Below are 57,671 nucleotides of genomic sequence, written 5' to 3' on the forward strand. Positions count from 1 at the left end.
ATTCTGGCCAGCCCGTACCTGCGCGTACCGCTGGGCAATAAACGTCAATCCGGCGTATTGACTCCGACCTTCGGCTACGCCTCGAGCAACGGCGCAACCATCGTTGTGCCCTACTATTTCAACATCGCACCCAATTACGACGCCACGCTTTATCCGGCTATTTTGGGCGAACGCGGTGTGCGCTTGGGTGCGGAATACCGTTATCTGACGCGCTGGGGTTCCGGTCAGTTGTATGGCGAATATATGCCGAATGACAAAAAGACCAATGACGCACGATATTATTGGATGGTTCAGCACACCACGCGCGGCGACTTGGGCAAAGGTCAATGGCGCGCCGATGTGAATTGGCAAAAAGTCTCGGACAAAGACTACATCGATGATTTTGGCTCGCGCATTGCCGATACCGCCTCGCGCACGATTCCGAGTACATTCAGTCTGCAATACAAGGACGACGATCTGTACATGCGCCTGCGCCGCAAGACTTATCAAACCTTGCAGGACAGCGCGAACAGTGTCGAAGTCCCGTATGACTTTGAGCCGCAGTTAAACGTGAATTACAAAAAGCGCTGGGGCAACTGGGTATTCAATACCCAAGCCGAATCGATTCGTTTCACCCATCCCGACAAAACCGACCACGCACGCGGCTGGCGACATATTGTTTATCCGAGTGTGAGCTATGAATGGCGTCAACCCGGCGCATTTTTCATCCCAAAAATCGGAGTTCATGCCACACAATACAATCTGAGCTATGTACCGAGCAATACCGGCGTGGTGTATGACAAAAACGCCACGCGCGTACTGCCGATCATGAGCTTAGACAGCGGATTGGTGATGGAGCGACGCGCGCAATGGTTCGGTAAAAACGTGATTCAGACCTTGGAGCCGCGGCTGTATTACGCCTACATCCCGTACCGCAGCCAAAACCAAATTTGGAACTTTGACAGCGCCTTGGCCGATTTGGACTTCTCGCGCATTTACACCGAAAACCTATTTACCGGCAGTGATCGCATTGCGCAAGCCAATCAAATCACCACCGGCGTGACCTCGCGCATCTTGTCACAAGACACTGGTGAAGAATTACTGCAAGCATCCGTGGCACAACGCTACTATTTTGACGAGCAAAGCGTCACTCTGCCGAACACCACCACAACCAACACCAGCCGCAAATCTGACGTTTTGGCCGCCATGTCGGGACGCATCGCGCCAAACCTATGGGCGCAGGGTTTCGTTCAATACAATATGGACAACAACAAACTGCTGCGAACCGACGCGGCGATTCGCTGGCAACCCAGCTTTCGTCAGGTGTTCAATCTCGGCTACCACGAAAACCGCATTCTCAAAGAACCGGCCAAAACCGTGTACGTCGCCACGCAATTCCCCGTCAGCTATGTGTCAAATAATTTGTACGCCGTGGCGCGTCTAAACTACAACCTGCAATCGAAAAAAGTCAACGATGTGTACGCCGGATTTGAGTACGCCCACGATTGTTGGATTTTCCGCTTGGTCGGGCAGCGCACGCAAACAGGGAACAACAAAGCGAGCAACTCGATCCTGTTCCAGTTGCAGCTCAAGGGACTGGGCAATTTGGGACAACGCGCCGACCAAACCATGGCCGGTCAAATAGATGGCTACCACGCCGTGGATTTTAAGGATACGCCTTAACCATATCCAAATCTCTATCCATCAAGCGATAGAGAATCGATCAAACCATTCATCATGTTTGAATCCACTTCACTTGATTCGGCGCGACGCTCTTAATCGTTTTGTCACGGCACGCGAATCCTACATAACCCTAAAAAGCAGTATTGTTAGTGCTTGAATGGAGCCAACAATATCGTGGTTTCCGTAGTCAGCACCCCATGGATGATGCGCACCTGTGCCAAGATTTCGTGAAACTCGATCAGATTATCGGTTTGTACTTCAACCATCAAATCCCAATGTCCATTGGTACTATAGATTTCCACAATACTGGGAAAACCGCGCAAAGCCTCAATCACTTTGGCCTCTTCTTTGCCTTCCGCGGTAATGAACATCAATGCCTTTATCTGGCTTTTCTCCACCTCTGGCTTGAGCGTGACGGTGTAGCCGGCGATCACGCCGGATTGCTCCAGTCGATCCAAGCGATTTTGCACAGTGGTTCGCGAAACACCTATCTTTTTAGCTAAATCAGAAACCGATGTGCGTGCATTGACGCGCAGTAGACTGATGAGTTTTTTATCTGTTTTGTTAAGCATATTTTGTCAAAGTGAAAGTTTAAATTGTCTTTTTGCCAAAACTATTTAATAAATTGTACGCTTTTTGAAGTTTTTTATTGCACATTTTGTCATTAAAATTCGCCAAATTATTTTTATTTCATAATTTTTTCACAATAACTATCCTACACACGGAGACTGAATGATGAAAACACGTTTTATTGATTTGAGCGATATGGTGGCATTGATTAACCAACACGGTTTGAAAAATGTCTTGGCCGAGCTGACTGATTTGATCCAAAAAGATTTTACCCGTTGGCAAGATTTTGACAAAACCGCTCGTGTGGCGAGTCACTCTGAAATCGGCGTGATTGAATTGATGCCGACTGCGGATCAACATCGCTATGCATTCAAATATGTGAACGGCCACCCACAAAATACCAAATACGATTTATCGACCGTCATGTCATTCGGTGGCTTGGCGGATGTGCAGACCGGTTTTCCTTTGCTCTTGTCCGAGTTTACCTTGGCGACGGCGGTACGCACTGCGGCAACCTCGGTGATGGCGGCACGCTTGTTGGCTCGTCCGGATTCACGCGTTATGGCGCTGATCGGTAATGGCGCGCAAAGTGAATTTCAAACCTTGGCGTTCCACTTCATCATGGGCATCAACGAAGTTCGCTTGTTTGACATTGACCCAGAAGCAACCGATAAGCTCATCGACAATCTGAGCGCCTATCCGGAAATCAAACTGATTCGCACAAGCTCTACGGCCGAAGCGGTCAAAGGTGCGGATATCGTGACCACCGTCACTGCGGATAAAGCATACGCAACCATCATCACACCGGAAATGATCGAACCGGGCATGCATTTGAATGCGGTCGGCGGCGACTGCCCGGGCAAAACCGAATTGCACGAAGATATTTTGCGCATGGGTAAGGTATTTGTCGAGTTTGAACCGCAAAGCCGCATCGAAGGCGACGTTCAGCAAATGCCTGCCGATTTCCCTGTGACTGAATTGTGGGAAGTGTTCCAAAACCTGAAGTCAGGCCGCGATTCAAATACCCAAGTGACTGTATTTGACTCGGTTGGTTTTGCGCTGGAAGATTTCAGCATGTTGAACTATCTGTATCAATTGTCTTCTCAATACAAATTGGGCGGCGACATTGATTTGATTCCTGAGTTCGACAACCCGAAAAACCTATTTGACTTTATCCGTCATCCACAGTCACTGCCGCACCAATTAATTGCTTGATGATTTTCATCAGTGCGTTAAGTTCGTAACATCTTATTACAACCGATATAAAAAGGAGACAACATGAAAAACACGATGACAACTATGAAAGTGGCCGCTATTGCGCTCGTAGGTGTGCTCGGCTTGGCCGCATGCCAACCGGCACCGAAGAAAACCGCAGCACCTGCGGGTGATGCAGCGGCAGGTGCAGGCAATGCCCAGCCTTTGGTTATTCGCTTCGGTACCGATGCGACGTATGAGCCATTCGAGTACACCAATGATAAAGGCGAAGTGATTGGCTTTGATATTGACACGGCAAAACTGATCTGCGAAGAGATTAAAGCGCAATGTACTTTTGTCAATCAGGCGTGGGATGGAATTATCCCGGGACTGCAAGCGAAAAAATATGATGTGATCATGTCTTCTATGGCGATCACTCCGGAACGCAAACAATCCGTTGATTTCTCCAACAAAACCTCGGACACACCCAATGCGTTCTTGGCTAAAGAAGGCGCCAACTTTGAGGTATCTGACGCCGGTTTCAAAGGAAAATCCATTGCGGTTCAGCACGGTACGGTTCAGGATTTTTATGCGACCAAATACTATCCGAGCGCCAAAGTGAAGCGTTATAAAACCACTGAGGATGCGTATGCCGATTTGATTTCAGGTCGCGCAGACGTGGTATTTTCAGACGCAATGATTCTGTCCGAAGGCTTCATGAAATCGCCACAAGCCAAAGGTTTTGCAATTTTGCCAACCACCATTCCAAACAGCGCCGACTCGGCCGTATTGGGTGATGGCGTCGGCATGGCGGTTCGTAAAGGTGATAAAGAGCTGCTCGATCAACTCAACAAAGGCTTGGATGCCATTCTGAAAAACGGCAAGTACAAGGCATTGGCCACCAAATATTTTGGTGACAATGCCAAGTACCTGTACTCCAACGACGCCAATTTCTAAGTCTGACTTTTCCATCCAGCAAAGCACCTATTTCATTTGACCTGTTTCATTTGAAATCAGGTGCTTTTGTGCAATCTCATGCGTCATACACGACCAGCAACCCATTCGATCAAAAAATGTGTTCGCGCTAATGGATCGTTGGATCGTTATTGAGTAAGGGGCTTTCGTATGTTTAATCATTTTGATGATGTGGTTCGCTATATGCCGCTGATTTTGTCAGGTGCTTTTCTGACCCTGCAATTGGCATTGGTGACACTGGCGCTTTCGATGGTGCTGGGGCTGATTGGCGCCAGTATGATGATGTCCAAAGTGGGCTTTATCCGTCGTCTGGCGGTGGCGTATTCGACTGTAATTCGTGGTGTGCCGGATTTGGTGTGGATGTTGTTGATCTATTATGGCGCTCAAATTTTGATCAACGATTGGGCGGATCGTTTGGAGGTCGTACCGATTGAACTGAATCCATTCATGGCCGGTGTATTGACCTTGTCCGTGATTTTCGGCGCGTATTTTTCAGAAACATTTCGCGGGGCGATTTTGGCGGTACCTAAGGGCTTACCCGAAGCGGGGCATGCGTATGGCATGAGTCCTTGGCAAGTATTTAAACGCATCACCTTTCCGCTGTTGATGCGCTTTGCGCTGCCGGGTATTCGCAATAATTGGCAGGTGTTGATTAAATCAACCGCGCTGGTGTCGATCATCGGTCTGGATGATATGACACGCATAACCGATCAGGCAGGTGGCGCGGTGCATGCCTCATTTTTGTTCGGCTTGGTGGCCGCGGCGTTGTTCCTCGCGATGACCAGCGTATCTTTCTGGGTGTTTCGCAAACTGGAAGTTAAATATGCCCGTGGGGTGAGAGGATATAGCTATGGAAAATAATTTTTTCACCATGCTTTGGAAAGCCTTTTTGCATTGTCTTCAGGGCATTCCATTGACTTTGGAACTGACTGCGGCTTCGGTCATTGCGGGATTCGTTTTGGCCATTCCTTTGGCAATGATTCATGCTCAACGCGACACTTGGGGCGCCAAAATAGTTCGTGCTTATACCTATTTTTTCACCGGCACGCCGTTGTTGATTCAGCTTTATTTGTTTTACAAAGGCATGCCAGAGTTTGGCTGGGTACAAGACCTGATGCAAAAAGAGAGCTGGTCGTTTTTGAAAGAAGGCTTCTTCTGGGCATGGCTGGCGTTTACATTGAACACGGCTGCGTACAGCACAGAGATTTTCTCCGGTGCGATTCGCAATACACCTCATGGCGATATCGAGGCAGGCGAGGCCTATGGCTTGACCAACCGGCAGATCATGAGCCGCATCATTTTGCCATCGAGCCTGCGCCGTGCGCTGCCTGCGTACAGCAATGAGGTCATCATGATGCTGCAAAGTACCGCTCTGGCATCGGTCGTGACCCTGTTTGAAATCACTGGGCAGGCGTTGGATTTCAATACCAAATATTATCAGCCGTTTCCTGCGTTTATTTCAGCCGCCATCATTTATTTGATTTTAACGTCATTGATGGTCTACGCCTTCCGTCGTCTGGAGCGTAAATATCTGAAACATTTGGCATTGACTCATTAAAAGATAAAAGGATAACCCCATGAGAACAGAAGTAATCGAGTTAATCAAAGGCGGCATCGGCATTCAATACGAATTGACCGTTTTGCACTTTGGTGACGAGCGTTCTGAGCGCAAAGTGTATATTCAGGGCAGTTTGCACGCCGATGAAATGCCCGGCGCTTTGGTCAGCTACTATTTGCGTCAAAAGCTGGAGCAGCTGGAGTCTGAAAATCGTTTGAATGCGCACATCATTTTGGTACCGATGGCCAATCCGATTGGCATGGCGCAAAGCATTCAGTACACGTCGTTTGGCCGTTTTGATTTATTCACTGGTCGCAATTTCAATCGCTTGGGCGATCTGAATTTATACGAAATGACCACACGCCAGTTGCACGACGATCAAGTGACGCTGGGGCAAGATGCGCAGGAAAATACGCGCCGGATCCGCCAAGCCATGGGTAAAGCCATTGCCAGCTATCAGCCGAATAATGCGATTGAATCACTGCATCACAACTTGGTTCGACTCGCTTACGATGCCGACATCGCGCTCGATTTGCACTGCGATTGCTGGGCCATGATGCACATTTACACCTTGCCTGGCTTGTGGCCGCAATTGGAGCCTTTGGCACGCTATATTGGCAGCCATTGCCAACTGGTTGCGGACGACTCCAATTCCAACTCCTTTGACGAAGCGCTGTCCACGGTGTGGTTGAAACTGCAAAGCGACTACCCTCAAGCGAATATTCCTTTGGCCAATGTCGCTACGACCGTGGAGTTACGCGGGGTGCATGATTTGCGTCACGAAGATGCCGAACAGGACAGTCAGGCACTCATCAACTACTTCATTCAGCAGCAATTGATTACACCGGATGAACAGGGTGTGCCGCCAATGCCAAATCTATTGGCCGAGCCAACGCCACTCGCGGGGGTTGAAACCATCGTGGCGCCGGTCAATGGCGTGGTGGTGTTCCGCGTACAGCCGGGGCAAAACGTTCAAGCAGGCGATGCGATTTTGGATCTGGTCGATCCGACGCGCGGGCAGATCACCACGGTACACGCGACGATTGACGGATTCGTCTACGCGTGCAATACCTTGGTGCCATTTGCGCACATCGGCTCGGAGCTCGCCACCATCGCGGGCGCCAAAGAGTTAGCGCACGGTGCGCGTCTTTCCCCTTGATCCTATATCCCACAGCAGGAGCATCCTATGTATAAACTGGAAGTCAGCGGTATTCATAAAAAATTTGGCGACAACGACGTGCTACATGGCGTGGATCTCAATGCCAAAGCAGGCGACGTGATCAGCATCATCGGTTCTAGCGGTTCAGGCAAAAGCACCTTCTTGCGCTGTATCAATCTGCTGGAATCACCGAACCAAGGCAAAATTGTTTTAAACGGGGAAACCTTGGCCTTAAAAGCGCAGAAAACCGGCGAGCTACAGGCGGAAGATCGCAAACAGCTGCAAAAATTTCGCAGCAAACTGTGCATGGTCTTTCAGCATTTCAATCTCTGGCCGCACATGACGGTGCTGGACAATTTAAAAGAAGCGCCCATGCAAGTGCTCGGTGTATCCGAAGCCGAAGCCGTTGCGCGTGCGAAAAAATATCTCGAAAAAGTCGGCCTGGTCAATGTCGAAGAGCGCTACCCAGTCGCCTTATCGGGCGGTCAGCAGCAGCGCGTGGCCATTGCGCGGGCGCTGTGCATGGAGCCGGAGGTCATTTTGTTTGATGAGCCCACCTCCGCGCTCGATCCAGAGCTGGTCGGCGAAGTGCTCAAAGTCATGAAACTTCTGGCGCAAGAAGGACGCACCATGATCGTCGTCACGCATGAAATGGGCTTTGCGCGTGAAGTCTCCAACCACTTGATTTTCCTGCACAAAGGCAAAATCGAAGAGCAAGGCAATCCGCGTGAAATTCTGGCCAATCCTCAATCGGAGCGTTTAAAGCAATTTTTATCGGGAAATTTAAAATAATCCGAGTGAATCAATAAACCATTCACTTTGCTGTTATCCATAGAATAAGGGAGCCAAAGCTCCCTTATTCATATCCATCATCGCAACACACATCCTACACCCGCATCAGGGTGGATTTGCCAAACAAACTATCTACCAAGTCCACCGCCAGTTGTGCGGTCTGATTTTTCACATCAAACGCCGGATTCAGCTCCATGATATCCAGCGAGGCCAAGCGCCCTGTGTCGGCGATCATCTCCATGCACAATTGCGCCTCGCGGTAGGTCGGGCCACCGGCAACGGTCGTACCCACGCCCGGCGCGATACTCGGATCGAGGAAATCGACATCAAAGCTCACATGCAAATGCGTGTTGTCGGTCATGCCGTACAACGCCTGCTGCATGGTCGCGCGCATGCCCTCTTCGTCAATAAAGCGCATATCGAACACATCCAAACCGACTTGATGCACCAAGCGTTTTTCCCCCTGATCAACACTGCGAATGCCTATTTGGCGCACCACATCCGGCGTGATGGCTGGTGTTTGTCCGCCAATGTGCGTCAAAAGTTCGGGGCCGATACCGCATAAAATCGCAACCGGCATGCCGTGAATATTGCCCGTCGGCGTTAACTCATTGGTATTGAAATCCGCATGCGCGTCCAGCCACAGCACGCGCAAATCCTTGCCCGTTTCACGACAATAGCGCGCCACCGCGCTGATGGAGCCGATGCCCAGACAGTGATCACCGCCCAAGGTAATCGGCAAACGACCATTTTTCAGTGCCTCGTAGTACGCTTCGTGCAACGACTGGTTCCACTGGCGCACTTGCTCCAAATGACGGTAGCCGTCGGTCGGCGGCAGCCACGGATTCGCCGGCCCCACCAGATTGCCGCTGTCCTCGACCTGCAAATGATGCGCCCGCAACATCGACTCAATTCCCGCGACGCGCAAAGCTTCAGGCCCCATCGATGCGCCGCGCGCACCTGCGCCAATATCCGTTGGCACGCCGATGAGTTGAATGGTTTTGCTCATGTGTTGCTCCTTTTATTATTGGTGTGAATATTCGTTTTTCAGTTTTTCAATCAATGCCTGTACCGCTTGTCCACGGTGACTGAGTGCGTTTTTTTGCACCTTATCCATTTGCGCTACGGTCACGTTCCATTCAGGGATGAAAAAGTAAGGATCGTAACCAAAACCACCATCGCCTCGTGGTTCATCAATCATTTGCCCCCACCATTGACCGTCGCAAATAATCGGCTGCGGATCATCTGCCGAACGCACCAATACCAACACGCAGTAGTAATACGCCCGACGATCGGACATGCCGCGCAAATGTTCGCGCAATTGTAAATTATTTTGCGTATCTTTATCCAAATCCGGATTGAGTAAAGGCGTGAACAAGGATGCATAGCGCGCAGAAAACACGCCCGGCGCACCGTTTAACGCCGGTACGCACACGCCTGAGTCGTCTGCCAACGCGGGCAAACCGGTGTGGCGCGCCGTATGCCGCGCCTTGTGCAGCGCATTTTCCACAAAGGTATGAAACGGCTCGTCACATTCCGGCACGGCAAACTGCGCCTGCGGGCGTACCGCGATCGACAAAGGCGCGAGCAAACGCTCAAACTCCACCAGCTTTCCCTGATTATTCGACGCCAAAACCAACTCTGAAAACATATCGTCCCCCTGATTCGTTCTATTGGGTTGTTCTATCCAACTATTGCCAATCACCACGCAACTGCCGCACCGCCGCCTCCAAATTCGCCGGTGTCGCTTTTTCCGGCGCGATCGGCTCACCCACAGTCACCTCGACTTTGGAAAAGAAACCGCGCACGAATGGCTTGCTCATCGCCGCGCCATTTTTGCGTGAGAAAAAAGAACCCCACAAGCCCCGCAGCGCAATCGGCACCACCGGCGCGGAATGCAAAGCCAAAATTTTGCTAATCCCCGCACGAAACGGTGCCATCTCACCATTGGCCGTCAAGTGCCCTTCGGGAAAAATGCACACCAGTTGCCCATCCTCCAGCTCCTTTTGCATCTGCAAAAACGCCTCTTCCAGCACAAACTCATCCTCCTTCGCACTGGCAATCGGAATCGCCTTGAGCGAGCGAAACAGCGCGGACAGCACCGGAATCTTAAAAATCCCCGCATCCATCACAAAGCGAATCGGTCGCGGACTGGCCGCCATCAAGAAAAACGCATCGACGAACGACACATGATTGGCCACGATCAAAGCCGCGCCTTTCGCCGGAATCCGATCACGGTGGATAAAACGCACACGGTACATAATCGAGGTCAACACCCACGCCAAAAAGCGCCACAAAAACATCGGTACCAAGCCAAAAATATACACCGCCACCAAAATATTCAACAGTGTCACCACCAGCAAAATCTGCGCTACATTCAAGCCCAGTAAGGTCAAGCCCATCGCCAACAGTGCCGCCGCCACCATAAATAAAGCGTTCAAAAAATTATTCGCCGCCACGATGCGCGCACGATGCGACGGCGCAGCATAAGTCTGCACCATCGCGTACAACGGCACGCTGAACAAACCCGCACACACCGACATCATCAGCAAATCTACGAGCAAACGCCAGCTCGCGCCCTGCGCCAAAAACGCCGGCACATCCATCAACGCACCGCCATCAGCCTGTCGGCTCAAAGCCAAAATCGCAAAAAACAGATCTATGCCAAACACGCTCATGCCGATCGCGCCCAGCGGCACCAAGCCGATTTCCAACTGATTGCGCGACAAGCGCGCACACAGCATCGAGCCCATCGCAATACCGATGGAAAACGTCGCCAGCATCAGCGTCACGCCACGCTCGTTCACCGCCAAAAGATCCTTGGCCAGCGGCGCAAAATGCGTCAAAAACGTCACCCCGAAAAACCACAGCCACGAAATACCGATCATCGCATGAAACACCGCCATATCCTCGCGCGCGATGCGCAGATTTCGCGTGATTTCCGAGAACGGATTCCAATTCATCCGCACCGCCTGAATCGGCGGCGCGCTCGGGATGAAACGGCTGAACAACACGCCTGCCAGCGCAATGATCACGATCAACGCACTCAAAGCCTGAACGCCCGCGTCACCGCGATGCACCAATTCGCCCGCCGTGATTGATCCGGTCAAAATCGCGATGAAGGTCGCCATCCCGACCAAACCATTGCCCGCGACTACCTCTTTCGCACCCAAAGCCTGCGGCAAAAACGCATATTTCGCCGGCCCGAACACCGCCGAATGCGTACCCAGCAGCAAAATGCACAAATACAGCAGCCACGCATGATGCGCGAGCAAACCATACGCAGCGAGCAGCACGATGAACAACTCAAACAGCTTCACCCAGCGCATGATCGCCGCTTTATCGTATTTATCCGCCAACTGCCCCGAAGTCGCTGACAGCAACAAAAATGGCAAAATGAACAAGCCCGCGATCAAATTGCTCGCCAAAGCCGGCGCCAAACCGCCGTAACGCACCGCATAAAACGAGGTGAGCAAGGTCAAACCGGTTTTAAACAAATTGTCATTGAAGGCGCCCGAGAACTGCGTCAAAAAAAACGGTAAAAACCGTCGCGTCGTCAACAAGGAAAAGGAGCTTTGCGCCATGCCGTATCCACTGTGTTCTTTTGATTCATAATAAAAAGCGGGCAAATAAACATCTGCCCGCTCTTTGCCTTAACCAATCACCCGATTTTTATTCGTCCGTTCCTGATTTTTCAGGGTCTTCCGGCCAATCGCGAATATACGCCTTGAGCAATTGATTTTCCAATTTTTGCGCCTGAATCATGCTTTTCGCCACGTCAAACAGCGACAACACGCCCATCAGCACATCGCCTTCCATCACCGGCACATAGCGCGTGTGCGAGTCGAGCATTTTTTGACGCATTTCATAGACGTCCAACTCCGGTGTCAACACCAGCGGCTCGCGTGCATACGCATCCGCAACCGTTTGATCCGCCACTTTACCGCCGTTGCGATGAATCGCATGCAAAATCTCGCGGAAGGTCAGCATACCCACCAATTTGCCTTTTTCTAAGACCACCAGCGAGCCAATGTCTTCTTCAACCATTTTCGCAATGGCATCGCGCAGATACTTATCCGGTGCGGTGGTATATAGGATATTGCCCTTGATGTTCAGAATTTCAGCGACTTTCATGTGTTTCTCCAGGAGTAATTGGGCTAATTGTAACCATAACTTCAGGGGTTGGCTACTGTTTTAGCCTCAAATAATTGGTTCAAACTGACATCATGCGCCGCTGTATGCTGCAATTCGGTCAAATAACGCGCCCACGGCAGATTTTGCTGCTCGGCCAAATTAGCAAAATACGGCGTATCGAACACAAAGGCGTCGTACACATCGGCCAGCCGTACCTGTTCGCCATCGGCGATCAAGGCCCAACCGTAGCCACCATCTGTGCGCTGGATTTTTCCGACCCAACCGCGCGCTTGCAAACACTCGACAATATGCGCCAGCTCCTCGCTGTTGAGTTTGATCTGCTGCTGCAAAGCGCTCCAGCTCATCATGCGCGCCGGTGATCGTTGCGCTTGATGCAATAAATACAGCACCATCAAGGCCTCAGGCAAACGGTCGCCTGCACGCGCTTCGCGCCGCCAGCGTTCGTATTTGAGAATCGGCAGATTCGCGGTAATCCCCGCACCGAACAAAATCCCCATCCAGAACACATACAACCACAGGAAAAACGCGGGGACGATGCTGAATGCCCCGTATAAAATCGCGTAACCTGAAAAATATTTGAAAACCGCCGAGAATGATTTGGTCAACAACAGGAACACCAACGCAGCCAAAAAACCGCCGACTAAGGCATCTTTCCATAAAACTTTGCGATTAGGCACAAACACATACAGCGCGGCAAACGCCCCCATCGACAGGACAAAAGGCAACAGCCAATTCAGCAACGGCCCGAGAAGCGGGATGTTAATCAAACTCAGACCATGCATCACAAAGTTAATCAAAAACAACGCGCCGCCAAATACAAACGGCCCCAAAGTAATCACTGCCCAGTAAATCGCCAGATTGCGGCGAAACGAGGTGGACTTTTTGATCTGCCAAATATCGTCAAAGGCGCGATCAATGATGGACATCGTTGAAAGTGATGAAAAAATCAAAAATATACCACCGACCAAGGACAGACGCGAGCTGCGTTCGGTAAACGTGGTGATCTGCTGCATCACGACCTTGCTCATGCGTGCGGGCATGAGGTTTTCGGTCATGAAGTTCTGAATTTCTTTTTGAAAACCCTGAAATTGCGGCAAAATGGTCAAAATCGACAGCACAATCACCAGCAACGGCACCAAAGACAGCACTGTCGTGTAGCTCAGACTACCGGCCACCTGCGGCAAACGCAGCGCGCCCATACGCCGCCACAGAAACGCAGTGGCGGCCTTAAGGGTTTTCGCGTGTTCTAAAAACTGTTTGAATAATTCTTCGATCATGAATGCGTTCGATTAAGTGAATCCGTATTGATTTTAATATCTTGTTTTTCTTGGGCTTTGGCATCAATCGTTCAAAACGAGCCGACCCAAAACACGCTCATTTTAAATGGGTATCCGTAAAAAAGATATTCCGAACCCAAGATATTCTGCCTTTGCACGCGGTTTATCGATTCCAACGAATGATCGCGGCTATAATATCGCTACGCACGCCGTCAAAACGCACCGGAGAATGTTAGAAAATATGGGCAAAAATGGCGTGCTCAATCAATCACCGTCACTCCCGCGCAAGCGGGAGTCCAGTTTGTCATTCTAACGGATGGTTTTATTAAAAACTTCTGGATACCCGCCAACGCCGGTATGACAGTATATTTTTAGATTTGCTATCCAAGTATTCAGCGAGTATTACAGCGAGCATTATGAACTCAACCACCAGTACCCCGCTCCAAGCCTTAGCCAAATGGACCGCCGCCAGCGTCGCCCTGCTGTGTGTGCTGTGTGTGCTGTGGGAAAGCATCGGCGCACCGGTCAAACCGTTGAGCGAAGGCTTTCCGTGGCTCACGCTCAAAGCGGTTCCACTGCTGCCGCTGATTCCTCGTCTGTTTCGCGGTGAGCGCCGTGCCTTTCAAATCCTCAGCCTGCTGATTTTGCTCTACTCCACCGAAGGCTGGGTGCGCGCTTTCTCCGACATCAGCCCGACCAGCCGCTTATTTGCTTGGGTGGAAATCGCGCTGTCGCTGGTGATTTTTGTGCAGGCCGTACGCTACGCGCGTAAAACCCGCCCGACCGCACCTCCCGCCAATCTTGCCAACACCCCAGCTAAAGAGCGCGCACCACGCCCGAGTGGCAAATCGCAGCTCATGATGTATGTGTACGCAACGCTGCTGTGCTTGACCGGCATGTCCTTTATGTACGCACCCGACGGCAGCGAATCAGCGCGCTTTTATCAGGTGGTCTGGCTGATTCGAGCGGCCTTCGTCGCGCTGAATCTATGGCTGCTGTTCAACCTCATTCGTCAAGGACGCGCGCAAGCAAGATGCGCACAAACAAAACGCGCACAAACCGAATCATCCAACAACGACCATGAGCCAGCCTGATTTCTCCGCCCTTCTCGCCCAGCTACGCAGCCTCATCGGTGAGAACCATGTGCGCACTGGCGAAGCGGCAAAGCCCTTTCACACCGACGAGCGCAACCGCTATCACCGCGCACCGCTGGCGGTGGCCTTGCCCGAAAACGTTGAACAAATCAGTCAAATCGTGCGCCTGTGCGCCGCCCACACCCCAAAAATCGCCCTGATTGCCCAAGGCGGCAATACCGGACTGGTCGGCGGCTGCGCGGTACTCGAACACACACCGAGCCTGATTCTCAACCTCACACGGCTCAATCGCATCATCGCGCTGGATACTCAAAACCAAACCATGACCGTTCAGGCCGGCGTCACATTAGCGCAGGTACAGCAGCACGCCGCCGCGCACGGCCTATTGTTCCCGCTCAGTCTGGCCTCGGAGGATTCCGCCACCATCGGCGGCAATCTGGCGACCAACGCGGGTGGCACGCAAGTGTTGCGCTACGGCACGATGCGCGAACTGTGCCTCGGCTTGGAAGTGGTATTGGCTGACGGACAGGTTTTGAGCGAGCTGAACACCCTACGCAAAAACAATACCGGCTACGATCTGAAGCAACTCTTCATCGGCACCGAAGGCACACTCGGCATCATCACCGCAGCGGTATTGAAACTATACCCGCAGCCCGTGCGCCGCCAAGTGGCACTGATCGGCGCGACCGATTTGCCACGGCTGATGCAGGCGTTTGACCGACTGCGACAACGTTTTGACGCGAATTTAACCGCGTTTGAGCTGATTTCGCCCTACGCCATGCAACTGGTCTGTGGCCACCTGCACTGCGCGCACCCGTGGGCGCACACGCCGAATTTATACAGTGCTTTGATCGAACTATCACAAACGCACAACGAGAATGATGCGCAATCGTGCCTCATGCCCTTAAACGAGCTGCTGGAGCAAAACCTCATTGAGCAGGCCATCGTCGCCGACAGCCTCGCGCAGGCCGAACACCTGTGGCGGCTGCGCGAGCAGATTTCCGCTGCGCAAAAAGCCGTTGGCAAAAACGTCAAGCACGACGTCAGCGTGCCGATCTCGGCGATTGCCACATTCATCGCAGCAACTGAAGCCGCGCTCGAAGCGGCCTACCCCGGTATTCAGACCGTCGTGTTCGGCCACATGGGCGACGGCAATGTGCATTTTAACGTCAGCGCGGGCGCGGCCTTTGCCAACGCCGACGAGCTGATGGCGCACGAAGAAGCGATCAACGCCATCGTCTACCAACAGGTTGAATATCATCACGGCAGCATCTCCGCCGAGCACGGCATCGGCCTACTCAAAAAAGCACGGATGTTCGACATCAAAACACCGGTAGAATTGCATCTCATGCGCGCGCTCAAGCACACGCTCGATCCGCACAACCTGATGAATCCACACAAAGTTTTACCCGATTAACCCAAGCCACAAAACCCACACAAAAGCACCCTACAATACGCGCCATGAATTCATTACAACTACAAAATGAGACAAGCGCCGAGCCTGCTTTAATTCACGCCTATTGGCAAAAGCAATTGGATCAACGTGAACAAAATCGACAAAAGCGTCGTTTGCGCACCCCCTTGGCCATTGATTTTTGCTCGAATGACTATTTGGGCATGGCGCGCGCGCTCAATCACAGCGAGATTGAGCCAAACGATCATCCGTTTGCCCAAAAGATGGCACAACTTGCCGCGCAATTTAGCGCGGCACACGGCTCAACCGGTTCGCGTTTATTGTCGGGGCAAGCGCACATCATCAGCGAGCTGGAGCGTGCCATCGCGCAGTTTCACCAGACCGAAGCGGCACTGCTGTTTAACTCGGGGTTTGATGCGAATTTGGGCACACTCGCGGCGATTGGCAACCGACACACAGTATTTTTATACGACGATCTGTGCCACGCCAGCCTGATTGACGGTATGCGTTTGTCACTCAGCCCATCGGTTTACAAATTTCGCCACAATGATTTAAAGCATTTGCACGAATTGCTCGAACAACACGCGGGCAAAACCATCGTCATCGTGGTTGAATCGCTCTACTCGATGGATGGTGACATGGCGCCGTTGCGTGAATTGGCCGAGTTGGCAAAACAATACCGAGCCGCCTTGGTGGTGGATGAAGCGCACTCCACGGCGGTGTTTGGCGAACAGGGACAGGGTTTAACGCAGCAATTCGGCGTTCACAACGACGTCACCATCCGCATCCACACCTATGGCAAAGGCATGGGCTGCCACGGCGCAGCAGTGGTCGGCAGCCAAACCTTGATTGACTACCTCATCAATTATGCGCGTGCCTTCATTTACACCACCGCATTACCACCGGCAAGCTACGCAGCGATTGCGCGAGCGTATGCGCAGTTGCCGCACAACCAACACCAACGCACGGCTTTGCACAACGTCATCCACGGGTTTCAACAACTGCGCGCCCATTACGATTGGCCAACATTGGGCGTGACCTGGCTGGCGAGCGACACAGCGATTCAAGGACTGGTGATCGGCGATGTCGCACGCACCCATGCGGTTACCCACGCATTACACGCGCAAAACTTGGACGTGCGACCGATATTTTCGCCCACTGTACCGGCAGGCAGCGAGCGCCTGCGCATTTGCCTGCATGCATTCAATACCGACGATGAAATGCGCCTGCTGTGCGACACCTTGTGGCGTGCGCTGTCCGCGGAGGTGCAGCCATGAGCCACGCCTACACACCGATTACCCTCACCGGCATTCACACCGACATCGGCAAAACGGTGTGCGCGGCCGTATTGGCACGCGCGCTGCAATGCGACTACTGGAAACCGATTCAGGCAGGCAGTTTGGATCACACCGACAGCGACACGGTACGCCGCTTGAGCGACACCACGCGCATTCACCCCGAAGCCTACCGACTGCAATGGGCCGCATCGCCGCACACGGCTGCGCGTGCGGAGCAGGTGACAATTGCGCTGACCGATTTAAACGCACCCGCGACGCAGCAACCGCTGCTGATCGAAACCGCAGGCGGCGTCTGCTCACCGATCAATGATCAAGACGTCGTCGCCGATCTACTGGCGCATTACCACTGGCCAACGGTGTTGGTCACGCAGCACTATTTGGGCAGCATTTCGCACACGGTTTCCGCGATTGACGCGCTCAAAGCGCGCGGCATCCGCATCCTCGGCCTGATTGTGAATGGTGACGCGCATGCCGAATCGGAGCAGTTCATCACGCAGTACAGCCGCTTGCCCATACTCGCGCACATAGCCCGCATGGACGAGCTGTCCGCGCACAATGTGGCGCAGCAAGCCCTGCGCATCGCGCCGCAACTGACTGTTTTAAAAGAATATTGGACATTATGAAACAAACATTAAACCTGACCGAACGCGACCGCGCCGTCATCTGGCATCCATACACGCCGATGAAACTGCGCCCAAATGCACTGGGCATCGTGCGTGGCGAAGGCGTGCATTTATACGATGAGCACGGCAAAGCCTACATCGACGCGGTGTCCTCGTGGTGGGTTAATCTGCACGGCCACTCGCACCCGCAGATTGCGCAGGCGATTTACCAGCAGGCGCAAACGCTCGCACACTGCATGTTTGCCAATCTCACGCACGAACCGGCGGTGCAATTGGCCGAACGTTTACTGGCGATCACACCCGGCGAGATGCGCCATGTGTTCTACTCGGACAACGGCTCCTGCGCGACCGAAATCGCCATCAAAATGGCGCTGCAAGCCTTCACCAATCGTGCTCAACCGCGCCGCACCATCGTGGCTTTGGCCGATGGCTACCACGGTGATACCTTCGGCGCGATGTCCGCCAGCGGCCGCGGGCTGTTCACCGAACCGTTTGACGACAAACTGTTCAACGTCACCTTCATCCCCGCGCCCACACGCGAGCGCGCAGCGGAGAGTTTGGCCGCGTTGCAAAAAATATTGGCCAACGGTGACGTCGCCGCATTGATCGTCGAGCCGTTGGTGCAAGGCGCTGCGGGGATGCAAATGCACGATGCCGACGCGCTGTCGCAGCTGTTCGCCGCCGCTAAAGCCGCCGGCGCGTATGTGATCGCCGACGAAGTGATGACCGGCTTTGGTCGCACCGGCACACTGTTTGCCTGCGATCAGCTCAGCGTCGCGCCCAATATGATTTGCCTGTCCAAAGGCTTGACCGGCGGCACGCTGCCGATGGCGGTAACGCTCTGCACCGACGCAGTGTATGACGCGTTTTACAGCGACGATGTGCGCCACGCGCTGTACCACGGGCACTCCTACACCGCTAATCCGATTGCCTGCGCGGCAGCGTTGGCCAGTCTCGATTTACTGTTAACCGACGAATGCGCCCAAGCACGCGCCATGATTGCCGATGCGCACCGCGCCTTCGCTGACGAAATGACCACGCATGCCAAAATCGAAAACGTGCGTACCTGCGGCACGATTTTAGCCATGACCATCCGCACCAGCAGCGGCTCGCACTACCTCAGTCAGGAACGCGACCGCATCTACCACTACTTTCTGAACCGAGGTGTGCTGCTGCGCCCGATTGGCAACGTGCTGTACCTGATCCCGCCGTACTGCATCAGCGCAGCGCAATTACAGCAAATTTACGCGCACATCCGCGATTTTTTACAGACCGACGGCTCTGCCGACCTCAACATCGTTTAACCCTGACAGCGAAACACACCATGACCTACGAAACCCACTGCCCGCAATTGGCGCAACTCCTGCCGGAAATCATCCGCGATGATCGGCAGCACGCGCGCTGGCTCAACACCCTGTCCATGATGGAGTCGGTCGGCGCACGCAAAATTGCGGGCTACGTTGACCCGATTCACGTGGACGAGTTGACGCTGCAACACGCCTTTGAAGAAGCCCGCCACGCGCACTACCTCAAACGACAAATCAGAAAAATCGGCCAAAAACTTTCCGACTACCGCCGCGATAGCCTGCTCGCGCCACGCGCCAGCTACCGCTACCTGCATCAACTCGACTGGTCGTGCTCGCGCTACCTCAAACAAAAAGGTCTATCTGGGCGCGCGCTGAAAAACCACAGCTATCTGTACGTCACCTACCTGATCGAAGTGCGCGCCATGAAGCTGTACCACACCTACCAAGCCGCATTGACCGAGGCCCATTCGCCGGTGCATGTCCGCAGCATCATCAAGGAAGAAGAAGGTCATCTCGCCAACATGAGCAGCCAGTTACAAGCGATTGACCCCAACTGGCAAGCCCACTGCCACGACCTGCAAATAGAGGAACAAAAACTCTTTGAACGCTGGATTGAGCAGCTGCAAAACCAACTGCACAACCCAATGCAAACCACACCCCAATAACAAAATCCATGAGGAGCACAACCATGCAAACAAATGCAACCCTACGCCACGACTACACACTCACCGAAATCGCCGCGCTGTACGAACAACCGCTGATGAGTTTGATCCACCAAGCGCAAACCATCCACCTCGCGCACCACGAACCCGAAGCAATCGAAAAAGCCGTGTTGCTCAACATAAAAACCGGCGCCTGCCCCGAAGACTGCGGCTACTGCTCACAATCCGCGCACTACGACACCGGCCTCGAACGTGAAAAACTCATGCCGCTGGACGAAGTGCTCGCCGCCGCGAAAGAAGCCAAAGAAGCCGGTGCAGTGCGCTTCTGCATGGGTGGCGCGTGGCGTAGCCCTCCGGCAGCGGCCATGCCCGCGTTGATTGACATGATTAAAGGCGTGAACGAACTCGGCCTCGAAACCTGCATGACGCTCGGCATGCTCAAGGACGAACAAGCGCGTCAGCTCGCCGATGCCGGTCTGGACTACTACAACCACAACATCGACACCTCCGAGGAACACTACGACAAAGTCGTCACCACCCGCACCTTCAACGACCGCCTCGAAACCCTCAACCAAGCGCGTCAAGCCGGCCTCAAACTCTGCACCGGTGGGATTTTAGGCCTCGGCGAATCGCGCGCCGATCGCGTCAGCATGCTCAAAACCCTGACCGAAATGCAACCGCATCCTGAATCCGTACCGATCAACCGCCTCGTACCGATCGAAGGCACACCACTGGCGAACGTTGACCGCGTGGATGACGAAGAATGGATCCGCACCATCGCCGTCGCCCGCATCCTCATGCCCAAAACCACCCTGCGTCTGGCCGCTGGTCGCCACGAACTCGACTGGGCCGCGCAAACGCTGTGCTTCATGGCGGGTGCCAACTCCGTGTTCTACGGCGAAAAACTCCTCACCACGCCGAATGTCGCAACCGATGAAGACGATCAAAAAGTATTCAAAATCCATGCTGAGAAACAAGGTGCGTGTATGGTGAATTAAAAGAAAAAGGTGGGCAAATTAAAATTTGCCCACTCTACTTGCTCTATCGACCAATTCGATAATTTAATTGAAGTACGTCCCTATGTACCATTTTCATTAAAAATGATAAAATCCGACCCAAATATAATTTCTTTGGGGTTTATTATGAAGCTAGTGTGGCAGGCTGCCATAATTGTTGGCGTAATTGTGTTTTTTATCAATTTATACAACAAAGATGAAGTTGAAAACATTCCAAACAAGGTGATACTCACAGAGCAGCAACTAAAAGATATTACAATGTTTGCTGATGACTCATCCGAATTTGTTAGACAAAATAATTTCAATATTTCATCAGTAAATTACGATCTTTGGGAGTTTGCCAAGAAAGCGCAAATGACTGGCTTGGGATGTGATGAGTTAAATTTTGTTGGCCTAAGCGACAAATCGACCACAAATAACTTGATCTTCTTTGCTAACTGTAATAATGGTTTACAGTTGCGTTCAGTTTCAGGCAAAATCACCGCTATTCAAAAATATACAATTAAAAAGAACTGAATTTAAGCCGCTAAGTAGCCCGTAGAGCAATAAGTGATGTTTACACATTGCGCCGAATGTGCCAACTTCAGAACCGAGCGATTATAATACATACGGCGCAATGCACCTTCCGTTTATTGCGCCTTACAACATATCCACGAAGTCGAACTAATCATCGCTGTCAGGCAAATGAACGCTTCTTTTTTCAGGAAGGTTTGTTGTCTGAGCGTTTGCCTCGCAAACGCGAGTTTCAAACCGACCTGACTCAAGCGCTCATTGACATGCATGACCGCGAACTTGATTTTTTTGAATGGTAATACCCCCTAAAAGGGCGGCATCTAAAAGTAGAATCAACACAAGTCCTGCGTTTAGTGCAGGACGCGTGAGTTTGTTAAAGCCATCATACGCGTTTGCGCTGGAGTGAATCCACCGAGCGACATATGAGGACGGTTGTTATTGTAACACCACAGCCACTGTGTCGCCTCGATTTGAGCGTGTTCGAGTGACTCAAATAATGTCTGATTGAGCAATTCATAGCGCATGGTTCGGTTAAAGCGTTCAATGTAGGCGTTCTGCTGTGGGTTTCCAGGTTGGATGTAGAGCAGTTTAATGTCGTGCTTTTGCGCCCATTGTTGGTAGTGGTGGCTGATGAATTCAGGGCCGTTGTCCGAGCGTATCGCTTGAGGTTTACCACGCCATTCAATGAGTTGGTCGAGATAGCGCGTCAGCGTGGTTGCGGGGATTGAGAAGTTGATTTCTGCCAACAACCCTTCTCGGTTGTGGTCGTCAATGACGTTGCATGAGCGGATGCTGCGCCCATCCTCGAGGTTGTCGTGGGTGAAGTCGATTGACCACGTCACATCCATTGCGTCGGGCACTTCGAGTGGTTGCGGTGTTTCTCGGTCAAGGCGTTTGTTGGGAATCAGGCGCAAGTTGAGCCCGAGTTTGCAGTAAATGCGGTAGATGCGTTTGTGGTTGTATTTCCAGCCCAAGACGTTGCGGATGTGCAGGTAGCATAATCGAAAGCCCCATGTGTTTTGTCCTTTGGTGGTGGTCAACTCGATCAGTTTAGCGGCTATCATGGCGTTGGCTTGCGCGCGCGTTGGGATGTGGCGAAAGCGTTTTTCTGAGATACTCATGAGTTCGCAGGACGCACGGATGCTGATGTTTTTATCGTTGTGCAGTTGTTGCGCCATCTCTTTACGAGATGACGCGCTTACTTTTTTGCAAGGCACTCCTTGAGGATGTCGGTGTGCAGCTGGGATTCGGCATAGAGTTTTTTCAGGCGCGTGTTCTCGGCTTCTAAGGCTTTGAGGCGGCTCATGAGGTTTGCGTCCATGCCTGCGTATTTGCTGCGCCATTTGTAGAAGGTGGCACTGCTGATGCCATGCTCACGACACAGTGCGGGTACGGGTACGCCTGACTCGGCTTGTTTTAGAATGCTGGCGATTTGGCTGTCGCTGAATTTGGATACTTTCATGTAAAACTCCTTTGGGTTAGTTTAAAGGGTTCTACTTTTAGGTGCTGGCTTTTTTAGGGGGTATTACCGAATCCTTTTTGTATCAAGACAAAAAGGATTCGCCCCGCGGCGGAGAGCGGCATTCTCAATCACACGACAAAACCGAGTCGGATACAAGTATCCGACCTACACATTTTTGCGCTCCGCCCAATTGTCAAAAAGTAGATTCGCGCTAAAATTATGCGGGAAGTATCATTGCGGGCTTGACCCGCAATCTCCATGTTAGGAGATGCCGTATCAAGTACGGCATGACCGCATATTCGGTCTGACAGCATGCCCCTGACGACTCAGTACCGCTTGATTTGCACCCGCAAAATAAAACAGGACGCAACCGCGTCCTGTTTTACCTTCCTTTAATGTGCCAACCCTTCCGCCTTGGCGGATGTCGCAGGCTTAACCACCTCCGGTACTGCTTCTTCCGGCTCGGTCACCGCTGTGAGCGGTTTTTCGAGCGCATGGTCGAGCACTTCGTCGATCCATTTGACCGGAATGATTTCGATGCCTTCTTTGACATTGTCCGGAATCTCGGCCAGATCCTTGACGTTTTCATGCGGGATGAGCGCAACGGTGATGCCACCACGCAATGCGGCGAGGAGTTTTTCTTTCAGCCCACCGATGGCCAGTACTTCGCCACGCAGGGTGATTTCGCCGGTCATGGCGACGTTGGCTTTCACCGGATTGCCGGTCAACGCAGACACGAGCGCGGTGGTCATGGCGATACCGGCGGACGGGCCGTCCTTCGGTGTGGCACCTTCGGGTACGTGGATGTGAATGTCTTTTTTCTCAAACACGTTGTTCAAAATGCCCCAGCCGTTCGCACGCGCACGCACGACGGTACGCGCCGCTTCCATCGACTCTTTCATGACATCGCCGAGCGAACCAGTGCGGGTCATGATGCCTTTGCCCGGCATGACTTGCGCTTCGATGGTGAGCAATTCACCACCGACTTCGGTCCATGCAAGGCCGGTGACTTGACCGACTTTGTTTTCAGTCTCGGCAATGCCAAAGCTGAATCGACGCACGCCGAGGTAGCTGTCGAGGTTGCTGCTGTCGACTTTGACTTTTTTCTGCTTCGGATTGAGCAGAATCATTTTCACCGCTTTGCGGCAGATTTTCGAGATGTCGCGTTCGAGCGAGCGTACACCGGCTTCGCGTGTGTAGTAGCGAATGATGTCGCGCAGCGCTTCGGTGGTCACGCTCAATTCGCCCGTGCGCAAGCCATTGTTTTTAATCTGTTTGGGCAGCAGGTATTTGGTCGCGATCGAGAGTTTTTCATCCTCGGTATAGCCCGAGAGGCGAATGGTTTCCATACGATCGAGCAACGGCCCCGGAATGTTGAACGAGTTGGACGTCGCGAGGAACATCACGTCGGACAAATCGTAATCAACCTCAACGTAGTGATCGGCAAACGTGTGGTTTTGCTCGGGATCGAGTACTTCGAGCATCGCCGAGGCCGGATCGCCACGGAAGTCTTGCCCCATTTTGTCGATTTCATCGAGTAGGAACAATGGGTTTTTCACGCCGACTTTAATCAGGCTCTGGATGATACGACCGGGCAACGCACCAATATAGGTGCGGCGGTGACCACGAATTTCGGCCTCATCACGCACGCCGCCGAGCGCCATGCGCACGTATTTGCGGTTGGTGGCACGGGCGATGGACTGCCCGAGCGAGGTTTTACCCACGCCCGGCGGCCCGACCAGACAGAGGATCGGCGATTTGTTTTTGTCCGCGCGCTGTTGCACCGCGAGGTATTCGATCACGCGCTCTTTGACTTTTTCCAGACCGTAGTGGTCTTCGTCCAGCACTTTTTGCGCACGAGCGAGGTCTTTGTTGACCTTGGTGACTTTTTTCCACGGAATCGAGGCGAGTGTTTCAAGATAGGTACGCACCACGCCCGCTTCGGCAGACATCGGCGACATGAGTTTGAGCTTTTTCAACTCGGAATCGGCTTTGTCTTGCGCTTCTTTCGGCATTTTGGCGGCGAGGATTTTTTTCTCGAGCTCTTCCATGTCGGCGCCGTCTTCGCCTTCGCCAAGTTCTTTTTGAATCGCTTTGACCTGCTCATTCAAATAGTATTCGCGCTGGCTTTTCTCCATTTGGCGTTTGACGCGGCCGCGAATGCGTTTTTCCACTTGCAGGATGTCGATTTCGACTTCGAGCTGGCGCAGGACGTTTTCCAAGCGGGTTTTGACGCTGCGCAATTCGAGCATTTCCTGCTTGATTTCGAGCTTGATCGGTAAATGCGCGATGATGGTGTCGGCCAAATGTGAGCCGTCGTCAATCGTCGCCAGCGAGTTCAAAATCTCAATCGGGATTTTTTTATTGAGCTTGATGTAGGACTCAAACTGTGCCAATACGGTGCGGCGCAAGGCCTCAACCTCGGCGTTGTCATTATCGGTGTCGTCCAAAATCTCAACTTCGGCCTGCAAAAACTCATCGCTGTCGGTCACAGCGGTCAGTAAGGCGCGTGATTTGCCTTCGACCAGCACTTTCACCGTGCCATCGGGCAGTTTGAGCAATTGCACAATGCGCGACACGCAGCCAATACGGTAGACATCATTGGCATTCGGGTTATCGTTTTCGGGGTATTTCTGCGCGACCAAAACCACGGTTTGGTTGCGCTCCATCGCCGCTTCCAGCGCACGGATGGATTTTTCACGCCCGACGAACAGCGGCACAACCATGTGCGGCAGCACCACAACGTCGCGCAATGGCAACAGCGGGTATTGCTCGGCGTGGTGTGCACCTGTTTTAGCAATCGCTTGAGTATTTTCTGACATATGAACTCCAATACTGCGCAAAAATCATTCGCTTTGCGCTTTTATCAATGTTGGGCGTTTGGGAATAAATGAATGAGGAAGCACAGAATAACCCCTACCGTCTGCGCTGGTTGATTAGCGTGATGAGTAACGAGGCGTGGCGCGCAGTCTATGGTCATTCCCTAGACAAGCGTCACAACAAAGTTAATCACGCGCCCATCACCAGCCCGAAGGGTTCTGGCAAAAAACACCCAGAACTTTGTTGCAACATAGGGGCTGTCGTAGAACGACTACGACCCCTATCCTGCGCCGCGTTCTGAATGCTTTTTGCTCAGAACGCAGACTGGTTTGGGTTGTTCCGTGCTTCCTATTGACAGTGTAATGCTTTTTTGCCATTTCGGCACGCATCTCATTCGTGCTGCTAGCATTCATTTGATGTGAAGCATCCAAATAAATTGCCCTTTGCGCCAATGTGTTGTACATAAGGGCAAAGGGCAAGAATTCAAGGCTGTTTTTCACAACCGCAGCCAATTCATTCGGATAATGAAGGCTCAGTCGTGATTAAACTGCCTGATTGGTGAAAGTGTTGCAGCTATTCGGATCGGCGCTTTGCAAGCCCTGTTTGAACCAGCGCATACGCTGCTCGGACGAACCGTGGGTGAAACTATCCGGCACGACGTAGCCTTGCGAGCTTTTTTGCAGATAGTCGTCGCCGATTTTATGTGCGGCATTCATGCCCTCTTGAATGTCACCATCTTCCAAAATCTGGTACTTTTGATGAGCGCGTGCCGCCCAAACACCTGCGTAGCAGTCCGCCTGCAATTCCATACGCACCGACAAGGCGTTCGCCTGCGCTTCGGACACGCGGTTGCGCATGGCACTGACTTTGCCTTCAATGCCGGTCACATACTGCACATGGTGGCCGACTTCATGCGCAATCACATAGGCTTGGGCAAAATCGCCGCCCGCGCCCATTTGCTGTTCCAACTCTTTGAAAAAGGACAAATCAAGGTAAATTTTTTGATCGCCCGGACAATAAAACGGTCCTGCCGCCGCTTGTCCCAGACCACAGGCCGTCTGCGTGCGGCCGTTGTACAACACCATGGTCGGCGCAGGATATTTGCCACCAAAAGCCTCATTCCACACCTCTTTGGTACTTTGCAATACTTTGGAGGCGAATACCGCCTGCTCATCCGCCGTGCGCAAGCCTTTGCTGCCGGTCGATGAGGCTTCCGAACCGCCGGTCATGCTGTTGATCGCGCTGACCGTGCTCAAGGTCGTGGTCGGGCTGATGCCGAATACAAAATACGCCACCGCTGCCAAAATCATGCCGCCAATGCCGATGCGCCCTGCGCCACTGCCCAAAATGCCACCGCCCGATGATGTGCCACGGCGATCTTCAATATCATCGCTTTGCTGTAAGGGATCCAAACGCATGATGCTTTCCTTCTAAAAATAATTAAACAGCCTTATTTTACCCAAATTGCATGGATTTAGGCTTATTTTGCCACACCGCGCTGACGCACGGTTTCAAACAAACACACGCCCGAAGCGACCGAGACATTCAAGCTCGATACCGAGCCGGCCATCGGGATATTGACCAGCTCATCGCAATGCTCGCGGGTCAAGCGGCGCATGCCCTCGCCCTCGGCGCCCATTACCCAAGCAATCGGCCCAGCCACCTGCGTTTGATACAGGCTTTTTTCCGCCTGATCGTCGGTGCCGACCACCCAAATATCGTACTCCTTGATCTCACGCAAAGTACGCGCCAAGTTCGTCACCATGATGTAGGGCACATGCTCTGCCGCGCCCGAGGCGACTTTAGCCACGGTGGCGTTGATTCCGACCGCCTTGTCCTTCGGTGCAATCATCGCATGCACGCCCGCCGCATCGGCCACGCGCAAACACGCCCCCAAATTGTGCGGATCGGTCACGCCGTCCAAAACCAGTAAAAATGGTGCACCGGACACGTTTTCCAACACATCGTCCAAACTGTGCGCCAACGGCATATCTTCGACCAAGGCGGCCACGCCCTGATGACGCGAATGCCCGACCAAGCCGTCTAAACGGTGACGCTCCACCAAACGCGGCTCAATCCGCACCTGCGCGAGCATACCGATGAAGTTTTGCATGCGTTTGTCCGCGCGGTTATGCTCCACGTAGACTTCTTGCACGCTGCGCGGCGCCACGCGTAAACGCGCCTGCACCGCATGAAAACCAAACAATAATTTTTGTGCCATGTACATTCTTTCTTCAATATGTCGGCATTGTAACGCATTTCAATCGCCGCTCAGCGTAAAAACCGCATGATGTGACGTGGTTCTATGGCGTAAAAAAGCGGTATTCGCTCATCGAATACCGCCTGATACATCGCCAAATACATCGGGCAGATCATGCGTCGCATCATTCATGCAACGCACGATCAAACGTTTACAGCCGTTCATATATTCCTACTTTACGCGGGTGCATCATGCGCCGAAGGTACCGACTCCTCTGCGACTGGTTTTTGCACCGGTCGCAGCGTAAACACATCCACTTCGTGTTCACGCAGCACGCGCCACGCCGCCAAGTTCACATCCGAAATCACGGCCAAACGACCATTCTCTGGATCAATCAGCCACCAAGTGATTTCCAAAATATAACCTTTATCACTGATCGATGAGAGCAATACGCGCGGCGGCGGATCGTTTGCCACACGCGGTAGCCCCTCCACCGCCTGCGCAATTTTCTCCATGATGAATTCCAGATCAATGTCGTAGTTCACCGGAATTTGTGTGCTGAGCCAATTTTTCTTATCGCGCAGCGTCCAGTTCACCACATTATTGATCACCAGATTTTCATTCGGCATCAAAATCTCGTCACCGCTCGGCCCTTCGATCAAGGTATAACGCGAATTGATCGTACGCACAATCCCGCGCGTGCCGTCGGAGGTGCTGATCAAATCACCGATGCGAATACCGCGTTCAAGCAGCATCACAAAGCCGGACACATAGTTACTGGCGATTTTTTGCAGCCCCAGACCGATACCGACACCGAGCGCACCGCCGAACACCGACAAAATCGTCAAATCAATGCCTGCGGCGGATAAGCTGAATAGAACTGCGACCACCAGCAAAATACCGTTGAGAAAGCGCACCAACACCATGCGCGCGGACAAATCCATCTCGGCCAAGCGCCCCTTAGGACGATTCAGCAAGGCATTTTCAATCTCATGCGATAGCCACTGTGTGATCAGCCACAGTACCATCAAGGTCAACACCAGCGTCAGGCAATCGAGCACCGAGATATGGCTTTTACCGAGCGTCACGCTCCAACTGTCGAGTTTTCGCAATACGCCGTCTAATTTACCGATGTAATCGAGAAACATGATGCCCCAGATGAACACCATGGCAGAGCGCTCGATGGTAGAGCGGCCTGCACCCGCAGGCAGCGCCCGACGCACTACATACAAAAACAGCCGAATCATGAACCACGCACCGAACAACCACGCCAAGAACTCAAACCAGATGGCGGAAAGCTCCTGCTGATGATAAACCTCCATCGCCACATGCGCGAATAACCACAGCAGCAGTGGCAGCAACATGCGCATCAAAATATTGACCCAATTCGGTACTTTATGCTGCAAATCGCGTTCACTAAAAATTCGTTTGACCCACCAAGTAATGCCATAACCGAGCACAATGATTAACGCCGTCACCGCCATGGAGGTCGGGGTAATTTGTGCGAGCAGCTCGTTCACGCCGTTCACTGCTGGCGCTTGTTTACTCAATGTTTGTTCAATACCTGTCATATGGTTGGAACTCCCTGTTTTTTGTGATTCAAATACTCGACATACGTCAACTCACGATACCGGATTGCCCGCATACGCCACCGCATCGGCGGCGTGTGCACGCCAATTATCGACATAGCGCTTAATCACCGTCGGCGACTGGCGGATAATCACCACGTTTTCCGCATTGCTGCGCTGAGCACCGTAGGTGAAATTATACGAGCCGGTCACCACGGCGGCATTGGCCGTATCGTGATCGAAAATCATGATTTTGTTGTGCGCATTTTCATAACGCGTTTCCAGGCGCACCGGAATACCGGCCTCGTACAAGCGAACCCCGTCCGAACCGCGCGCATTGCTGACCATTTGCGCATCCAGCAAAACCTCTACATTCACACCGCGTTTGTGTGCGCGGATCAAGGCATTGGCAATCGTGTCATCGGTGAGCAGGTACGCCTGTACCAAAATATTGCGCTGCGCATTGTTGATCATGCCGATCAAGGTGCGCTGAATCTGGTCTTCGGGAGCAAACAACGCAGTCACTTGCGCCGATGCAGCGGGTGCGGCATTCGCGCTGGACGGTGTCGCGGATTCGGCGCCCTCCCTCGGATTCAAACTGAGGGACGCATCATTTTTTGCTACCGTGAGGCTCGCTTCATGCGGTGCTGTCGGATTGACCGCCGTTTGATTGAACACATCGGCAGCGCCCAAGCCATTGCCCTGCCACTTGGCACCCACAGCAAAGCCCACGCCCGCCAGCGCAAATCCCATCAATAGGTATTTCACCGCGCCCCAACGCATGTTCAATCCTTTTTCACGTCGGCCACGCGTTTACGCAAATACGCGGCAAAAAAGCCATCGGTACGGTGTAAATGCGGCAACAACTGCAAATAACCCTCACGCTCGGCATCCTCCGGCAGATCAATTTTCTGCGCGAGCAATAAATCTCGCGCCGACACGCGCTCAAACTCAGGATGCTCGGCCAAGAATGCATTCACCACGTCCTGATTCTCAGCGGGCAACACACTACAGGTCGCATACACCAGCGTACCGCCGTCTTTAACCAAACGCGACGCACTGCGCAAGATGCTGCCCTGCAATTGACTCAGGCGCGCCACGCTGTCCACGCCATGGCGCCATTTCAAATCGGGATTGCGGCGCAAAGTACCCAAACCACTGCACGGTGCATCGACCAGAACGCGGTCAAATTTACCTGCCAAGCGTTTGATTTTTTGATCTCTTTCGCTTTCGATGGCAATGGTTTGCACGTTCGATAGGCCGCTGCGCGCCAAGCGCGGTTTGAGTTTGGCCAAACGGTGCGCCGCCACGTCAAACGCATACAATCGCCCCGTGTTGCGCATCATCGCGCCAATCGCCAACGTCTTACCGCCCGCGCCCGCGCAAAAATCGGCGACCATCTCGCCCCGTTTCGCCCCGAGCAAATGGGTCAGTAGTTGGCTGCCTTCATCCTGCACCTCAATCGCACCCGAGGTGAACACATCCAATTTTTGCAAAGACGGTTTTTTCAGCAAACGCAAGCCCAACGGCGCCATTTCGCAGGGCAGCGCATCAATGCCTGCATGCTCAAACGCCTGCACGACCTCGGCTTTGCTCGCCTTGATCGTGTTCACGCGCACATCCAGCGGCGCGGACTGATTCAAGGCGGAGGTCAGTTGCAAAGTTTGCTCCTCGCCATACGCGGCGACCAGCGCCTCGAACCATTCATCGGGCAAATTGCTGCGCACCGCTGCCGACAGGCTATCCACCGGCGCGTTCAACACCTCTTGCAACCAAACGAATTCTTCCTCGGTAATGGCCGCCTGCAAACTCGGCAAATCCACGACTTTTTGCGCACCGAGCAAAACCAAGCGCCGCCCCAGCGCGCCCGAGCCGGACTGCGCCAAATGCGCGAACACGCGGCGATGGCGCAAGATCGCATAAATCGTCTCCGCCACGATGTGACGGTCGCGCGCGCCCAATTCCTTGTGAGCGCGTAAAAAACTCGATACCTGTTTGTCCGCCGCCGTTTCAAATTGCAACACATCCAGCAACAGCACCTGCGCGCTCCACAGACATTGCGCCAAACGCTTGCCCGCCTCGGTCGAAGCGGCAATTTTCGGAATGCTCGGGCTGGCGTCGGTTTTACTGCCTGATCTGCCGCGCGGGTTTTTGCCAGTCGAATGTTTATTTCGGGCGCTCGAATCGGGGTAACGCTCGGCATACGTCGGCTCGCCCGCATTTGCCTCGGCCAACGCGGTTTCCAGTGCCTGGCGCCGCGCAGCCAACGCTACGGCACTCACCGCCACGCCATCGGCACGCACAAATACGCCGCCGGACTGCACGCGCTCTTGTTCTTGCTTTTTCGCGGCTTTTTGCGCCAGTTCAGCGGCCAAGCGTTCTTTTTTGCTCGGCTTTTTGCTGTAGGATTTTTTCTTTGCTTCAGTCATGTTCTGCTTTCGTTATTTTTAGTGGGGCGCCATCCTCCAAATAGGTGCGCCCATGGCTTGAATTTGCGTCTATATCTATGGGTGATGACGCTGATTGACGGCACACCCGAATGGTTCGCATCATACTGGATTAATGTGGCCAAAATGCGGTATCGCCACACTGACGGACGTGGGTTAGCCAAACACCCACTGCGCCGGCGCGCCCAATTTCGGATGCAGGCGAATACCCGCCTCATCCCAAATCAAACCATCTTCAACAAACCACTGCACCACCTGCGGATACATCCGATGCTCGGTCTTTAACACCCGCGCCGCCAGCGTATCCGACGTATCATCGGCCAGCACCGGCACGCTTGACTGCATCACAATCGGCCCGTGGTCTAATTCGGCGGTCACACCGTGTACCGTCGCACCGTGTACCTTCACGCCCGCCGCAAGCGCCTGCTCGTGCGTGTGCAGACCTTTGAAATTGGGCAAAATCGACGGATGAATGTTGAACATGCGGCGCGCATAGTGATTTGTGAATTCGGGCGTCAAAATCCGCATGAAACCCGCCAACACCAGCAAATCCGGTGCAAACGCATCCATTTTCGCCATCAATGCCGCATCATACGCCTCTCGCGAGGCAAAATCCTTGTGACTGAGCACCACGGTGGGAATGCCCTGTTCCTGCGCAAACGCCAAACCAGCTGCATCCGCACGATTACTCACCACGGCGGCAATACGCGCCAAACCATGTGCCTCCCACGCCTGCCGTTGCGCGTGCTGCACGATGGCTTTCATATTACTGCCGCCACCCGAGATTAAAATAACGATGTTTTTCACAATCAACTCTAAATTATTCAATTATTTCAATTAATTACAGGGCGACATTATACCCGAGCCATCGTGCTCGGGATGAGAATATGCGATGAGCAAAAAGAATTAAGCCAAGAATAAAAAGATACTCGGACGCTTATTCAGCTCCAAGCCCTGCCCCTGTTTCAAACGCTTTTGCCACTCGCCAACGCGGTGCATACGAATCGTTTCGGATGGCAAGGTCAAATCAGCGGCGACGCACAGTTGCGTACTCGCATTTAACGTTTTGAGCAAAGTGTCCAACAATTGCATATTGCGGTACGGCGTTTCGATGAACAACTGCGTCTGCGCATGGGTTTTCGACTCAGACTCCAGACGTTTAAGCTCTTTCAACCGCGCCGCTGCATCAATCGGTAAATAACCGTGAAACGCGAATTTCTGCCCATTCAAACCACTGCCCATCAGCGCCAGCAGCAATGACGACGGCCCGACCAAAGGCATCACGCGCACACCCGCCGCATGCGCCGCCTCGACCAAGCGCCCGCCCGGATCAGCGACTGCCGGACAACCGGCGTCCGAGAGCAAACCCACATCATGCCCCGCCAATATCGGCGCGAGCATATCCTTCACCACCGCATCCGGCGTTTTCACATTGAGTTCCGTCAGATGCAATTCCTGCAACGGCGTCTGCGTACCTGCGGCTTTCAAAAACTGCCGCGCCACCTTCGCCGTCTCCACCACAAAATACTGCAAACGCCCGGTCGTCTCCACTACCTGCGGCGCCAACACCGCACGCAAAGTATCTTGCGCACCATTCGTGCCATATACGCCGAGGGTATTGGGAATAAGGTACAAAATGCCGAGCTGGGAAGTAGTTCGAGAATTCATGAATGCCAAGTTGAGTTAAGTCGAAAAGAAGGCCTGAATTGTACCATGCGAAATCAACGATTCTTTAAGTGATGTGCCTACAGCACGCCTATCATCAAAATGAGAGTACATAAAAAATGGTGGGCCAATCACATTTACCCACCCTCCTTGCTATAACAATTATTGTAAAATGGCTAAACATCTGTTTAATAACTCTTGATTATCTATGATGACCAAATTTAATTTTTTTCTACACCTCGTAATATTTTGAAACAACATTTTTGGAGGATCGTAAAATGCTTTGGCCTGATAAATTAACTTCCCTTCACTGTTATAAGAAAAATATCTATCAATAGTAACAACTACACCATCAAATTCCTGACCAATTATTTGATGTGATGTCTTTTTGGATTCCTCTGAGTATTGCTTGTGATACTCATTGCCAAATCTAGATGGTGTAAATCGCAAGATTTCCCATTGGCTACGGTAATACCCCCTAAAAGGGCGGCATCTAAAAGTAGAATCAACACAAGTCCTGCGTTTAGTGCAGGACGCGTGAGTTTGTTAAAGCCATCATACGCGTTTGCGCTGGAGTGAATCCACCGAGCGACATATGAGGACGGTTGTTATTGTAACACCACAGCCACTGTGTCGCCTCGATTTGAGCGTGTTCGAGTGACTCAAATAATGTCTGATTGAGCAATTCATAGCGCATGGTTCGGTTAAAGCGTTCAATGTAGGCGTTCTGCTGTGGGTTTCCAGGTTGGATGTAGAGCAGTTTAATGTCGTGCTTTTGCGCCCATTGTTGGTAGTGGTGGCTGATGAATTCAGGGCCGTTGTCCGAGCGTATCGCTTGAGGTTTACCACGCCATTCAATGAGTTGGTCGAGATAGCGCGTCAGCGTGGTTGCGGGGATTGAGAAGTTGATTTCTGCCAACAACCCTTCTCGGTTGTGGTCGTCAATGACGTTGCATGAGCGGATGCTGCGCCCATCCTCGAGGTTGTCGTGGGTGAAGTCGATTGACCACGTCACATCCATTGCGTCGGGCACTTCGAGTGGTTGCGGTGTTTCTCGGTCAAGGCGTTTGTTGGGAATCAGGCGCAAGTTGAGCCCGAGTTTGCAGTAAATGCGGTAGATGCGTTTGTGGTTGTATTTCCAGCCCAAGACGTTGCGGATGTGCAGGTAGCATAATCGAAAGCCCCATGTGTTTTGTCCTTTGGTGGTGGTCAACTCGATCAGTTTAGCGGCTATCATGGCGTTGGCTTGCGCGCGCGTTGGGATGTGGCGAAAGCGTTTTTCTGAGATACTCATGAGTTCGCAGGACGCACGGATGCTGATGTTTTTATCGTTGTGCAGTTGTTGCGCCATCTCTTTACGAGATGACGCGCTTACTTTTTTGCAAGGCACTCCTTGAGGATGTCGGTGTGCAGCTGGGATTCGGCATAGAGTTTTTTCAGGCGCGTGTTCTCGGCTTCTAAGGCTTTGAGGCGGCTCATGAGGTTTGCGTCCATGCCTGCGTATTTGCTGCGCCATTTGTAGAAGGTGGCACTGCTGATGCCATGCTCACGACACAGTGCGGGTACGGGTACGCCTGACTCGGCTTGTTTTAGAATGCTGGCGATTTGGCTGTCGCTGAATTTGGATACTTTCATGTAAAACTCCTTTGGGTTAGTTTAAAGGGTTCTACTTTTAGGTGCTGGCTTTTTTAGGGGGTATTACCAGAGCACCCCCAGAATATGCAATGAATATCATGTTTTCATTACTGAATAAAAAAAGCAGGCAGTCTTTTAAGGGATGGACACTGCCTGCCAAAAGGAAATTGTTAAGCCATGGTATGAATGGTGTCTTTAAAGCGTTTCCACGATATATAGAAAAATACCACTGCAATACCTAACAGCCATACAAAAGATGGCCATACCACATCAAATCCAGCATTGCGGTATAAAATGGCTTGAGCTAAGGAAACAAAATGCGTCGTTGGGGCAATCATCATCACGTGCTGTACAATTTCCGGCATACTTTCACGTGGAGTTGAGCCGCCTGATAGCATTTGCATCGGAATCAATACGAGCATCATTAACAAACCAAACTGCGGCATAGATTTCGACACGGTGGCCATATAAATACCCATCGAAGTGGTTGCAAACAGTGTGAGTAAGGCGCCAAAGAAAAAGAGCGGCAAACTACCATCAATCGGGACATGCAATACACCCTGAATCACGACTTTTAAGCCAACAAATACTGCGATCAATACCACAAGACTCATTGACCAGACTTTGGACATCATGATTTCAAATACCGTTACTGGCATCACCATCAAATGTTCAATGGTGCCATGCTCACGTTCACGAATCAGCGCTGCACCAGTCAGAATAATTGAAAGCATTGCCACGTTATTAATAATCCGCATGACACTCATAAACCATTGATTTTCCAGTGTTGGATTAAAACGGGAACGTATTGCCAAATCTATCGGTAGCTGGCTAATTTCACGATTGCGAAGTACATATTCATTTACTTCAGATTGAATGATCTGCTGAATATAACCTGCGCCAGACATGGCTTGGGTCATTCGGGTTGCATCCACATTAACCTGAATTTCTGCTGCATCACCCGACAGTACATCCGACTGGAAATTACTCGGAATATTGACCGCAAAGGTAAATTCACCTGCGTCCATGCCTGCATCCATCGTGCCAAGCGTGGTGGTTTTACTGATAAAATTAGGCGGATAAAAGGCTGAAGAAATCCGTTCCGACAAGGTAGAGTGATCCTCATCCACAATCGCAATCGGTGCCATATTCAAGGTATCTTTGACCGCTGTTGATGCGGTATATACTGAGATGGTAAAGGTGTAAATAATTAACACCAACATGATTGGATCGCGCCAGAGACTCCAAAGCTCTTTACAGCCGAGCTGGTAGATATTCTGTAATTTTGTGAACATCTTATTGCTCCTGTTTCTTCAGCAAGGCAATAGCAGCAAACATTACTACCGGAACAGCCATGGCCATGATCCAAATGGCCTGTTTCAAATCATCAAAGCCCAAACCTTTATTAAAAATTCCACGACTGATATTGACCATATGCGTTGCCGGATAAATTTCCCCAAACCAGCGTCCAAACCCATCCAAAGACGATACAGGATTGATAATTCCAGCAAACTGCATAACTGGTATCAAAGTCCCAATCATGACTAAAAACATTGAAGCAATCTGGCTTTTGGTAATAGTAGATGCCAATAGGCCCATACCTGTGGCAAAAATTACAAACAAAAAAGAAGCTAAGGTCAGAGCAAAGAAGCTACCTTTTACAGGTACATCAAATAAAGTAACCATGACCAAACACATAAGGAAATAGTTCAACATTGCCAACAAGATATATGGAATCTGTTTACCAATTAAAAATTCTGTCCGCGTCACTGGTGTGACATACAAATTCACAATCGAACCTAATTCTTTTTCTCGCACCACAGATAAAGCAGTCAACATGGCAGGAATCAACAGTAATAATAAAGGCAATACTGCGGGGGTCATCGCAGGTAAACTTTTAATATCTGGGTTATAGCGGTAACGAGTTTCAACACTCACAGTACTAGATGTTTTATAACCACTTTGTTCCAATGCTTTTTGCATCAGCCAATACGTGTGAATCCCCTGCACATAACCTTGCACAGTTTCTGCACGCTGTGGCATCGCACCATCAATCCACGCAGCGACTTGCACCTGTTCACCACGAGCAACATCACGAGCAAAATTTGGCGGAATTTCTATCGCCAAGGAAATATCCCCACTACGCATACGCTGATCAATATCATCATAGCTTTGCAGCGCTGGCTGTTCGATAAAATAACGCGACCCTGCAATACTCATGCTGTAGTTTTGACTTAAGCTCGTTTGGTCACGATCCAACACAGCGAATTTGAGGTCTTCAACATCCATGGTGATGCCGTAGCCCATGACCAGCAGTAAAATTAATGACCCCATTAAAGCCATGGTGGCGCGAATCGGATCACGCGCCAACTCCAAAGATTCACGCCAGGCAACACTCAATAACCGGCGCAAACTGAATTTTTTTGGCTTGGCATTCAGTTCTTTACTGCCATTTGTTTCAGCAATACTTTTCGCCAAATCATTGGGCTGATCTTTAGTGCCTGCACCAGCATCAATCAAATAACCGATAAAAGCTTCTTCAAGTGTTTCAGCATGGCGGTTTTTTATCAGCTGTGCTGGTGACGCACTGTCAAGCACTCGTCCAGCGTGCATCATTGACATTCGGTCACAGCGCAACGCTTCGTTCATAAAATGAGTTGAAATAAAGATCGTGACCCCATCATTACGCGACAAATTGATTAAATAGCGCCAGAAATTATCACGCGCAATCGGGTCAACCCCAGATGTTGGTTCATCCAGAATTAAAATTTCAGGATTATGCACCAGTGCCACTGCGAGTGATAAACGCTGACGCACGCCCAAAGGCAAATCATCGGGCAGTTTTTCTTTGACTTCTTCCAGGTCAAAACGCTCCAGCATGAGCTGTACACGTGGCTCAATCTGTTCTTTTGGTACATGAAATAATTTGGCATGTAAGACCAAATTCTGCACAATGGTCAGCTCGCTGTATAGGGAAAATGCCTGCGACATATAGCCGACACGGCGACGAGTTTCAATATTGTTGCCCTCTACAGGCTCACCAAACAGCCACGCCTGACCTTCTGAGGCTTCTAAAAGTCCCGTCAGCACTTTCATGGTGGTGGATTTACCACAACCATTCGAGCCTAAGAAACCAAATATTTCACCACGCTTAATTTTAAAATTAACATGATCTACCGCAGTAAAATCACCAAATTTCACTGTTAAATCTTGCGCTTCAAGAGCATAGCTTTCTGAACCGTAGTCAGGTAAAGGCGGAATCACCACAGGCTCATAGCCGAGCTTTTTTTCTTCTGGCAATAGTTGAATAAAAGCATCTTCTAAACTGTTACATTGCGTTTCAGTCAATAATTCTTGTGGTGTGCCAGTTTTTAAAATCTGCCCATCATCCATCATCGCCAGCCAGTCAAAGCCTTGTGCTTCATCCATATAAGCAGTAGCAACAATAACACTCATCTGTGGACGAACTTTGCGAATGCGGTTAATCAGTTCCCAAAATTGCGCCCGTGCCAAAGGGTCAACCCCTGTGGTCGGCTCATCTAAAATCAGAAAATCGGGATCATGAATCAAAGAACAGCACAGACTTAATTTCTGCTTCATCCCACCCGATAATTTACCCGCAGGACGGTCGAGAAAATTGTACAAGCCTGTGCTTTTGGTCAGATCATCAATCCGTTTGCGTCGCTCGGCAGCATCATGCCCAAACAGACGTGCCACAAACTGTAAATTCTCTTCAACCGATAAAGTTTTATATAGGTTTTTCCCTAAACCCTGCGGCATATAGGCAATATGTGGGCAAACACGGGTACGGTGTTGTTTATCGGCAATATCACCGCCCAACACCTTTAAGCGACCTTGCTGTACAATTTTCGCCCCTGACAGCAAAGCCAATAGACTGGATTTCCCCACCCCATCTGGACCGATTAAACCGATCATGCAGCCTGCTGGTAAGGATAGCGACACTTGATTCAGTGCAACCGTTTTTCCATATTTCAGACTAACATTTTCAATTTCTGCAACAACCGATCCTTTTTCAGATTGTTGTGTCATCATTTAACTGTGTTCTCTAAAAATGTCGGCCAAGCTGCCTGATCATCAATTTTGATATATGCCACACCTGGCAAACCTGTTTTGACTTGTTCGATATATTTGTTCAATAAAGTTGGATCAATTTTCGCTTTAACACGGAACATCAGTTTTTGACGTTCGCTTTCCGTTTCCACCGATTTTGGTGTGAACTGTGCAGTATCGGCAACAAAAGACACTGTAGCTGGAATCACCACATTTTTCGCAGCATCCAATACAATACGTACTTCTGTTCCAATAGCAATTTTACCTGCAACGGTTTCAGGCAAAAAGAACGTCATATACACATCAGATAAATCAATCAGATTGAGCACACGCCCGCCCGCTGCCACCAACTCACCCGGCTGCGCGACACGGAACTGAACACGTGCTTTTAATGGTGCACGTAACTGTGCATCATCCATATCAAATTTAATCCGTTCCACCGAGGCTTTGATGGCATCGACTTGAGAATGTGCGGCTGACACTTGGCTTTTAGACGCAACAATTGCCCCTTGGGCACTTTGTACCTGTGCTTTGGCTGCGCTTAATACCGCAATGGCTTGCTGTGCTGCGGCACGTTCATCATCCAGTTGTTGCTTGGACGATGCGCCTTCTTTGGCTAAAACTTCGGTACGCGCTAAACGATTTTTAGCCGCCATCAGTTCTGTTTCACGCTGTTGTACCATGGCTTCAGCGGCGGCTTTTTCGCTGATCCGCATCGCCACTTGTGCTTCCGCTGTCGCAATCGCATCCTGGGCTTGACGCTGTTGTGCTTCCAATTCACGTAACTGGGCTTCTAAAGTCGAAATTTTAACCCGCGCCAAGATTTGACCAGGCTCGACAAAGTCACCTTCTTTAACCAAAATTTCTTCTAACTGGCCAGATAGCTTACTAGATACGTTAATTTCAGTGGCTTCAATACGTCCATTGCCACTGACTAAGGCATCAGTGTCTGGCTTATTCATATTTTTCCAGATCAGATAAGCGACCAACCCTAAAACAACGATGAACCCAGCAATGGTTATTTTCTTAAAATTCATGTTTAATTACCCAATATTTTAAATTTTTTTTGCAAATGCGGTGTCACCACCCAAGGCAAAATAAAGACTGACATAGGACTGCATTAAGCTACTTTGCGTTTCAATCAATTGCTGTTCTGCACTAAGTAAATTGCGCTGTGCATCCAAAACGTCTAAATATCCCACAGCACCGTTGTCATAACGCAGTTGTGCCAGCCGTGCAGTTTCCTGGAAAGCACTGAGTCCTTGTTTCTGAATCCGTAATTGTTGATCTAAATATTTCTGTTGAACCAGTGCATCAGAGACTTCACGGAATGCGTTCTGTACCGTCTTTTCATACTCTGCCACTGCAATCTCTTTACGCACTTCTGCTAAGGTCAAATTATTTTTTAGACGACCCGCAGTAAAAATAGGCACACTGATACTAGGAGCAAACGACCAAACACTGCTGCCAGATTTAAATAAATCGTCTAAATCTGCACTGGCTGTTCCAAAACTGCCCGTCAGTGCGATACGTGGAAAAAATGCTGCGCGTGCCGCATAGATATTGGCATGCTTAGATTTAAGCATTGCTTCCGCAGCATGAATATCAGGACGGTTCAACAATAAGTCTGAAGGCAAACCCGTTTGTAGCATACTTGTTTTAAAAGTCACTTGATCTAAATCTGTTTTAGGCAAAGAAATCGGCTGTCCCACCAATTGCACTAAATAGTTTGCAGTCAGTGCACGGGATTTCTGTAATTCAGCCACTAAAGCTTGACCATTACTGAGCATTGTTTTTGCTTGCATGTATTCCACTTTAGAGCCTGCACCCACCTCAAAACGGCGCTTAAAAATTCGTACTGATTTTTCATAATTCTGTACAGAGCGCTGAGCAAAATAAATGCGTTTGTCTAGTTCAGAAAGTGTTAAATAACTTAGAACTGTCTGCTGAATAAGACTGTTGCGTACCGCTTGCACATTACTCTCTACTGCAAAGAACTGCTGTAAAGCTGCTTCATTCAAGCTGCGTATACGCCCCCATAAGTCCAGCTCCCATTGGTTCATACCCAAACCAACAGAATACTGGCTGGTCGTCATTTCTCGGCCAACATAAGATAAATCGGCAGGCACATGATTACGTTCCATACCTGCATTCCCGCCAATATTGGGGAAAAGCTCCGCACGTTGGATACCATATGCTGCTTGTGCTTCATGTATCCGTAATGAAGCAATTTTTAAATCTTGATTGGACACTAATGCCAAATCAACAAGATTAATTAGCTGCTGATCATTAACATAATTGTCCCAAGATAAGACTTGGTAGTTACCTTGAGTTTGCAATGGATATGTTTGAGACAGAGCCACTTGATGTTCTGGGAGAGGCGTTATTTGAGAACAACCCACAAGACTTGATGTCAATACGACACACATCCATTTTAAAGAAGTGAATTGCATAACCTCATTCCCCCCAATAATTTACAGCATGATATAAATGTGAATGGTTGAACATATTTTTTAAATGCACATGAACCAACTGCCTTAATCTCAGTTCAATATTAAAATTTTGATCGACCATCCATTTATGTACCAGCCCCATTAAAGAAGTCATAATAAAATCTGCGACCATTTCAATATCAACATTTCGAGACAACTGCTCCAAAACCAAAGCTTCTTTCAACCATTTAATATTATCTGATTCACGCACACTCTGTGAATTAACAAGATATTCATTTAAAGCTTTATTTGATTCCAACCCATAAAATCTCAACCAAAAATAAGCACGATATTTTTCACGATAGACATAAACATCATCTGCCACATTTAAAAGCAAACTATTAATCGCATCCAAACCATATTTATTTTTAGTAGATAATTTAGATTTCTCATTAAGCCAATTTTCCAAATAATCCAAAACACGAATTAACAATTTATCTTTAGAGCCATAACGACGTGTGACTAAGCCTCGGCTATATCCTGCATTCACTCCAACAGCTTCTAAAGTAAATGCACTTACCCCACCTTCCGACAAAAGCTTAATAGTCTGCTTAACCATTTTAAGATCTGACTCAACAGCCCTTGCCTGTATTTTTTTATTAATAAAAATCTGCTCAGATTTTTTACTTTTTTCCAAAATACTTGAATTTTCAAAGCCCAATTTATCGCCCCCCTAAAGACAAATAAAAAAATATTGTTAGCAACAACTTTTTTCTAAATAATAGTATATACCTTTGTACAGGCGAATTCAAACATGAGGTGCGACAGTTTGAAAAGTCTTATGATAATCAACAAGCTGAGCAAATTTCTCTAATGGTGTAAGCCAATCTAACGCTTTTCTAGGACGAGTATTCAGTGACATGGCAACTTGATTTAAATAATGCTGATCTGCCTGATTTAAATCAATCCCTTTAGGTAAATATTGCCTAATTAAACCATTCATATTTTCGCATGTGCCTTTTTGCCAGGGTGAATGTGGGTCACAGAAATATACATCTATGCCTAAATCTTCTTCAAGTATTTTATGTTCTGCCATCTCGCGTCCACGGTCATAGGTCAACGTTTTACGCAGTTCTGCAGGTAAATATTTCAGAGCTTCAGTTAAAGCCTTGCGCACTGATTCTGCCTTTGCATCAGGTAATGTTGCCAAGATACAGAGCCGTGTATTTCGTTCAATAAGTGTTGCTATCGAACTTTTATTGTCTTTACCTTTAATTAAATCAGCTTCCCAATGACCCGGTATTTTTCTTTCTTGAACTTCGGCTGGGCGCTCATGAATAGTTTTAATATCCTGTAATATAGAATCTTTTTTAGGTTCACCGTTAGCTTTTCGCTTTTTATTTTCATGACGCAGACAGGATAATAAGTCTTTTTTCAACTCACCCTTTGGTAATGCTCGTATCGTTGAATAAATCGTTGTATGGCTTACATTCATTGTTTGATCCAAATCAGGAAATGTCTTTAAACGTTTTGCTATTTGCTGAGGAGACCATAAACAACGGATCGCTTCAACAATAAATTTCCAGAGGATTGAATCGATTTTGAGTTTTCTGTGACCACGTCTACGTCTAGCGAAGGTGTTATCAGAAGCATATCGAGCTTGATAAACGTCATTGATGCTATTTCTTTTAAGCTCACGATAGATCGTACTAGGATGTCTTTTAATGAGTTCAGCAAATTTTCTGGCTGAAAAGCCTTCTTTTCTTGACTCAAGCATTAATGCAGTACGATCTTCAAAGTTAAGATGATGGTATGACAATTTTATATACTCCATAAACCCTTTAAATTAATTAGGTGGTTTGGTAATACCCCCTAAAAGGGCGGCATCTAAAAGTAGAATCAACACAAGTCCTGCGTTTAGTGCAGGACGCGTGAGTTTGTTAAAGCCATCATACGCGTTTGCGCTGGAGTGAATCCACCGAGCGACATATGAGGACGGTTGTTATTGTAACACCACAGCCACTGTGTCGCCTCGATTTGAGCGTGTTCGAGTGACTCAAATAATGTCTGATTGAGCAATTCATAGCGCATGGTTCGGTTAAAGCGTTCAATGTAGGCGTTCTGCTGTGGGTTTCCAGGTTGGATGTAGAGCAGTTTAATGTCGTGCTTTTGCGCCCATTGTTGGTAGTGGTGGCTGATGAATTCAGGGCCGTTGTCCGAGCGTATCGCTTGAGGTTTACCACGCCATTCAATGAGTTGGTCGAGATAGCGCGTCAGCGTGGTTGCGGGGATTGAGAAGTTGATTTCTGCCAACAACCCTTCTCGGTTGTGGTCGTCAATGACGTTGCATGAGCGGATGCTGCGCCCATCCTCGAGGTTGTCGTGGGTGAAGTCGATTGACCACGTCACATCCATTGCGTCGGGCACTTCGAGTGGTTGCGGTGTTTCTCGGTCAAGGCGTTTGTTGGGAATCAGGCGCAAGTTGAGCCCGAGTTTGCAGTAAATGCGGTAGATGCGTTTGTGGTTGTATTTCCAGCCCAAGACGTTGCGGATGTGCAGGTAGCATAATCGAAAGCCCCATGTGTTTTGTCCTTTGGTGGTGGTCAACTCGATCAGTTTAGCGGCTATCATGGCGTTGGCTTGCGCGCGCGTTGGGATGTGGCGAAAGCGTTTTTCTGAGATACTCATGAGTTCGCAGGACGCACGGATGCTGATGTTTTTATCGTTGTGCAGTTGTTGCGCCATCTCTTTACGAGATGACGCGCTTACTTTTTTGCAAGGCACTCCTTGAGGATGTCGGTGTGCAGCTGGGATTCGGCATAGAGTTTTTTCAGGCGCGTGTTCTCGGCTTCTAAGGCTTTGAGGCGGCTCATGAGGTTTGCGTCCATGCCTGCGTATTTGCTGCGCCATTTGTAGAAGGTGGCACTGCTGATGCCATGCTCACGACACAGTGCGGGTACGGGTACGCCTGACTCGGCTTGTTTTAGAATGCTGGCGATTTGGCTGTCGCTGAATTTGGATACTTTCATGTAAAACTCCTTTGGGTTAGTTTAAAGGGTTCTACTTTTAGGTGCTGGCTTTTTTAGGGGGTATTACCCTACCATCAAGTATTTCAAGATAACTCTTGGCATCTTTAGTGCTATTGAAGTAGTTTATTTCAATGTTATTTTTGTTTGTTATTGTTAAAACTCTATTTCTATTGAATAACATTTTAATAAAAACAGCGATTTCTTTATTTGTCCTGATTTTATCCGAGAGTTTATATTTGACAATCGACTCGATAGAGTTAATTTGAGCACTTATATCTCTCTCTTCTTCCCAATTTGCTAACGTCTGGAGTTTGTCATAGGAAAACAAACATCTCCCTTTGTTGACTTTTATTTTTTCAATAAATTCATTCAATTGATAGCTACGCAAACGTTGCGCTTCATCAATAATAACCAAATCGTAATCGATAAATTGAGCTTGAGAATAATGCTTTATCGGGGTAATTTCCCACCCATTCGATCTTAGTTCTTCCTGTCCATCATTGAGATATCCACAATGAATAATCAATGCTTTCTTTCCCTTTTCTTTAAGTTGTTTCGCAATATCATATATTAATAAGGTTTTCCCAGTTCCTGCGCCACCTGTAATCGAAATAAATTTGGCTATTTCTGATGAATTTAAAGATTCAATAACTTTAGTCTTTAGTTCCTCTTGCTGATGCGTTAAAAAATATTCGTTATTTAAAAACTTTCGAGTAGTGTTAAATGGAGAAACCAAATAATCAGAAGGATTGAATAACTCATCAATAATTTCACTATCATTAGCCATCTGTTGGTTCAGTAATTTTACTAGAACCTCAAACGTTGTTTTCTCTATCTCGCTCTTGCTTGTTAAAAAATATAACTCTTTAGAATCCGATATAAAAGAAAAACTATACACCTCTCTACCTATAAAGCTAAGATAATACTTATTTCTTATTAGCTGCTTTCTAATTTCTTCCACCGTACACTTACGTTTAATTTCTATATTTATTATAGAATCCTCACTAAATCGTAACAAATCAAACTCTTTGCCAATCTGTGGGATTTTATATCCCACATAAAACTTATCAAATACTTTGATAGAAGGCTGTAAAGCCTTGACACAAACAACTAGATCCATCATATCAACTAGCTCTGCATCTCTAATCTCTATACCATAATGCTTTACAAAGCCCTCAAAAACATTTTTTTCCAATGAAACATTTGCTTGCAATAATGATTGTATGTTGATGCTTTTCAAAATATATACCTCTCTCCACTATAATCAGACCAGATAAGCCTTAAGAGTCACTAAGGCTTTGTTAGAACGCCCAACCACTCCTTGGCAAACTTCTCCTGCCCCGATGCACCGAAGTGGCAGTTATCAAAGCGATCAAGTTCATTGAGCAGTAAATCCGTGTCTATGCCTGCACGCGCATTCCATGTATTCGCAATCAGTGATTTTTGTGCGCTACGGATGGCGTTGTCTTCCCGCCACAGTGGATTCATCCAGCATTGTGAGGTGATGGAGATGTAGACCGGAGCATTCATACCACGTTGACGCAGGGTTTCGAGCATGGCGGTGAAGCGCTGTTGGTATTGTTCAGCAGACATTTGTTTGATGAAGTCGGATTCGCCCTGATGCCAGAGCATGTGGGTGATGCGGTAGTTTTTTTGCAGGCTGTCGAGCGCGCGCTGCATGCCTTGGTAAAACGGTGGATTCTGCTGCCATTGTTCGACTGAAGAACCGCCGACACCATTGGTGCTGATGATGATGCGATCGGCGAGGCCTTGTTCGATGGCGAGATTGCCGAGCAGCGTCCATGATTCGCCTTCTAATCCGGTCGCGCCGAGTAGCGGCGACTGAGCGAGGTAGCATTGGCCGTCAAAGTAGTTGAGCACTTGGTCGCCGTGTTGGGTCGCGTGGCGTTGTCCGGCGTGGTTGGCGGAGTTGGACTGGCCGCTGATGAACAGTACCCAAGTGCGCTCGGTTTGCGCGGGGCATGGTACGGCTTGTTTGCCCGGATAGCGTATCAGGCGGTGGATGCTGTCGCCTTGAATAGTGTTGCGCGCGCTGTTTTGTTGTTCGGTTTGTAGGGTTTGTTGCTCAATTTGTGCTTGGGCATTATTGCCACGCTGTGATACGGTTTGTTTGAAACTTTGCCACCATTGTTTGTGCCAATAGGGGTTTTGTTGGTACGCGCCGGCGAACCATGCGGCAGCCAGTAGCAGGATGATGCCGATGAGTGTGATCCATTTTTTGTAGGCGTGATTCATGCGGGTATGGTATCAAATGAGTGGGGGTTATGTGAAAAACCACCGACGTCGCCGCCGGTGGTTTTCATTCCGCTTTAATAAATAGGGACATGCCCAATTCGATTTAGTGGAATTGTTCTTCTTCGGTAGAACCAGTCAATGCTTTGACGCTTGAAGAACCACCTTGGATCACAGTAGTCACGTCGTCGAAGTAACCTGCGCCCACTTCTTGTTGGTGAGACACGAAGGTGTAGCCTTGTTCACGAGCGGCGAATTCTGGCTCTTGAATCATTTCGACGTAGTGGCGCATACCTTCGCCACGTGCGTATGCGTGTGCAAACTTGAATGTGTTGTACCAGTTGCTGTGGATACCGGCCAATGTGATGAATTGGTATTTGTAACCCAATGCTGCCAAGTCTTCTTGGAAGGTCGCGATTTGTGCATCGGTCAGGTTTTTCTTCCAGTTGAATGATGGTGAGCAGTTGTATGACAACAATTTACCCGGATTTTTCTCCAATACGGCTTGTGCGAATTCGCGTGCGAAGCCAATATCAGGTACACCTGTTTCACACCATACCAAATCAGCGTATGGCGCGTAGGCAACACCACGACTGATGGATTGTTCCAAACCGTTTTTCACGCGGTAGAAGCCTTCTTGAGTGCGCTCGCCTGTCAAGAATGGTTTGTCGTTGTCGTCGTAGTCAGAGGTCAACAAGTTGGCTGCTTCTGCGTCGGTACGTGCCAATACGATGGTTGGTACGCCCATGACGTCAGCTGCGAAACGTGCAGAGATCAATTTTTCTACGGCTTCACGGGTTGGAACCAATACTTTACCGCCCATGTGACCGCATTTTTTAACCGCTGCCAATTGGTCTTCGAAGTGAACACCTGCCGCGCCATTGGCGATCATGTTTTTCATCAATTCGAATGCGTTCAATACGCCGCCGAAACCTGCTTCTGCGTCAGCAACGATCGGCAAGAAGTAGTCAACGAAGTTTTCGTCGCCTGGGTTGATGCCGCGTGACCATTGGATTTCATCCGCACGTTTGAAGGTGTTGTTGATACGACGAACCATGGTTGGCACTGAGTCGTATGCGTACAAAGATTGGTCAGGGTACATAGTTTCTGAGGTGTTGCCGTCAGCAGCCACTTGCCAGCCTGACAGGTAAACGGCTTCCAAACCAGCTTTGGCTTGTTGCATCGCTTGACCCGCAGTGATCGCGCCAAACGCATTCACGTAGCCTTTTTTCGCGCCACCGTTCACCAAGTCCCACAATTTTTCCGCACCGCGTTTGGCGATGGTGTATTCCGGTTGCAAGCTACCACGCAGACGTACAACGTCTTCTGCGCTGTAACCACGTTTTACCAATTTCCAACGGGGATTTTCTGCCCAGTCTTTTTCTAATGCTGCAATTTGTTCTGCACGTGTTGCCATGAGACTACTCCTTTGAATGAAAAAACAAACCGAAATGGCGCGAATTCCCGAGGGAATTATGACCAGTGAATGATGAGCTAAATATCTTATGTCTTATATAAGACCTAACTAACTGAATCATACGCAAGCGAGGCCCATGGCGCAAGTGTTTTTCTGCAAATGATGAGCAAATTTTGAAAATAATCCATATTTTTCATATATCAATTAATTTATTCCACATTGTGGAACTATTCATAATAAATAGGGATCAGCTCTCTGCGCTTGTTCCATTATCCACACAGCATGGGTGCAAAAAAATCCCTGCTCAAGCAGGGATTTTTTAAACATTATCAAACCGAATATTATTTTTTCGAAGTGGCTTCACTCACGGTTTTACTAATTGGCTTGGTGATATACGATAGTACGGTACGTTTGTCACCCATCAGGTCAACCTGTGCTGTCATACCGGGGCGCACTTGAATGGCTTGGCCGGTTTTACTCTTCAAGTGCGCGCCTTCGATCTGCACGCGCACGCGGTAGTAAATCGGTGATTGACCTTGGCGCAGATTCTGCGGCTCCTCATTCAACGCATCCGGACTAATGTAGATGACTTTGCCATCCATCGTGCCAAAAATGGAGTAGTCATATGCATCGAGTTTAACGCGCGCCGGCATACCATCGCTCACACTGGCCATGTCGGCCGGCATAACTTTGGCCTCAACAATCAGCGCATTATCGGTCGGCAGAATTTCCATCACTTCTTCACCCGGGCGCAACACACCGCCCAATGTGGTTACTTTGATGTTTTTCACATAGCCGGTTTCCGGCGCAATCAAATCGGTATGGGACAGTACCTGCGCACGATCGGCCAAAGTTTGCTCCTGCGTACTCAAATCCTCACTGGCTTTATTCAGCTCGGTATTAGCATCTTGCAGATATTTATTACGCGTATTGGTAATTTGTAATTGAATTTCATTGGCCGAACGCTTCATGCGCAGCAATTCAGCTTGACTGACATCGCCGGTTTTAACCAAAGGCTCATTCATTCGAACTTCTTCTTGAGCCAATAAGAGACTGGTTCTTAACTGCGCAACTTGTTGATTCAAGCTCTGACGACGCTGTGAATACAGAAGTTTTTGAACACTGGCCAATTCCGGATAAGCGGCTTCTAATTTCGGGTCGATGACAAACGGTCGTCCCAGAACTTCTGCTTGCAAACGAGCTACCGTCATACGCAAAGCACTGACTTTACCCAATGCATCTGAATGCGCCGCCGCTGCACGCTCTTTTTCCAAGATTGCAACTACCTGCCCTTTTTCAACCTTATCGCCTTCTTTTACCCGTAGCTCTTGTAGTACACCACCATCTGCACTTTGTACCAACTGCGTCCGATCACTGGCAATGACCTGTCCGGCAGCGGTAATGGTTCGGTCAATTTTGGTAAACGCCGCCCATAAAAACAAGACGATGAACGCGATGACTGAAATCCGCAGCACTGCACGAGCATTTTTGAGCGAACCATCCGGTCCCGCACCTAAAAGTTTTAAAAATACATTCATCATTCACTACCTTTTACTTCGTTAGCTGGGGCCGAAGATGGATTGTCTCCAGCCGCAGAAATATCTGAACGATCCACTTGGAACATCCGAACGCGCGGTTCGGTTGATGAGTCTGCTGAAGCCGCGCCCTCCTTCGCAGCCGTCACCACACGCACAGGAATCTGTTGAGCATTTGCGGGTTGCGCATGAGGCGCGGGTTGCGGAGTGGCCACGGGTGGATTGGTACGTGCCGCATTGGGTTGAGCCCCTTTCAGGCGCGCAATCACTTCGTCTTTCGGACCATCCAACACAATTCGGTTATTGGCGACCACAATCAAACGGTCAACAAAATTGAGTAGCTGCAAATTGTGTGTCACCAAGACCAAAGTATGTTCTGGTTTGAGTTCCTCACGCAATGCAAGCATACAGCGATCCGCCGTCTGCTGATCCATAGAGGCGGTCGGCTCATCCAACAACCAAATCGATGGTTTGCTGATCAACAAGCGTGTCAAAGCCACGAGCTGCTTTTGTCCACCTGACAAACCACGACCACCTTCGGTAATCGGCAATTCCAAACCTTTCGGGTGGCTGGAAATGGCCAGCGCCAAACCCGTACGTTCCGCCGCCGCCTTAATCACTTCATCACCCGGATCCATTGTCCCGATCAGCAGATTTTCCCGTAAGGAGCCGCTGAATAAGCGATGATCTTGCTGCAAATAGCCGATTTGCTCACTCAAAATTTGTCGTGAAATATGACTCATGTCCACGCCATCGAGTAATACCTTACCCGTTAACGGCTGATACATACCTGACAATAAACGCAACAAGGTCGATTTGCCCGAGCCAATGGCACCCAGCACACCTACTTTTTGTCCTGCTGCAATGTTCAAAGCGGGAATATGCATGCTGCCCGGCGCATTTTGGTAGGAAAAGCGCACATCTTCCAATTGGTACTTACCGTGTAATTTATCCAACAAAATCACGCGTTCGGCATTGCTGTTATCCATTTGCAATTTATAAACCGCCTCAATACCGTCTAATGCACCCTTGGCATTACCATAACGCAACAACACTTGATACAACATGGCAATCGGCGCCGTCACGCGCGAGCTCAAAATCGATGCAGCGATCAAACTACCCATTGACATATGGCCTTCGGTAATCAAATACGCACCAATCGCGATCACTGCGATATAGGTCATTTGTTGCAGCGTACCGATGATGTGTGTGCCATTTTCCGATACTTTACGCAGTTTCACCTCTTGCTTGATGGACTCATCGTTCAAATCAATCCATTTGGACAACATATTCCACGAGCCGCCACCGGCTTTAATGGTTTCCGCACCCTCAATGGTCTCTACCAACTGCCCCATTTTGCGGTTGCTGACCTGCATGCTTTCCTTGGTCAAGCGCTCGATCTTTTCATTGGTCATCAGTCCCATGATAATGCCAATAATAAGGAATAAAATAATCGGCAAAGTCACCCACGGTGAAGCAATCAACGAAATAATCAGCAAGAAAACAATACCAAACGGCATATCCACCAAGAAATATAAGGTACTGGAGGACATAAACGCGCGAATGCTTTCATAGCCGCGAATTTGAGCACCGAGCGAGCCGAGTGAATTGGGCAATTGATCCATACGCACCTTCAACAGCCGCGAATAAATTTCACGCGAAAGTTTACTGTCCATATCGACCACGTTTTCCTCGGTTAAATGCGAGCGTGCGTGTTTCAGGATAAAGTCAAACAGCATGGCCAGCAAAACCCCGCCGGTCAATACGGCCAAAGTTGAAAAGCCTTTGGTCGGAATCACCCGATCGTAGACCTGCATGGAGTACAGAGAAATCACGACTTGCACCAAGCTGATCAGCATGGTGGCGACGCCTGCCTCGTATAAAGGTTTGCGATGCGCCTTAAAAACATCTTTGAATAACTGGAACGCCGGCTTATCGGACATTTTGTCGCGCTCATTGGCAAAGTGCATACGAACGCAATTGACCTCGGCTTTACTGGGGATTTCCGACCATTGATCCAAATAGTTTTGCGATACCCAGTTACCACTGGCGGACTGATTACGGATCAATATCCAACCCTGCTGCGCATTCCAAACAATCGCCGGTAAACGTGCGGGATCAGGCTGCTTGGTCGGCACATCCAAACGAATATCCAACTCATCGGCAAGCTTGCCCAAAACGGTATTCCAGTCATGCAAACCGGTTTCAATATTGTTAATCTCAGAGGCATATTGTGTCACCAGCGCATGCAATTGCAAGCGATCTATCTCGGTGCCTTGCAGGCGTGCGGCCTGCGCAATCGCCCACATGAGCGAACTTTTCTGATCCACTTTTGGCGCTGCCGGTGCTGCTTTTTGCACCGCCTCTTGCTCCGTTAAGTGCTCGGGCGTTTGTATGGGTGCTGTCATTATTTTGTATCCTCGTCTGAACCTTGTAAAGTCGTGTAAATTTTTAATCGGCGATTGGTTGCCAATAGCGATGCTTCCACATCCGCCAAGCTGGTCAAAGTTTGCGTTCGCTCGCGTACCGCATTAAGTAAATCCAGCCACGATTTTTTACCCACGCGGAATAGACGGTCGTACGACTCACTGACCTCTTGCGTCAACGCAACGGTTTTGGCTAAAGACTCACGCCGTACTTTGGCAAACTCGTATTCACTCACATCTTGATTGATTTGAACCACCAAATCGCGACGCGCTGTATCTACATCCAATAAGGCGGCGCGGTATTGATCACTGGCGGCACTGCCTTGAACCAAAGATGAAAAACCGTTGCCAGTACTGTATTCAGCCACAATGCCAACAGTATCAACCGTGCCATAGTTTTGGTTGGTGACACTGTTAATGGTACGTTCGGCTTTGAGTGAAATCGCTGGGTAAGCCTGTGCTTTAGTCACACCCGCTTGGTGCTCTGCTGCCTGCGCAGCATATTCCAAGCGATGGATCGTCGGACTGACGGCCAAAGCTTGGGCAATAATGTCATTGGGCAATTTGGTGTCCGCTGTAATATTTTGACTCAGCATCTCGCGATCCAATTGGCGACCAACCAATTGATTGAGCGCAACCAGTGCCGAAAACTCAGCCGAACGATAGCTGGCCTGTTCTGCACGCGCTTGTCCCAAACGTGACAAACTCTGATTGACATCACTTTGTGTTGACACCCCCGAACTCATGCGTCGGGTAATCAATTCTGTGAATTTCTCATGCGCAATCACACTCTCATTCGAGGCCTGCAATTTTTTATGCGCCGCATACCATTGGGCATAAGCATTAACCACCCGAACAGCGACATCTCGGCGTGCTTCTTCAACCATCCAATCGGCCATACTTTTTTTCGCTTTGCTCATTTGCAAACGGGAATACAAGCCACCACCGAGCAAAGGTTGTTTTACCGAGATCACAGTAACAGGATCGGCTTTGCGATTTTTCGACGATACGTCGCCATACAGCCGAGTCGCCGGCTGAGCAGAAACAGTCACCGCTGGTCAAAAATTCAATTTGGCGGCCAAAACCTCTTTTTCCGCCGATTTTTGGGTCATCTGTTTTGATTTAATGCCCGGATAATTTTGGAATGCGCCGTCAATCAAATCGTCCACCACATCGGCAAACGAGGCTGCGGATGCCAGAAGCAATGCCCCTGCCATCGCAGTTTTCATCCATTTTAGTCGTTGAGCTCTTCGCATAAAAAAGCCGCCTCCATTCACACCCTCAGGCGTATTACCGCTGTATTGCTTCATAAATCACATTCATTTCAAATTCGATCATTGATCAACAATCCGCTGATGACATTACTGAGATTGCGCATTGCTTTGCGAAGCTGCCTCAGAAGTCGGCTCAGATGCCTGATTCGTATTTTCAGCAGGCTTGCGCTTAAATAGCCGCTGATACCATGCGGTTTTGGCCTCGAAACGTTTGGCATCCACAATATCAAAAGGGATGACTTTCACCGACTGGCCATCAATCAAAATTTCCGTGGATACCGAGCCTTTACCCAACTGTGCCGTATTGATCCAAAACCACACATGATGCGGGTCTCGGGTGTATTTTGGCAAACGGTCTTGCTCTGCCATGACGGCTCCGGCCGAATTACGCCACTTCACATCGATGGTTCTGGCTTGAATATTCTGATCCCAGCCCAGTGTCATATAGGCATACACCATATCGCCGTAATAGAACTGAGTTTTGGATTTTTTCGTGCTTGCGGCTTTACTGTCCACCGTATTGAGTAGCACCACATGCATATCACCCGGCTCGACACGCACCTGCCCCACAGAGCGCAGTGACGAGCAGGCGACCAAACCGAGCGATAAAACAAAGAAAGTAAATGACCAAAAGATTTTTTTCACAAAAGCCTCAAAATTAAATTTAAATATCTCAAAAGAGGTATATATACGCCATAAAAAAGCAAGGGAATATTTATACAGCCTATCGGATATTCAAACTCTATCCACACTATTGAAATTTTTGTTATTTTATCAGCAAAAAGATAAACAGTTTGCTGTGATGTGGCTCAATTATACTTGATGGCAGTATATAAAAGAATATTTGCACTCAAAAAAGGGACAGATATATTTTGTTTTTAGATTAAAACTGTCCCACCAGCTCGCGCACCACTGCGGCTAAATTAACGCGCACATGGCACTCATTAGGTGTTTCGGCATCGGCATAAGTTTCCCCGCCTTTACCGGTTAGTACCAAATACGGCTGACAACCCGCCGCATGCGCGGCCAGCATATCGTTGAGCGTATCGCCCACGTAAATCACATCTTTCAAACGCACATTAAAACGGTCGGCAATATCATTGAGCATCACAGGCGAAGGTTTGCGGCAGCTGCATCCTGCTTCAGGCGTGTGCGGACAGAAGAAAATAGCTTCGAGTTGTCCACCCGCCGCAATGATTTCATCATCCATTTTTTGATTGACCGCGTTCAATTGTGACACCGTCAGCAGCCCTTGCATGATGCCGGGCTGATTGGTAGCCACGACCACGCGAAAATCCGCGCGGTGCAGCTGCGCCAAAGCATCCAAGCTGCCTTCAATCGGCACCCAGTCATCGGGATCAGCAATGACGCTACGGTACTCATTGATCACACCGTCGCGGGACAAAATGATGAGCTTGGATTCCTTCGGTTCAGTTTTTGCCCCCATGAGTGCGCTCCCGTCCGATCTGAATCAAACTGCCAATTGCGAAATATCGGCCACGCCATTCATCAAGCTGGCCAAATCCTGCAATAATTTCAAACGATTCGCACGCACCGCCGCATCATCGGCCATAACCATGACATCGGCAAAAAACGCATCGACCGGCTCGCGCAGTGCAGCCAGCGCGCTCAAGGCTGCTGCATAATCATGTTGGCTGATCGCCTGTTCAACCGCTGGGCGAATGCTGCTCATGGCTTTGGCCAAATGTTGCTCGGCGGCCTCTTGCAGTAACGAATCATTCAACGATGGCGCAATCGCTTCGTTTTTCTCCGCCGCTTTGCGCAAAATATTCACGCAGCGCTTGTTTGCCGCCGCTAAGTCCTGCGCTTCAGGCAACACGGCAAACGCCTGCACCGCCTGTAATTGCACCATCAATTCGGACAAATCATCAGGATTTTTGGCCAAAACCGCTTCGATTTGCGCCGGCGCATAACCTTTATCTTTCAGCAAACCACGCAAACGATCAAGCATGAATGCTTGTACCTCCGCCACGCTGTTGCTCACCTGCGCATTGTCGGCGAACTGCGCCTGCACCTGATTGAGGGTCGCAGACAAGGACAAAGGCAGTTGTTTTTCGAGCAACATCCGCACCACGCCCAGAGCATGGCGACGCAGTGCGAATGGGTCTTTTTCACCGGTCGGCTGCAAGCCGATGCCCCAAATACCGACCAAGGTTTCAAGTTTGTCGGCAATCGCGGCAATCAACCCGACTTGCGTCGCAGGCAATTCGTCACCGGCAAAACGCGGCTGATAATGCTCAGCACAAGCCGCAGCAACGTCCGCTTTTTCACCATGATGCGTGGCGTAATAGCGCCCCATCACGCCTTGCAACTCAGGGAATTCACCCACCATGTCGCTGACCAAATCGGCCTTGGCGATGTACGCGGCACGTTTCGCATCGGCCACATTCGCGCCCAATTGCTCAGCCAAATACGCGGCAATCGCCTGCACACGCGCCACGCGCGCGCCTTGCGAGCCGAGCTTGTTGTGGTAAACCACGCTTTGCAGTTTGCCGACCATCTCGTCCAGACTGCGTTTTTTATCCTGCTCAAAGAAGAACTGCGCATCGGCCAGACGCGGGCGCACCACGCGTGCATTACCCTCAACGATTTGACTCGGATCGTCAGTGAGCACATTCGATACCACCAAAAATTCATTGACCAAGGCGCCTTTATCATCGGTCATGGCAAAGTATTTTTGATTGGTCTGCATGGTCAAAATCAAGCACTCTTGCGGTACAGACAAGAATTCAGGTTCAAATTCAGCTTTATACACCACCGGATATTCGGTCAACGAATTCACCTCGTCGAGCAAGGCCTCAGGCATGATGACCTGATACGCACCCGCTTTGTTTTTCAACTGCTCGTAAATGCTTTCGCGACGCACTTTGTAATCCGGCTCGACCATACCTTCGGTGCGCAAAATATGTGCGTATTCATGCGCATTCGGAATATTGATCGCAGTTTTACCCAAAAAGCGGTGACCATCGGTCACGCGATCGGCTTTCACGCCAAATGCCGTCACCGGCAACACATCCGCACCGTACAGCGCCAACAGACGTTTGACCGGGCGGACGAACTGCACATCCTGCTCCGCCGTCGTACCGGCGTGAATCTGATAAGTCATGACCTTAGGAATCGGCAGTTTCGCCGCCGCATCGGCCAAAATACCTTGCAACACTTCAGACAGGACCGCGCCTTTTTGCGTATGGCTGAGGTAAAAAATATCCTGCTTGCCATCGTTTTCGATTTCCAAATCGGCCGGTGTTTTATCCGCAAAGCCCATCGCGGTGAGCTTTTTCACCAGTGACGCGCTCGCTTGACCGTCAGCGCCCAAGCCAACCGACACCGGCAACACTTTATCGCGCTTTTGCACATCATCGGCCTGGGTGCGCACACCCTCCACCAGCACGGCCAAGCGTCGTGGTGTGGCATACGGATGCACCGCGCTGTCTTTGGCGGCCAAACCGTGTTTGACCAGACCCTCATGTACGCCTTGGGCAAAAGCCTCGGATAATTTTTGCAGCGCCTTCGGCGGTAATTCTTCGGTTAATAATTCAATCAATAATGGAGCAGACATAAATCGCTTTCTTCGTATCAGTCATTGTGCGTCGCCGTTGAACCCAAACAACGCCCACGCGTGCGTTCTCAATAGCCATAGCCGCGTATTTTAACAGATGCTCTCTCGGCTTTGGGCTAAAATACCACTCATACCCCCGCATTCCACCAAGTTATACCAAATGACACCACAACAACGAAAAACCATGCCATCACGCTTCTATTACCCACCCCCTTGGCCGAATACACCGGAGATCACCTTGCCCGACGAGGTATTTCACCACGCCGTCACCGTCCTGCGCATGCGCGTGGGCGACGTCTGCGAACTGTTTGACGGCAAAGGCCATTGCGCCACAATTGAGCTCATACAGATTGATAAAAAATCAGCGCGCGCACGTTGGCTCAGCACACCCACATTGCGCATTGACAACGAATCAGCGCTGAACATCACACTGGCACAGTGTTTGTCCTCCGCCGAAAAAATGGACTGGACGATTGAAAAAGCGGTGGAGCTGGGCGTGAACCGCATCGTGCCCATTTTCTCCACCCGCAGTCAAATCAAGCTCTCCAGCGAGCGCAGCGATAAAAAAATGGCACACTGGCAACGCAT

The 57,671-nt window shown here is 50.0% G+C and carries 47 protein-coding genes and 3 pseudogenes (2 of these 50 cut by a window edge); 16 read left to right on the plus strand and 34 right to left on the minus strand.

The window, feature by feature from the left end; genetic code table 11:
• Window positions 1–1,662, plus strand: the 3' portion of a protein-coding gene (locus ACZ41M_RS05895; protein ID WP_464732046.1) for an LPS-assembly protein LptD. The gene continues 705 nt to the left of window position 1, outside the view; only the last 1,662 of its 2,367 coding nucleotides appear in the window; its start codon lies off the left edge, out of view; it ends in the stop codon at window positions 1,660–1,662.
• 146 nt (window positions 1,663–1,808) lie between these two features.
• Here the strand turns inward: ACZ41M_RS05895 and ACZ41M_RS05900 are convergent, their stop codons facing one another.
• Entirely contained in the window at window positions 1,809–2,234 is a 426-nt protein-coding gene (locus ACZ41M_RS05900; RefSeq protein ID WP_464732045.1) for an Lrp/AsnC family transcriptional regulator, read from the minus strand.
• Between the two features lie 160 nt (window positions 2,235–2,394).
• Between ACZ41M_RS05900 and ACZ41M_RS05905 the strand changes: the two genes are divergently transcribed.
• The 6 genes from ACZ41M_RS05905 to ACZ41M_RS05930 all read left to right on the plus strand — a co-directional run bounded on the left by ACZ41M_RS05905 (window position 2,395) and on the right by ACZ41M_RS05930 (window position 7,910).
• A complete protein-coding gene (locus ACZ41M_RS05905; RefSeq protein ID WP_464732044.1) occupies window positions 2,395–3,447 on the plus strand; it encodes an ornithine cyclodeaminase in 1,053 nt (350 codons plus the stop codon).
• 63 nt (window positions 3,448–3,510) lie between these two features.
• Window positions 3,511–4,383: a transporter substrate-binding domain-containing protein gene (locus ACZ41M_RS05910; protein ID WP_464732043.1), complete on the plus strand. Its 873-nt coding sequence runs from the start codon at window positions 3,511–3,513 to the stop codon at window positions 4,381–4,383.
• 168 nt (window positions 4,384–4,551) lie between these two features.
• Window positions 4,552–5,262 carry an ABC transporter permease gene (locus ACZ41M_RS05915; RefSeq protein WP_464732042.1) on the plus strand — a complete coding sequence of 237 codons (711 nt, stop codon included), beginning with the start codon at window positions 4,552–4,554 and terminating at the stop codon, window positions 5,260–5,262.
• Window positions 5,252–5,959: an ABC transporter permease gene (locus tag ACZ41M_RS05920; protein WP_464732041.1), complete on the plus strand. Its 708-nt coding sequence runs from the start codon at window positions 5,252–5,254 to the stop codon at window positions 5,957–5,959. Before ACZ41M_RS05915 ends, ACZ41M_RS05920 begins: the two co-directional genes overlap by 11 nt.
• Before the next feature lie 19 nt (window positions 5,960–5,978).
• The gene (locus tag ACZ41M_RS05925) at window positions 5,979–7,118 is read left to right on the plus strand and encodes a M14 family metallopeptidase (protein WP_464732040.1); all 1,140 of its coding nucleotides are present in this window, start codon (window positions 5,979–5,981) and stop codon (window positions 7,116–7,118) included.
• Between the two features lie 27 nt (window positions 7,119–7,145).
• On the plus strand, window positions 7,146–7,910 hold the full coding sequence (locus ACZ41M_RS05930) for an ABC transporter ATP-binding protein (RefSeq protein ID WP_464732039.1): 765 nt from the start codon (window positions 7,146–7,148) through the stop codon (window positions 7,908–7,910).
• Window positions 7,911–8,004: 94 nt separating this feature from the next.
• Here ACZ41M_RS05930 and rocF read toward each other — a convergent pair whose 3' ends face one another.
• The 5 genes from rocF to ACZ41M_RS05955 form a co-directional block, all read right to left on the minus strand.
• The gene (gene rocF, locus ACZ41M_RS05935) at window positions 8,005–8,919 is read right to left on the minus strand and encodes an arginase (protein ID WP_464732038.1); all 915 of its coding nucleotides are present in this window, start codon (window positions 8,917–8,919) and stop codon (window positions 8,005–8,007) included.
• Window positions 8,920–8,934: 15 nt separating this feature from the next.
• Window positions 8,935–9,561, minus strand: coding sequence for an RdgB/HAM1 family non-canonical purine NTP pyrophosphatase (gene rdgB / locus ACZ41M_RS05940; protein ID WP_464732037.1), 627 nt, complete (start codon window positions 9,559–9,561; stop codon window positions 8,935–8,937).
• Between the two features lie 40 nt (window positions 9,562–9,601).
• The gene (locus ACZ41M_RS05945) at window positions 9,602–11,494 is read right to left on the minus strand and encodes an MFS transporter (protein WP_464732036.1); all 1,893 of its coding nucleotides are present in this window, start codon (window positions 11,492–11,494) and stop codon (window positions 9,602–9,604) included.
• 88 nt (window positions 11,495–11,582) lie between these two features.
• The gene (locus tag ACZ41M_RS05950) at window positions 11,583–12,044 is read right to left on the minus strand and encodes a CBS domain-containing protein (RefSeq protein ID WP_464732035.1); all 462 of its coding nucleotides are present in this window, start codon (window positions 12,042–12,044) and stop codon (window positions 11,583–11,585) included.
• A 41-nt stretch (window positions 12,045–12,085) separates the two neighbouring features.
• Window positions 12,086–13,342, minus strand: a complete 1,257-nt coding sequence (locus ACZ41M_RS05955; RefSeq protein WP_464732034.1) for a YihY family inner membrane protein — start codon at window positions 13,340–13,342, stop codon at window positions 12,086–12,088.
• 416 nt (window positions 13,343–13,758) lie between these two features.
• Here ACZ41M_RS05955 and ACZ41M_RS05960 point away from each other — a divergent pair, with 416 nt between their 5' ends.
• From ACZ41M_RS05960 to ACZ41M_RS05995, 8 genes are read left to right on the plus strand one after another with little or no spacing between them, the layout of a single operon-like run.
• Window positions 13,759–14,436 (plus strand): DUF2069 domain-containing protein, encoded by a 678-nt coding sequence (locus ACZ41M_RS05960; RefSeq protein WP_464732033.1) that lies wholly within the window; start codon window positions 13,759–13,761, stop codon window positions 14,434–14,436.
• Window positions 14,423–15,853, plus strand: a complete 1,431-nt coding sequence (locus tag ACZ41M_RS05965; RefSeq protein ID WP_464732032.1) for an FAD-binding oxidoreductase — start codon at window positions 14,423–14,425, stop codon at window positions 15,851–15,853. Before ACZ41M_RS05960 ends, ACZ41M_RS05965 begins: the two co-directional genes overlap by 14 nt.
• 44 nt (window positions 15,854–15,897) lie before the next feature.
• A complete protein-coding gene (locus ACZ41M_RS05970) occupies window positions 15,898–17,127 on the plus strand; it encodes an aminotransferase class I/II-fold pyridoxal phosphate-dependent enzyme (RefSeq protein WP_464732031.1) in 1,230 nt (409 codons plus the stop codon).
• Entirely contained in the window at window positions 17,124–17,771 is a 648-nt protein-coding gene (gene bioD / locus ACZ41M_RS05975) for a dethiobiotin synthase (protein ID WP_464732030.1), read from the plus strand. Before ACZ41M_RS05970 ends, bioD begins: the two co-directional genes overlap by 4 nt.
• Window positions 17,768–19,075: an adenosylmethionine--8-amino-7-oxononanoate transaminase gene (bioA, locus tag ACZ41M_RS05980; protein WP_464732029.1), complete on the plus strand. Its 1,308-nt coding sequence runs from the start codon at window positions 17,768–17,770 to the stop codon at window positions 19,073–19,075. Before bioD ends, bioA begins: the two co-directional genes overlap by 4 nt.
• Window positions 19,076–19,095: 20 nt before the next feature.
• On the plus strand, window positions 19,096–19,743 hold the full coding sequence (locus ACZ41M_RS05985; protein ID WP_464732028.1) for a hypothetical protein: 648 nt from the start codon (window positions 19,096–19,098) through the stop codon (window positions 19,741–19,743).
• 23 nt (window positions 19,744–19,766) lie between these two features.
• Window positions 19,767–20,738: a biotin synthase BioB gene (gene bioB, locus ACZ41M_RS05990; protein WP_464732027.1), complete on the plus strand. Its 972-nt coding sequence runs from the start codon at window positions 19,767–19,769 to the stop codon at window positions 20,736–20,738.
• 9 nt (window positions 20,739–20,747) lie between these two features.
• Window positions 20,748–21,272: a hypothetical protein gene (locus tag ACZ41M_RS05995; protein ID WP_464732026.1), complete on the plus strand. Its 525-nt coding sequence runs from the start codon at window positions 20,748–20,750 to the stop codon at window positions 21,270–21,272.
• 347 nt (window positions 21,273–21,619) lie between these two features.
• Here the strand turns inward: ACZ41M_RS05995 and ACZ41M_RS06000 are convergent.
• The 28 genes and pseudogenes from ACZ41M_RS06000 to glyS form a co-directional block, all read right to left on the minus strand.
• A pseudogene (locus ACZ41M_RS06000) lies at window positions 21,620–22,731 on the minus strand (IS3 family transposase).
• Window positions 22,732–23,123: 392 nt separating this feature from the next.
• Complete coding sequence (gene lon, locus ACZ41M_RS06005) at window positions 23,124–25,553, minus strand: endopeptidase La (protein WP_464732025.1); 2,430 nt, start codon at window positions 25,551–25,553, stop codon at window positions 23,124–23,126.
• Window positions 25,554–26,093: 540 nt separating this feature from the next.
• The gene (gene ypfJ / locus ACZ41M_RS06010) at window positions 26,094–26,969 is read right to left on the minus strand and encodes a KPN_02809 family neutral zinc metallopeptidase (RefSeq protein ID WP_464732024.1); all 876 of its coding nucleotides are present in this window, start codon (window positions 26,967–26,969) and stop codon (window positions 26,094–26,096) included.
• A 62-nt stretch (window positions 26,970–27,031) separates the two neighbouring features.
• On the minus strand, window positions 27,032–27,772 hold the full coding sequence (rlmB, locus tag ACZ41M_RS06015; RefSeq protein ID WP_464732023.1) for a 23S rRNA (guanosine(2251)-2'-O)-methyltransferase RlmB: 741 nt from the start codon (window positions 27,770–27,772) through the stop codon (window positions 27,032–27,034).
• Between the two features lie 215 nt (window positions 27,773–27,987).
• Window positions 27,988–29,322 carry a mechanosensitive ion channel family protein gene (locus ACZ41M_RS06020; protein ID WP_464732022.1) on the minus strand — a complete coding sequence of 445 codons (1,335 nt, stop codon included), beginning with the start codon at window positions 29,320–29,322 and terminating at the stop codon, window positions 27,988–27,990.
• Window positions 29,323–29,373: 51 nt separating this feature from the next.
• The gene (locus ACZ41M_RS06025; RefSeq protein ID WP_464732021.1) at window positions 29,374–30,102 is read right to left on the minus strand and encodes a phospholipase D-like domain-containing protein; all 729 of its coding nucleotides are present in this window, start codon (window positions 30,100–30,102) and stop codon (window positions 29,374–29,376) included.
• A 2-nt stretch (window positions 30,103–30,104) separates the two neighbouring features.
• Window positions 30,105–31,385 (minus strand): RsmB/NOP family class I SAM-dependent RNA methyltransferase, encoded by a 1,281-nt coding sequence (locus ACZ41M_RS06030; protein WP_464732189.1) that lies wholly within the window; start codon window positions 31,383–31,385, stop codon window positions 30,105–30,107.
• A 537-nt stretch (window positions 31,386–31,922) separates the two neighbouring features.
• Entirely contained in the window at window positions 31,923–32,573 is a 651-nt protein-coding gene (gene purN / locus ACZ41M_RS06035) for a phosphoribosylglycinamide formyltransferase (protein ID WP_464732020.1), read from the minus strand.
• A 99-nt stretch (window positions 32,574–32,672) separates the two neighbouring features.
• Window positions 32,673–33,434, minus strand: a complete 762-nt coding sequence (locus tag ACZ41M_RS06040) for an SAM-dependent methyltransferase (protein ID WP_464732019.1) — start codon at window positions 33,432–33,434, stop codon at window positions 32,673–32,675.
• A gap of 159 nt (window positions 33,435–33,593) precedes the next feature.
• Complete coding sequence (locus tag ACZ41M_RS06045) at window positions 33,594–33,881, minus strand: hypothetical protein (protein WP_464732018.1); 288 nt, start codon at window positions 33,879–33,881, stop codon at window positions 33,594–33,596.
• Between the two features lie 73 nt (window positions 33,882–33,954).
• A pseudogene (locus tag ACZ41M_RS06050) lies at window positions 33,955–35,066 on the minus strand (IS3 family transposase).
• 170 nt (window positions 35,067–35,236) lie between these two features.
• The gene (locus ACZ41M_RS06055; RefSeq protein ID WP_005001588.1) at window positions 35,237–36,361 is read right to left on the minus strand and encodes an ABC transporter permease; all 1,125 of its coding nucleotides are present in this window, start codon (window positions 36,359–36,361) and stop codon (window positions 35,237–35,239) included.
• Window position 36,362: 1 nt separating this feature from the next.
• Window positions 36,363–39,116, minus strand: coding sequence for a ribosome-associated ATPase/putative transporter RbbA (gene rbbA, locus ACZ41M_RS06060; protein ID WP_464732188.1), 2,754 nt, complete (start codon window positions 39,114–39,116; stop codon window positions 36,363–36,365).
• Window positions 39,116–40,174, minus strand: coding sequence for an HlyD family secretion protein (locus ACZ41M_RS06065; protein WP_004907097.1), 1,059 nt, complete (start codon window positions 40,172–40,174; stop codon window positions 39,116–39,118). The genes rbbA and ACZ41M_RS06065 overlap by 1 nt, the downstream gene beginning before the upstream one ends.
• An 18-nt stretch (window positions 40,175–40,192) precedes the next feature.
• Window positions 40,193–41,590: an efflux transporter outer membrane subunit gene (locus ACZ41M_RS06070; protein ID WP_464732017.1), complete on the minus strand. Its 1,398-nt coding sequence runs from the start codon at window positions 41,588–41,590 to the stop codon at window positions 40,193–40,195.
• A 4-nt stretch (window positions 41,591–41,594) separates the two neighbouring features.
• Window positions 41,595–42,290: a TetR/AcrR family transcriptional regulator gene (locus ACZ41M_RS06075; protein ID WP_464732016.1), complete on the minus strand. Its 696-nt coding sequence runs from the start codon at window positions 42,288–42,290 to the stop codon at window positions 41,595–41,597.
• 87 nt (window positions 42,291–42,377) lie between these two features.
• Window positions 42,378–43,403, minus strand: a complete 1,026-nt coding sequence (locus ACZ41M_RS06080) for an IS30-like element ISAba125 family transposase (protein ID WP_010326927.1) — start codon at window positions 43,401–43,403, stop codon at window positions 42,378–42,380.
• A gap of 83 nt (window positions 43,404–43,486) precedes the next feature.
• Window positions 43,487–44,598: pseudogene (locus ACZ41M_RS06085) on the minus strand (IS3 family transposase).
• A gap of 37 nt (window positions 44,599–44,635) precedes the next feature.
• Window positions 44,636–45,838 carry an ATP-binding protein gene (locus tag ACZ41M_RS06090; RefSeq protein ID WP_464732015.1) on the minus strand — a complete coding sequence of 401 codons (1,203 nt, stop codon included), beginning with the start codon at window positions 45,836–45,838 and terminating at the stop codon, window positions 44,636–44,638.
• A gap of 50 nt (window positions 45,839–45,888) precedes the next feature.
• On the minus strand, window positions 45,889–46,854 hold the full coding sequence (locus ACZ41M_RS06095; RefSeq protein WP_464732014.1) for a sialate O-acetylesterase: 966 nt from the start codon (window positions 46,852–46,854) through the stop codon (window positions 45,889–45,891).
• Window positions 46,855–46,957: 103 nt separating this feature from the next.
• Entirely contained in the window at window positions 46,958–48,268 is a 1,311-nt protein-coding gene (gene aceA / locus ACZ41M_RS06100; protein ID WP_464732013.1) for an isocitrate lyase, read from the minus strand.
• A gap of 341 nt (window positions 48,269–48,609) precedes the next feature.
• The gene (locus ACZ41M_RS06105; protein WP_464732012.1) at window positions 48,610–49,806 is read right to left on the minus strand and encodes a secretion protein; all 1,197 of its coding nucleotides are present in this window, start codon (window positions 49,804–49,806) and stop codon (window positions 48,610–48,612) included.
• The gene (locus tag ACZ41M_RS06110) at window positions 49,806–52,211 is read right to left on the minus strand and encodes an ATP-binding cassette domain-containing protein (RefSeq protein WP_464732011.1); all 2,406 of its coding nucleotides are present in this window, start codon (window positions 52,209–52,211) and stop codon (window positions 49,806–49,808) included. Before ACZ41M_RS06110 ends, ACZ41M_RS06105 begins: the two co-directional genes overlap by 1 nt.
• Window positions 52,211–53,281: a TolC family protein gene (locus tag ACZ41M_RS06115; protein ID WP_464732010.1), complete on the minus strand. Its 1,071-nt coding sequence runs from the start codon at window positions 53,279–53,281 to the stop codon at window positions 52,211–52,213. The genes ACZ41M_RS06110 and ACZ41M_RS06115 overlap by 1 nt, the downstream gene beginning before the upstream one ends.
• A gap of 6 nt (window positions 53,282–53,287) precedes the next feature.
• Window positions 53,288–53,458: a hypothetical protein gene (locus ACZ41M_RS06120; protein WP_464732009.1), complete on the minus strand. Its 171-nt coding sequence runs from the start codon at window positions 53,456–53,458 to the stop codon at window positions 53,288–53,290.
• A 132-nt stretch (window positions 53,459–53,590) separates the two neighbouring features.
• Window positions 53,591–54,148, minus strand: a complete 558-nt coding sequence (locus tag ACZ41M_RS06125) for a hypothetical protein (protein ID WP_464732008.1) — start codon at window positions 54,146–54,148, stop codon at window positions 53,591–53,593.
• 238 nt (window positions 54,149–54,386) lie between these two features.
• Window positions 54,387–54,950, minus strand: coding sequence for a D-glycero-beta-D-manno-heptose 1,7-bisphosphate 7-phosphatase (gmhB, locus tag ACZ41M_RS06130; RefSeq protein ID WP_464732007.1), 564 nt, complete (start codon window positions 54,948–54,950; stop codon window positions 54,387–54,389).
• Window positions 54,951–54,974: 24 nt separating this feature from the next.
• Window positions 54,975–57,083 carry a glycine--tRNA ligase subunit beta gene (gene glyS, locus ACZ41M_RS06135; RefSeq protein WP_464732006.1) on the minus strand — a complete coding sequence of 703 codons (2,109 nt, stop codon included), beginning with the start codon at window positions 57,081–57,083 and terminating at the stop codon, window positions 54,975–54,977.
• A 184-nt stretch (window positions 57,084–57,267) separates the two neighbouring features.
• On the opposite strand from glyS, the gene ACZ41M_RS06140 reads away from it, so the two are divergent.
• A protein-coding gene (locus ACZ41M_RS06140; RefSeq protein WP_464732005.1) for a 16S rRNA (uracil(1498)-N(3))-methyltransferase crosses the window boundary here: on the plus strand, window positions 57,268–57,671 show its 5' portion. Its footprint extends 361 nt past the window's final position; only the first 404 of its 765 coding nucleotides appear in the window; it begins with the start codon at window positions 57,268–57,270; its stop codon lies off the right edge, out of view.

The organism is Puribacter membranae (assembly GCF_055380425.1).

Coding starts and splice junctions, on each gene's coding strand:
- ACZ41M_RS05900 (WP_464732045.1), bottom strand. CDS start 2,234: ATGCTTAACAAAACAGATAAAAAACTCATCAGTCTACTGCGCGTCAAT.
- ACZ41M_RS05905 (WP_464732044.1), top strand. CDS start 2,395: ATGATGAAAACACGTTTTATTGATTTGAGCGATATGGTGGCATTGATT.
- ACZ41M_RS05910 (WP_464732043.1), top strand. CDS start 3,511: ATGAAAAACACGATGACAACTATGAAAGTGGCCGCTATTGCGCTCGTA.
- ACZ41M_RS05915 (WP_464732042.1), top strand. CDS start 4,552: ATGTTTAATCATTTTGATGATGTGGTTCGCTATATGCCGCTGATTTTG.
- ACZ41M_RS05920 (WP_464732041.1), top strand. CDS start 5,252: ATGGAAAATAATTTTTTCACCATGCTTTGGAAAGCCTTTTTGCATTGT.
- ACZ41M_RS05925 (WP_464732040.1), top strand. CDS start 5,979: ATGAGAACAGAAGTAATCGAGTTAATCAAAGGCGGCATCGGCATTCAA.
- ACZ41M_RS05930 (WP_464732039.1), top strand. CDS start 7,146: ATGTATAAACTGGAAGTCAGCGGTATTCATAAAAAATTTGGCGACAAC.
- rocF (WP_464732038.1), bottom strand. CDS start 8,919: ATGAGCAAAACCATTCAACTCATCGGCGTGCCAACGGATATTGGCGCA.
- rdgB (WP_464732037.1), bottom strand. CDS start 9,561: ATGTTTTCAGAGTTGGTTTTGGCGTCGAATAATCAGGGAAAGCTGGTG.
- ACZ41M_RS05945 (WP_464732036.1), bottom strand. CDS start 11,494: ATGGCGCAAAGCTCCTTTTCCTTGTTGACGACGCGACGGTTTTTACCG.
- ACZ41M_RS05950 (WP_464732035.1), bottom strand. CDS start 12,044: ATGAAAGTCGCTGAAATTCTGAACATCAAGGGCAATATCCTATATACC.
- ACZ41M_RS05955 (WP_464732034.1), bottom strand. CDS start 13,342: ATGATCGAAGAATTATTCAAACAGTTTTTAGAACACGCGAAAACCCTT.
- ACZ41M_RS05960 (WP_464732033.1), top strand. CDS start 13,759: ATGAACTCAACCACCAGTACCCCGCTCCAAGCCTTAGCCAAATGGACC.
- ACZ41M_RS05965 (WP_464732032.1), top strand. CDS start 14,423: ATGAGCCAGCCTGATTTCTCCGCCCTTCTCGCCCAGCTACGCAGCCTC.
- ACZ41M_RS05970 (WP_464732031.1), top strand. CDS start 15,898: ATGAATTCATTACAACTACAAAATGAGACAAGCGCCGAGCCTGCTTTA.
- bioD (WP_464732030.1), top strand. CDS start 17,124: ATGAGCCACGCCTACACACCGATTACCCTCACCGGCATTCACACCGAC.
- bioA (WP_464732029.1), top strand. CDS start 17,768: ATGAAACAAACATTAAACCTGACCGAACGCGACCGCGCCGTCATCTGG.
- ACZ41M_RS05985 (WP_464732028.1), top strand. CDS start 19,096: ATGACCTACGAAACCCACTGCCCGCAATTGGCGCAACTCCTGCCGGAA.
- bioB (WP_464732027.1), top strand. CDS start 19,767: ATGCAAACAAATGCAACCCTACGCCACGACTACACACTCACCGAAATC.
- lon (WP_464732025.1), bottom strand. CDS start 25,553: ATGTCAGAAAATACTCAAGCGATTGCTAAAACAGGTGCACACCACGCC.
- ypfJ (WP_464732024.1), bottom strand. CDS start 26,969: ATGCGTTTGGATCCCTTACAGCAAAGCGATGATATTGAAGATCGCCGT.
- rlmB (WP_464732023.1), bottom strand. CDS start 27,772: ATGGCACAAAAATTATTGTTTGGTTTTCATGCGGTGCAGGCGCGTTTA.
- ACZ41M_RS06020 (WP_464732022.1), bottom strand. CDS start 29,322: ATGACAGGTATTGAACAAACATTGAGTAAACAAGCGCCAGCAGTGAAC.
- ACZ41M_RS06025 (WP_464732021.1), bottom strand. CDS start 30,102: ATGCGTTGGGGCGCGGTGAAATACCTATTGATGGGATTTGCGCTGGCG.
- ACZ41M_RS06040 (WP_464732019.1), bottom strand. CDS start 33,434: ATGAATTCTCGAACTACTTCCCAGCTCGGCATTTTGTACCTTATTCCC.
- ACZ41M_RS06055 (WP_005001588.1), bottom strand. CDS start 36,361: ATGTTCACAAAATTACAGAATATCTACCAGCTCGGCTGTAAAGAGCTT.
- rbbA (WP_464732188.1), bottom strand. CDS start 39,116: ATGACACAACAATCTGAAAAAGGATCGGTTGTTGCAGAAATTGAAAAT.
- ACZ41M_RS06065 (WP_004907097.1), bottom strand. CDS start 40,174: ATGAATTTTAAGAAAATAACCATTGCTGGGTTCATCGTTGTTTTAGGG.
- ACZ41M_RS06070 (WP_464732017.1), bottom strand. CDS start 41,590: ATGCAATTCACTTCTTTAAAATGGATGTGTGTCGTATTGACATCAAGT.
- ACZ41M_RS06080 (WP_010326927.1), bottom strand. CDS start 43,403: ATGGAGTATATAAAATTGTCATACCATCATCTTAACTTTGAAGATCGT.
- ACZ41M_RS06095 (WP_464732014.1), bottom strand. CDS start 46,854: ATGAATCACGCCTACAAAAAATGGATCACACTCATCGGCATCATCCTG.
- aceA (WP_464732013.1), bottom strand. CDS start 48,268: ATGGCAACACGTGCAGAACAAATTGCAGCATTAGAAAAAGACTGGGCA.
- ACZ41M_RS06105 (WP_464732012.1), bottom strand. CDS start 49,806: ATGAATGTATTTTTAAAACTTTTAGGTGCGGGACCGGATGGTTCGCTC.
- ACZ41M_RS06110 (WP_464732011.1), bottom strand. CDS start 52,211: ATGACAGCACCCATACAAACGCCCGAGCACTTAACGGAGCAAGAGGCG.
- ACZ41M_RS06120 (WP_464732009.1), bottom strand. CDS start 53,458: ATGAAAACTGCGATGGCAGGGGCATTGCTTCTGGCATCCGCAGCCTCG.
- gmhB (WP_464732007.1), bottom strand. CDS start 54,950: ATGGGGGCAAAAACTGAACCGAAGGAATCCAAGCTCATCATTTTGTCC.
- glyS (WP_464732006.1), bottom strand. CDS start 57,083: ATGTCTGCTCCATTATTGATTGAATTATTAACCGAAGAATTACCGCCG.